47 protein-coding genes and 3 pseudogenes (1 of these 50 cut by a window edge) are annotated in these 57,671 nt (G+C 46.5%); 19 read left to right on the forward strand and 31 right to left on the reverse strand.

The features are described 5' to 3' along the window. From B9Y59_RS15880 to B9Y59_RS12050, 14 genes and pseudogenes are all read right to left on the reverse strand, one after another. On the reverse strand, positions 1–6,106 hold a 6,106-nt coding region (locus B9Y59_RS15880; RefSeq protein ID WP_158089024.1), incomplete at its 3' end, for a glycoside hydrolase family 2 TIM barrel-domain containing protein. Positions 6,107–6,448: 342 nt separating this feature from the next. After that, positions 6,449–9,562, reverse strand: coding sequence for an efflux RND transporter permease subunit (locus B9Y59_RS12000; RefSeq protein WP_085533716.1), 3,114 nt, complete (start codon positions 9,560–9,562; stop codon positions 6,449–6,451). Positions 9,563–9,565: 3 nt separating this feature from the next. Beyond that, positions 9,566–10,873: an efflux RND transporter periplasmic adaptor subunit gene (locus B9Y59_RS12005; protein WP_054324408.1), complete on the reverse strand. Its 1,308-nt coding sequence runs from the start codon at positions 10,871–10,873 to the stop codon at positions 9,566–9,568. 177 nt (positions 10,874–11,050) lie between these two features. Further along, positions 11,051–12,142: a TolC family protein gene (locus B9Y59_RS12010; RefSeq protein ID WP_085533718.1), complete on the reverse strand. Its 1,092-nt coding sequence runs from the start codon at positions 12,140–12,142 to the stop codon at positions 11,051–11,053. 157 nt (positions 12,143–12,299) lie between these two features. Further along, positions 12,300–12,758, reverse strand: a complete 459-nt coding sequence (locus B9Y59_RS12015) for a MarR family winged helix-turn-helix transcriptional regulator (RefSeq protein ID WP_054324410.1) — start codon at positions 12,756–12,758, stop codon at positions 12,300–12,302. 354 nt (positions 12,759–13,112) lie between these two features. Next, positions 13,113–13,808: a tRNA (N6-threonylcarbamoyladenosine(37)-N6)-methyltransferase TrmO gene (tsaA, locus tag B9Y59_RS12020; protein WP_054324411.1), complete on the reverse strand. Its 696-nt coding sequence runs from the start codon at positions 13,806–13,808 to the stop codon at positions 13,113–13,115. A 130-nt stretch (positions 13,809–13,938) separates the two neighbouring features. Beyond that, positions 13,939–14,073 carry a hypothetical protein gene (locus tag B9Y59_RS16450; protein ID WP_256366519.1) on the reverse strand — a complete coding sequence of 45 codons (135 nt, stop codon included), beginning with the start codon at positions 14,071–14,073 and terminating at the stop codon, positions 13,939–13,941. A 1,208-nt stretch (positions 14,074–15,281) separates the two neighbouring features. Continuing rightward, positions 15,282–15,923, reverse strand: a complete 642-nt coding sequence (locus B9Y59_RS12025) for a hypothetical protein (protein WP_085533720.1) — start codon at positions 15,921–15,923, stop codon at positions 15,282–15,284. A gap of 21 nt (positions 15,924–15,944) precedes the next feature. Then, entirely contained in the window at positions 15,945–17,942 is a 1,998-nt protein-coding gene (locus B9Y59_RS12030) for a serine/threonine-protein kinase (protein WP_085533722.1), read from the reverse strand. A 172-nt stretch (positions 17,943–18,114) separates the two neighbouring features. After that, positions 18,115–19,235 (reverse strand): annotated as a pseudogene (locus B9Y59_RS12035) (ISAs1 family transposase). Positions 19,236–19,338: 103 nt separating this feature from the next. Then, entirely contained in the window at positions 19,339–20,841 is a 1,503-nt protein-coding gene (gene rlmD, locus B9Y59_RS12040) for a 23S rRNA (uracil(1939)-C(5))-methyltransferase RlmD (RefSeq protein WP_085533724.1), read from the reverse strand. Between the two features lie 204 nt (positions 20,842–21,045). Then, positions 21,046–21,993, reverse strand: coding sequence for a GNAT family N-acetyltransferase (locus B9Y59_RS16850; protein WP_085533726.1), 948 nt, complete (start codon positions 21,991–21,993; stop codon positions 21,046–21,048). Between the two features lie 1,226 nt (positions 21,994–23,219). Continuing rightward, entirely contained in the window at positions 23,220–23,369 is a 150-nt protein-coding gene (locus B9Y59_RS15885; protein WP_158089025.1) for a hypothetical protein, read from the reverse strand. 99 nt (positions 23,370–23,468) lie between these two features. Further along, positions 23,469–26,924: a tetratricopeptide repeat protein gene (locus B9Y59_RS12050; RefSeq protein WP_085533728.1), complete on the reverse strand. Its 3,456-nt coding sequence runs from the start codon at positions 26,922–26,924 to the stop codon at positions 23,469–23,471. Between the two features lie 201 nt (positions 26,925–27,125). Here B9Y59_RS12050 and B9Y59_RS12055 point away from each other — a divergent pair, with 201 nt between their 5' ends. Further along, positions 27,126–27,791 (forward strand): HAD family hydrolase, encoded by a 666-nt coding sequence (locus B9Y59_RS12055; protein ID WP_054324415.1) that lies wholly within the window; start codon positions 27,126–27,128, stop codon positions 27,789–27,791. A gap of 8 nt (positions 27,792–27,799) precedes the next feature. Next, positions 27,800–28,624, forward strand: coding sequence for an FUSC family protein (locus B9Y59_RS12060; protein ID WP_158089026.1), 825 nt, complete (start codon positions 27,800–27,802; stop codon positions 28,622–28,624). Positions 28,625–28,757: 133 nt separating this feature from the next. On the opposite strand, the gene B9Y59_RS12065 is transcribed toward B9Y59_RS12060, so the two are convergent. The 6 genes and pseudogenes from B9Y59_RS12065 to B9Y59_RS12090 all read right to left on the reverse strand — a co-directional run bounded on the left by B9Y59_RS12065 (position 28,758) and on the right by B9Y59_RS12090 (position 33,911). After that, positions 28,758–29,216 (reverse strand): YgjV family protein, encoded by a 459-nt coding sequence (locus tag B9Y59_RS12065; RefSeq protein WP_143255306.1) that lies wholly within the window; start codon positions 29,214–29,216, stop codon positions 28,758–28,760. A gap of 97 nt (positions 29,217–29,313) precedes the next feature. After that, a complete protein-coding gene (locus B9Y59_RS16855; RefSeq protein ID WP_085533734.1) occupies positions 29,314–29,493 on the reverse strand; it encodes an HAD-IA family hydrolase in 180 nt (59 codons plus the stop codon). Between the two features lie 40 nt (positions 29,494–29,533). Then, positions 29,534–29,776, reverse strand: a pseudogene (locus B9Y59_RS16860) (HAD hydrolase-like protein); the annotation flags it as partial. A 154-nt stretch (positions 29,777–29,930) separates the two neighbouring features. Then, positions 29,931–30,737, reverse strand: coding sequence for a YoaK family protein (locus B9Y59_RS12080; RefSeq protein WP_082402244.1), 807 nt, complete (start codon positions 30,735–30,737; stop codon positions 29,931–29,933). A 78-nt stretch (positions 30,738–30,815) separates the two neighbouring features. Next, positions 30,816–32,210, reverse strand: coding sequence for a penicillin-binding transpeptidase domain-containing protein (locus B9Y59_RS12085; protein ID WP_054324420.1), 1,395 nt, complete (start codon positions 32,208–32,210; stop codon positions 30,816–30,818). A gap of 27 nt (positions 32,211–32,237) precedes the next feature. Then, positions 32,238–33,911: an FtsW/RodA/SpoVE family cell cycle protein gene (locus tag B9Y59_RS12090; protein WP_085533736.1), complete on the reverse strand. Its 1,674-nt coding sequence runs from the start codon at positions 33,909–33,911 to the stop codon at positions 32,238–32,240. 196 nt (positions 33,912–34,107) lie between these two features. Between B9Y59_RS12090 and B9Y59_RS12095 the strand changes: the two genes are divergently transcribed. After that, on the forward strand, positions 34,108–35,634 hold the full coding sequence (locus tag B9Y59_RS12095) for a DUF6056 family protein (RefSeq protein ID WP_085533738.1): 1,527 nt from the start codon (positions 34,108–34,110) through the stop codon (positions 35,632–35,634). A 143-nt stretch (positions 35,635–35,777) separates the two neighbouring features. Here B9Y59_RS12095 and B9Y59_RS12100 read toward each other — a convergent pair whose 3' ends face one another. The 3 genes from B9Y59_RS12100 to B9Y59_RS12110 form a co-directional block, all read right to left on the reverse strand. After that, positions 35,778–36,650, reverse strand: coding sequence for a pyridoxamine kinase (locus tag B9Y59_RS12100; RefSeq protein ID WP_085533740.1), 873 nt, complete (start codon positions 36,648–36,650; stop codon positions 35,778–35,780). A 225-nt stretch (positions 36,651–36,875) separates the two neighbouring features. Beyond that, positions 36,876–37,544, reverse strand: coding sequence for an acyltransferase (locus B9Y59_RS12105; RefSeq protein WP_085534631.1), 669 nt, complete (start codon positions 37,542–37,544; stop codon positions 36,876–36,878). Positions 37,545–37,691: 147 nt separating this feature from the next. Next, entirely contained in the window at positions 37,692–38,744 is a 1,053-nt protein-coding gene (locus tag B9Y59_RS12110; RefSeq protein WP_085533742.1) for a dockerin type I repeat-containing protein, read from the reverse strand. Positions 38,745–39,348: 604 nt separating this feature from the next. Between B9Y59_RS12110 and rlmD (B9Y59_RS12115) the strand changes: the two genes are divergently transcribed. Beyond that, entirely contained in the window at positions 39,349–40,992 is a 1,644-nt protein-coding gene (rlmD, locus tag B9Y59_RS12115) for a 23S rRNA (uracil(1939)-C(5))-methyltransferase RlmD (RefSeq protein ID WP_085533744.1), read from the forward strand. Positions 40,993–41,580: 588 nt separating this feature from the next. Here rlmD (B9Y59_RS12115) and B9Y59_RS12125 read toward each other — a convergent pair. From B9Y59_RS12125 to B9Y59_RS12145, 5 genes are all read right to left on the reverse strand, one after another. Beyond that, positions 41,581–42,024, reverse strand: a complete 444-nt coding sequence (locus B9Y59_RS12125) for a hypothetical protein (RefSeq protein WP_015534247.1) — start codon at positions 42,022–42,024, stop codon at positions 41,581–41,583. A 3-nt stretch (positions 42,025–42,027) separates the two neighbouring features. After that, positions 42,028–42,486 carry a DUF1700 domain-containing protein gene (locus B9Y59_RS12130; protein ID WP_015537323.1) on the reverse strand — a complete coding sequence of 153 codons (459 nt, stop codon included), beginning with the start codon at positions 42,484–42,486 and terminating at the stop codon, positions 42,028–42,030. Further along, positions 42,483–42,842, reverse strand: coding sequence for a PadR family transcriptional regulator (locus B9Y59_RS12135; protein ID WP_015534245.1), 360 nt, complete (start codon positions 42,840–42,842; stop codon positions 42,483–42,485). Before B9Y59_RS12135 ends, B9Y59_RS12130 begins: the two co-directional genes overlap by 4 nt. A 562-nt stretch (positions 42,843–43,404) precedes the next feature. After that, positions 43,405–44,067, reverse strand: coding sequence for a sigma-70 family RNA polymerase sigma factor (locus B9Y59_RS12140; RefSeq protein WP_015534244.1), 663 nt, complete (start codon positions 44,065–44,067; stop codon positions 43,405–43,407). Next, the gene (locus tag B9Y59_RS12145; protein WP_015534243.1) at positions 44,048–44,887 is read right to left on the reverse strand and encodes a helix-turn-helix domain-containing protein; all 840 of its coding nucleotides are present in this window, start codon (positions 44,885–44,887) and stop codon (positions 44,048–44,050) included. Before B9Y59_RS12145 ends, B9Y59_RS12140 begins: the two co-directional genes overlap by 20 nt. A gap of 233 nt (positions 44,888–45,120) precedes the next feature. Here B9Y59_RS12145 and B9Y59_RS12150 point away from each other — a divergent pair, with 233 nt between their 5' ends. Together B9Y59_RS12150 and B9Y59_RS12155 are read left to right on the forward strand one after the other, a co-directional pair. Next, complete coding sequence (locus B9Y59_RS12150; RefSeq protein WP_055040426.1) at positions 45,121–45,741, forward strand: CHC2 zinc finger domain-containing protein; 621 nt, start codon at positions 45,121–45,123, stop codon at positions 45,739–45,741. Then, the gene (locus B9Y59_RS12155; protein ID WP_055040425.1) at positions 45,716–47,089 is read left to right on the forward strand and encodes a DNA primase family protein; all 1,374 of its coding nucleotides are present in this window, start codon (positions 45,716–45,718) and stop codon (positions 47,087–47,089) included. Before B9Y59_RS12150 ends, B9Y59_RS12155 begins: the two co-directional genes overlap by 26 nt. A 109-nt stretch (positions 47,090–47,198) precedes the next feature. Here B9Y59_RS12155 and B9Y59_RS12160 read toward each other — a convergent pair whose 3' ends face one another. Beyond that, the gene (locus B9Y59_RS12160) at positions 47,199–47,564 is read right to left on the reverse strand and encodes a hypothetical protein (protein ID WP_055040424.1); all 366 of its coding nucleotides are present in this window, start codon (positions 47,562–47,564) and stop codon (positions 47,199–47,201) included. 118 nt (positions 47,565–47,682) lie between these two features. Here B9Y59_RS12160 and B9Y59_RS12165 point away from each other — a divergent pair, with 118 nt between their 5' ends. The 5 genes from B9Y59_RS12165 to B9Y59_RS12185 all read left to right on the forward strand — a co-directional run bounded on the left by B9Y59_RS12165 (position 47,683) and on the right by B9Y59_RS12185 (position 51,098). Next, on the forward strand, positions 47,683–47,901 hold the full coding sequence (locus B9Y59_RS12165) for a hypothetical protein (RefSeq protein WP_015534241.1): 219 nt from the start codon (positions 47,683–47,685) through the stop codon (positions 47,899–47,901). 2 nt (positions 47,902–47,903) lie between these two features. Continuing rightward, on the forward strand, positions 47,904–48,890 hold the full coding sequence (mobV, locus tag B9Y59_RS12170; protein WP_015534240.1) for a MobV family relaxase: 987 nt from the start codon (positions 47,904–47,906) through the stop codon (positions 48,888–48,890). Beyond that, positions 48,874–49,071, forward strand: a complete 198-nt coding sequence (locus B9Y59_RS12175; RefSeq protein WP_055040423.1) for a hypothetical protein — start codon at positions 48,874–48,876, stop codon at positions 49,069–49,071. Before mobV ends, B9Y59_RS12175 begins: the two co-directional genes overlap by 17 nt. An 88-nt stretch (positions 49,072–49,159) precedes the next feature. After that, positions 49,160–49,405, forward strand: a complete 246-nt coding sequence (locus B9Y59_RS12180) for a helix-turn-helix domain-containing protein (RefSeq protein ID WP_055040422.1) — start codon at positions 49,160–49,162, stop codon at positions 49,403–49,405. Then, positions 49,392–51,098, forward strand: coding sequence for a recombinase family protein (locus tag B9Y59_RS12185; protein ID WP_085533746.1), 1,707 nt, complete (start codon positions 49,392–49,394; stop codon positions 51,096–51,098). Before B9Y59_RS12180 ends, B9Y59_RS12185 begins: the two co-directional genes overlap by 14 nt. Before the next feature lie 303 nt (positions 51,099–51,401). On the opposite strand, the gene B9Y59_RS12190 is transcribed toward B9Y59_RS12185, so the two are convergent. Continuing rightward, positions 51,402–52,295, reverse strand: coding sequence for a LysR family transcriptional regulator (locus B9Y59_RS12190; protein ID WP_085533748.1), 894 nt, complete (start codon positions 52,293–52,295; stop codon positions 51,402–51,404). 533 nt (positions 52,296–52,828) lie between these two features. On the opposite strand from B9Y59_RS12190, the pseudogene B9Y59_RS12195 reads away from it, so the two are divergent. The 8 genes and pseudogenes from B9Y59_RS12195 to B9Y59_RS12225 all read left to right on the forward strand — a co-directional run. After that, positions 52,829–53,026, forward strand: a pseudogene (locus tag B9Y59_RS12195) (cyclophilin-like fold protein); the annotation flags it as partial. Between the two features lie 147 nt (positions 53,027–53,173). Then, positions 53,174–53,296, forward strand: a complete 123-nt coding sequence (locus B9Y59_RS16455; protein ID WP_256366527.1) for an aldo/keto reductase — start codon at positions 53,174–53,176, stop codon at positions 53,294–53,296. Between the two features lie 43 nt (positions 53,297–53,339). After that, positions 53,340–53,909 (forward strand): aldo/keto reductase, encoded by a 570-nt coding sequence (locus tag B9Y59_RS12200; RefSeq protein WP_256366520.1) that lies wholly within the window; start codon positions 53,340–53,342, stop codon positions 53,907–53,909. A gap of 187 nt (positions 53,910–54,096) precedes the next feature. Next, a complete protein-coding gene (locus tag B9Y59_RS12205) occupies positions 54,097–54,957 on the forward strand; it encodes a DUF3737 family protein (RefSeq protein ID WP_085533750.1) in 861 nt (286 codons plus the stop codon). 23 nt (positions 54,958–54,980) lie between these two features. Continuing rightward, positions 54,981–55,943: an alpha/beta hydrolase gene (locus B9Y59_RS12210; RefSeq protein WP_085533752.1), complete on the forward strand. Its 963-nt coding sequence runs from the start codon at positions 54,981–54,983 to the stop codon at positions 55,941–55,943. After that, entirely contained in the window at positions 55,936–56,475 is a 540-nt protein-coding gene (locus tag B9Y59_RS12215; RefSeq protein ID WP_085533754.1) for a flavodoxin family protein, read from the forward strand. Before B9Y59_RS12210 ends, B9Y59_RS12215 begins: the two co-directional genes overlap by 8 nt. 19 nt (positions 56,476–56,494) lie before the next feature. Continuing rightward, positions 56,495–56,722 carry a hypothetical protein gene (locus B9Y59_RS12220; RefSeq protein WP_085533756.1) on the forward strand — a complete coding sequence of 76 codons (228 nt, stop codon included), beginning with the start codon at positions 56,495–56,497 and terminating at the stop codon, positions 56,720–56,722. A gap of 6 nt (positions 56,723–56,728) precedes the next feature. After that, on the forward strand, positions 56,729–57,412 hold the full coding sequence (locus B9Y59_RS12225) for a flavodoxin (RefSeq protein WP_242967307.1): 684 nt from the start codon (positions 56,729–56,731) through the stop codon (positions 57,410–57,412). Here B9Y59_RS12225 and B9Y59_RS15445 read toward each other — a convergent pair. Further along, a protein-coding gene (locus B9Y59_RS15445; protein WP_143255309.1) for an MGH1-like glycoside hydrolase domain-containing protein crosses the window boundary here: on the reverse strand, positions 57,368–57,671 show its 3' portion. The gene runs 95 nt beyond the window's last position; 304 of the gene's 399 nt are visible here — the last part of the coding sequence; the start codon falls outside the window, past its right edge — the gene reads right to left on this strand; it ends in the stop codon at positions 57,368–57,370. The genes B9Y59_RS12225 and B9Y59_RS15445 overlap by 45 nt on opposite strands.

Raw genomic sequence — 57,671 nt, forward strand, 5'->3', positions numbered from 1 at the left:
CATAGTCAATCGCTCTTGTGGATTCCAGCGCCTCGATATCGATTGCTGTCTCTTCACCGTTCACAATCACAGAGGCTGCTGCAAATTCTCTGCCGTCCACTCTCGGAGCAAAGGTCAGTTGTACTTCATCGCCTGCCATAACATTTGCCGTATAGCTGCCTAGCTTATCCGCATAGGGCGGTTTCTCTCCGTCGACCCACAAAGTCACATTGTCGTCGAACTCAACCAACAGCTTATGCTCAGATGGCTCTTCTGCGGTCAAGCCGTCAATGGCATTTTGCAGAGTCTCTGCTGCATTTCTCAGCTCGTCGTCCGTCGCCGCCTCGTTGTCAAGCGTTGCTCCTGCCGCCTCATAAGCGGACTCGAACGCATTCCAAGCCTCTTCCAGATACTCGCCCTGGCCTGCGTCGTGGATCTTGGTCGCTTCCAGATACAGTTCTTCCAGCTTTTCGCGCGGGGTCTTTTCCGGCTCTGGAACGACGGTTGCATAGGTCTTTGCTGTAAGATTCTCATTGCCATTGATGTTCGTCGCCATCACGCGAATTCGTGTTCCAACCGGAACCGCTTCGCCTACAGAAACGGTCGCCTTGCCGGCATCTTCCGCATTCGGGGTAATGGTGGCGCCTTCAATTTCACGGCCAAAAGAATCCACGATGGACCAAACCGCAGAAGTCACTTCATAGGTATCGTCCCACACCAATCCTTCAAGTGCTGCCTTCAACATGTTATAGGCACTGTCGATGATTGCCTCCGTTACGCCCGGAGTTATGATGACAACATTTGCCACATTGACTGCTGCTTCCAAAATTGCAACGCTGCTCTCGGTATAGATGCTGGTGTCAATGGCGTTTACTTGATCCAACAGTGCTTGCAGATCTTCCAGCGTTGCTGCTGCACGTACAGAACCCGCCTTTGCAATCGCCGTCGGAGCGGCCTTTACAATGGTATACTCTTGGCTGGTGCCTACAACGATTTCTGCATCCTTCGGAGAAAGTGCTAATTCGTCTCCATCAACCACCGGTGCATCATTGTATCCGAGTTTTGTGAAGTCAAGCCACAGAACAACATTCTCATTGTCTGGAGCAATTGCTGGCGTATCCGCTTCCGCCTTATCATAAGCGTCCTGACCATTCAGTTCATCCACACTGAGCGCCTTATCGTATACGCGCACCTTGGCAAACTGGTTGCTGTTGGTTCTCCCCGTCTCCGGGTCATAACCGATGTAGAAGTTCGTATCGTTGGAAGAAACGCCACCTGTGGAACTGTCAGTCGCCTGTGCGACAATTTCGCCGTTCAGGTAAAGATATAGTTTGCTGCCGTCATAAATGCCGGCGATATGATTCCATTTATTGATCACTTCGTCGCGATTAAACGCATACTCATAGGTATACCACTTTCCATCGTTGGCTTTGATGAAAAAGTCAATCGTCGTCGAGCGCATACGGAAGCCCATACAGCTATCGCCCTTGCCAAGGTACATATCGTAATCCTTCTGGCTGCTGGACGGTTTCACCCAGACTTCCACGGTAAACGGATTCTTGCCCTTGAACACATCCTTGAAGATGTCGCCGCCCTCAGTTCCTTTGTCATTCGGGACCGGCATATAACCTGTCAAAGCGGCGCCGAAGGTATCGTCCTGAATCAGATTGGCCGTATCCGGGAGAACGGGATTCATAGCATTTGCGCTCTGATCCACCACATACGGAGCCTTCCCTCTGAGTGCCTGGACTTCTTCCAATGCCGTTTCCAGTTCCTCATAATTGGATACCAGCTTCTTCTGGCTGTCGGTCAGGCCTTCATAGAGGTCCACGATTGCCTCAATGTCAGCGAGCTGGTCATAGGAGTATACAAAGATCGAGTCAATCGCTTCCTCGACTGCCTGGGCCTGCTGCTGGTCAAAAGCATCCTGATCAAAGCTCTCCAGGGTTCTCCAGGGCTTGCTCAGCTCCATCGGATCGCCCGAAGCGGTTTCATACGGAACGATTGTGTACTCATAGGTGTACGCCTTATCGTTCGGGACTGTATACTGCTCCAAAGTGTCCGGGCCACAGCTTGCGCCGCCGAGGCCGCGAGAAATCAGGTCCACATGGAAATATGTTTCTTCATTCGGGCCTTTCAATTCATATGGATGATTTGCAGCATCCAGCTCATCAGCTGTGAAATGAAGAGCACCTGCCTCCAGATCTTGTTTACCGGCTACAAGTACGCCATAAGGCTTGTTCTCACCGGTGAGAGCCATCCACTTCACGCCATTGTAGTCGCCAGTGGTCTGTGTCTTCAGGAACGGATAGAAGGAATCGGTTGCCGTTGAGGTATAGACACCAGTCATTGCATAGGTGCAACGGTCGATGTAACCTTCAGACGGGCCGTTGCCATACCAGGTAATATCCTCATAGCCCGCCGGCAAAGTCATTGTGGAACCAACCTTCAGCAGCTGGCCCATACCGGTTCCAGTGGCATCCAGCGTCATCTTAACGGTAACTGCGCCAGATCCGTCGATGGTATACACTACGGTCTCCTTGGCACCCTTCGCATTATTGAGTGTCAATTCCGTGGTAACGACCATTCTCCCATCCTCTGCAGCAGAGACGGTCAGTCCATCTTCATTCAGCGTGATATTCTTATTGGCGCTCTTCCAGGTGGAATCCATGCTCTTATCGTTATCAATCGCTGCTCTCCAGAAGTCCGGAACGGGTCCCTCCTCGATGATCTCTTCGCCTTTGAAAACATAATTGGACATCGCACCTGTTGACTTGTTCAGCTTAAAGGAGAAGTCCTCCCCTTTGACCAACACATAGTCCGCGTCGCTTTCAGTATCAACCGTTACATCTTTCTCCGAAATGACCGGGGCCACTGCTGGAACAGCTGCCGGAATCGCAAACTGCTCGTGCGCCACTTCATGGCCAGCATCTGCCCACCAGCAATCATCCTTGAGCAGGAAGTTGATGTTGAGGTAATACTCCGCACCTGCCGGACGCTCGTTTTCTGCCGGCATTGTATACGGAATCGTAACAGACTTGGTTTCCTTCGGCGCTATATTTGCCTCTTCGTCCGCGAGGATTCCTTCATCAATCACTTCGCCGTCCTGCAACAGCTGCCACTGGACGTCATAAGCATTGACATTCGTGAAATTATTCTCGTTATAGATGTTGACCTTGCGGTTCATGAGCTCATTTTCCGTGGCCGTCACCCAGATAGACTGGTACTGGTATTTTACTTCATAGAGCTCAGGCTGCGGGTCACGGTCCGGGGATACGATGCCGTTCACACAGAAATTACCACTGTTGTTGGTATCGCCCCAGTCTCCGCCGTAGCCGAAGAACTTGCCATCCATCTCTTCATTATAAAGATTTTGATGGGCATAGTCCTCTGCGTAGTAGTCCCAATACTGCTGCTCAAGCTGGGTCATCGGCTCAGAGTAATCCAGCCACAGGACCACACTGTCATCTTCTGCGCCAATGGCCGGAGTCTGGCTGTTCTGTGCCTGGAGTTCCTCCGCCGTCAGCGCTCTGTTGTAAATACGCGCAAGCGAGATCTCGCCGTCCACGGTACGATTGTGCTCCAAATCGATACCAATGCCAAGATCATAACTATTGGTATGGATATTGAAGCTACCATTATTGGTATTCATCAGTCTTCCGTCATAGTAGACCTTCAAAGCAGTACCGTCATAGGTACCGGCGATCTGGTGCCAATTGCCCACCCAGTCGCTCGGGAGGTCAAAGGAAGCAGAATTCCAATTTGCACCGTCATAGACAAAGAATTCCACGCCGGCATTTCCACTGCTTCTGGTCTTCAAAGCAACCTGCGTATCGCCCTTGGCGATAAATACGCTGTTAGATGCAGTAGAATTCGGCTTTACCATCACTTCAAAGGTAAAGTTTGCATCCGAACCGGAGAGCACAGCGTTATAGACGTCGTTGGCCGCGCCGGAAATCACGGAATATCCATCGTATGCTTTGCCTGTAAGGGAAGCATCGTCTGCGTCAACTGCGCTGGTTGCGCCTGTCACGGTTGCTACCGCTGCATTTTTACTCAACTCAGTGATGCTGCTCTGGCTGGGCAGGGTATCGAGGTCAATGGCACGGGATTGGTCAACCCAGTCCCAAATGAAGCCGCCGAGCATATTGTCAGAGCTGCGGACAGCATCCCAATACTCTTTCAAGTTGCCGACCGAATTGCCCATCGCATGGGCATATTCGCACATGACATACGGCATCTTGCCTTCGCCAGCATATCCCTGTACTGCACTGACCGACGGATACATATTGCTGCCCATATCGGTTCCACAGTCCTGGTTCAAACCTTCCGCATGAACCGGACGAGTCAAATCGCGGTCCTTGAAGAACCACACCAAGCGCGGGAAAATATTGTCACCGCCGTGGCGGTCATAGCTCATCTCATTGCCGATGGACCATGCGACAACCGCGGTCTGATTCTTCAACGTCTGGTAAGAGGTATTTTCACGGTCGAATAGAACCGTACTCAGGTATTTATTGATATTGTCGTTTTGGCCCATAATGGCATGACATTCCGCATTTGTCTCGCCCATCATATACAGGCCATACTTGTCGCAGAGGTAATAGAGGTACTCATCATTCGCATAGTGAGAGGTACGGACTGCGTTCAGGTTCCATTCCTTCATCAGCTTGACGTCTTCCTCATAAGTTTCCTTCGGCACATATTTGCCGCCAAATGGGTCGGAATCGTGGCGGTTGGTGCCGCGGAACAACAACGGCTGTCCATTGATGGTGATCGGCTCATATTCCGTTGTGATGCGGTTGTAGTTCTCATCTACCTCCGTACGGGTGAACTCGATCTCGCGGAAGCCGAGTTGCTGGGAAACGCTTTCGAACAGCTTGCCGGAATTTTTGTCGTAGAGGTTGAGGACCAGTGTGTAGAGGTTCGGGTCCTCGGCGCTCCAAAGTTTCGGGCTCTTGACCAGCTTGCTGACATCTGCGGTAGCCGACTTGCCAGCGGCAATCGCGCCGAGATCGATGCGCATCGGGTCGTCTGCAAAGACGTTGTTGCCCTCTGCATCAAACAATTGAACGTCGATTGCAAAATTGGAGACATCCTGTGTCGCATAGTTGGTCACGACCGGGCTCAACTGCAGATCTGCATTGGTGTAGGTCTCGTCCAAGTCGGTGATGACGCGGTAGTCCGAGATATGCACCAAGGGGGTGGAATACAGGTAGACGTCGCGGAAGATACCGCCGTCGTAGATCATATCCTGGTCTTCCATCCACGTTCCGTCGCAGAATTTATGTACCTTTACTGCAAGGGTGTTGACTTCGCCCTGCGGGTTCAGATAATCGGTGATGTCGAACTCGTGCGGACGATAGCTGTCCTCACTATAGCCGACCTCATGGCCGTTGACATACACATAATAAGCGGACTCCACGCCCTGGAAGGAAATCAGCACGCGGCCGTTGTCCTGAAGCATGGAGGGTTTCACAGTGAATTCCTTGCGGTAGAAACCCACCGGGTTGTAATTCGTCGGCGCCTGCGGAACGCTGGGGTTGTCCCCTTCCTGCCAAGGCATCTGGGTGTTCGTATAAATGGAATAGTCCCAATCGCCGCAGTCCTCATAGCGGGTCCAGCTGCGCGGAACATCCACATCGTGCCACCCATCTTCGGCCTTCACCTCATAATCGGGGTTCATAAAGCCGTCATCCAGGTATTTCTGACCCTTTTCCGGGTTGGATACCACGACAAGCTGCCAATCTTTTTCGCCGGAACCGCTGAGCATCTGGACATATGCGGATTGATCCTTTGCATAATCCACGGCACCGGTCACTGCCTTGTCCACAGATTCATAAGGAACAGTAGACGTTGCAGCAGGCTCTCGATTGATTCCAACAACATCCCAAGCATTCTCTTCCGAGCCGTCGAGGCCGGTATAGGTCGTGCCTGTCCACTCCTTGTGGGTAAATTTCTGGTCTTCGGGCTTCATTTCGGAAGCGGCCCGCGTAAGCTGCGGCCACTGTGCGTTGCTGTTCCAAGGATCTCCCGCGTCATTTCCCGCAGCAAATGCAGGCTGAATGCCAACACTGACGGTCATGATCGCCGAAAGAAGCAAGGAAACCAGCCGTTTCGATTTCATGCACATCTCTCCCCATCTTAAAAAATATTAAACAAGGAACCACCAAACATCCTCTTTCTCCACAACGCTCCCTCTACCGAAACGCTGTTGAGCTATCCGATCTTTGGTGTTCCTTATTTTTTAAATGAAATACTGAATTCCGTGCCATTCATAAAGCAAACAGTATTCTTTCTCAGTTTCCAACTTTTTTATATATTATAACAATTTATTTCCAAAAAAGATAGTACTTTTTTCTGAAATTCTTGTATTTTCTTTGTATTTTATAGGATAATGATTTTCAATTGGACTCCAAAAGCAAAAAAGCCCAGAGGGATTGATCCCTCTGGGCTGCACTTTAATGATTTACATTCCCTCCGGCATAGCCTCTCCGCGTTGCCCTTCGTGGAACTTCCGCTTGTTCTTTTTGCTCTTCCGGCCATGCCGGAATTTATCCACGCCGGCATACAGAACCGGGATAAATACCAAAGTGATTACGGTAGAGAGCGTCATACCAAAAATAATGGTAATTGCCATTGGACGTTGCATTTCTGTACCTTCCGCCGTGGAAAGCGCCATTGGGACCATTCCCAGTACCGTGGTGAGGGTAGTCATCAGGATAGGACGCAAACGAGTGGGCCCCGCCTTTTCCAGCGCTTCCACACAGCCCATCCCGCGTTCTCTGAGTTGGTTGGTGTAGTCCACTAGCACAATTGCATTGTTGACCACCATGCCGACCAACATAATAAAGCCCATAAATGACGTCGCAGTAATGGTATTGCCCGTTACAAACAGTCCCATGATTCCACCGGTCAAGGCTAGCGGCAGGGAGAACATGATGATAAATGGATGAATGAACGATTCAAACTGCGCTGCCATAATCATATAGACCAGCAGGATGGCAACAATCAGCACCACGAGCAGGCTGGTGAAGGTTTCGACAATACTATCCATCGTTCCAGTGAATTCATAGTCATATCCCTCGGGGAAATGATACCGATCGAGAACAGCTTCCGTATTGCGGCGTGCGGTTGCAGAGTCAATATCCGTCGTATTGGCACTGATGGTGATATAACGGTGCTGGTTGGTACGAGTGATCTGAGTAGCACCGTCTGCCACCCGGATTTCCGCCACCTCTGTCAACGGAATGGGTGAACCGTTTGCCGCCGGTACGGTGATCCCCTGTAAATCATTCAGATAGCGGATACGGTCCGGATCTTCCATAATTCGGACGTCGATTTCGTCGCCGTCCACTTTATATTGGGTGGGAACGCTGCCTGTCACCGCTGTGCTGACCGCACTGGCAATGCTCGACGCAGTAATCCCGTAGGAAGACGCCTTTACGCGGTCGATCACGATGCTGGCCTCCGGGACTGCATCGTCCAACGAACTGGAAACATCGGTTACCCAGGGCTCCTTCTCCAATTGTTCCATCAAGTCGTTCCCGATCGCACGGAGCTGTTCGGTATCATCGCCATTCAGCTGGAACTGTACATCCGAAGAGGAGCCAAACGATCCCATTGCAGAACTGGAAGCAGAAGCTGTAATTTCTGCGCCGGCAATCCCTTTTACCCGCCCGCGGATTTCATCCACCACTTCATCCGTCGACCGGTCGCGTTGGTCCATCCCTACCAGGTTGATGGTTACACTGGCGCCGTCTGTAGAAGATCCCCCTGCGGTGACATACCATTCGTCAATCTCCGGAATATCCCCGAGCTGAGCCGTCACTTGATCGACCACCTTCGAGGTTTCCGACAAAACCGTTCCCTTTGGCATCGCAATCGAAATGCTTGCCGAACCTTGGTCCATAGAGGGAATCAGGTTCACTCCTACCACGGGTAGCAAGGACAGAGAGGCTACAAAGATCAGCAACACCAGGGCAACCACACGTTTTTTATGCCGCAGAGAAGCGTGCAGAACCCGGCGGTAGCCGCTGTCCAGCGCATCCAATCCACGCTTCCAAAGATTGAGAAATGCATGGAGGCGGGGATGTTTTTCCATGCGCTCTGCATCCGTACTTTTGAGTAGGCGGGAGGCCGCCATGGGGACAAAGGTCACGGAGACAATCAGGGAAACCCCCAACGAAAAACTCACGGTCAGGGACAGATCTTTAAACATCTGGCCAATCATTCCCTGTACAAACATCAAAGGAATGAATACCGCCACGGTAGTCAGCGTTGAGGCCATGACCGAGAGCGCAACCTCCGCCGTCCCTGTCTCAGCCGCTTTCCGCGCGCTCATGCCTTCCTCGTGATGGCGTGTAATCGCCTCCAACACAACGGTGGAATTGTCCACTAACATGCCGATACCGATGGTTAAACCGCCCAAAGAGATGACATTCAGGGACATACCACAAACGTACATCAATGCGAATGTCACAATAACCGAAGTCGGGATGGATACGCCGATAATCAGAGAGGACTTTCCATTGCGCAAAAATAGGAACAACACGACCATGGCCATCAGAGCTGCCTGCACCGCTGTGCTCAAAACATTACTGACAGAAGTCGTAATATAATCCGCCGTATTGGTGAGCATTGTCACATTCAACTCTGGATCGTCGGCTTCAATCTTGTCGAGTTCTTCGACAATTTTCTCGGAAATATCCACCAAGTTGGCATTGGACTGTTTTTGGATGGTGAGAATGATGCTCTTTTGTCCATCAATTAGGGCATAGGAGTCTTCTTCCTTTTCCACTTCCTTGACATCCGCCACATCGCGCAGATGGATCAGCGCTCCTGTTGAAGTGGTAATCGGCAAGTCGCGGATTTCATCAACCGATTCGAATTGACCAACCGAACGCAATTGTAGCTTGGCATCGCCCTGCGCAATACTGCCCGTCGGTAGGTTCAAGTTTTCTGCCTGTAGCATCCCGGAAATCTGCTGTACCGTCACATTGTATCCCTGCATCTTTTCCGGCTTTAAAACAACCTGCACTTCTTGATCGACACTGCCTGTCATGCTGACAGAGGCCACGCCGTCAATGCGTTCCAGGCGGTTGATTACATGGTCTTCAATTTCCGTGGTCAATTTGGAGAGATCCATATCCCCATGGACGCCCACCATGATACTGCTCAACATGCTAGGGTCCATTTTGATGACCATCGGATCGTTTGCCCCTTCAGGCAAGCTGCTTTTGACCAGATCAATTTTTTCACGCAAGTCGATGGCAGCCATATCCACGTCGGTTCCATCCACAAATTGCACGATTACCATGGAAGAATTGGCGGAAGAGGTCGAGGTAATGGTATCCACGTTGCTGACAGTCCCCAAAGCCTCTTCCACTGGTTTGGTAACCAGACTTTCGATCTCCTCCGGGCCCGCGCCGACATAAGTCGTACTGACCGCTGCAATTGGTATATTGATCGAAGGCATCAAATCCAACTTCAAGGCGGACAAAGAAACAAGGCCTGCCAAAATGAACACCAACATCACCATAATGGTGGTGATAGGACGCTTAATCGCGGTTTTTGTCGGCATACATTACGCCTCCTTTTCCGAATCGGAGGCTTCAATCACGTCACCGTCCGTCAGGAAGCTCTGGCCCTTTATAACAACGCTGCTGTTTTCCGCAAGTCCCGTAGTCACCTCCACCTGCTCTCCTGTATCGATACCGGTGGTCACTTCCACCTTTCTAGCGACGCCCTCTTCATTGACAAACACATACGATTGGTCGTCCGAGGTCAACACAGCGTCTCTTGGAAGAACGATTACGTTTTCATGCCGTTCATTTACAAAATGTACCTCTCCAAACATTCCGGATTTCAATTGCCCATCCGCATTGTCCAGAACAATCTTTACATTATATGTACCGGTCTGCCCCGCCGCAGGATTGATGCGATCAATTTTGCCCGTAAATGGCGTATCCGAAACAGCACTGACTTTTACATCCACGCTCTGCCCCACGGCAATGCGATTGATGAGTTCTTCTGAAACATTTACATCAATATACACGCGGCTCGTGTCACTGACGGTAAAGGCCGCACCGGCCGCACTGGAATACATGGTTCCTGCGGTCACATTGCACGCGGTCACCACACCCGAGATGGGACTTTTCACCGTCGCATCGCGCAGCGTTTTTTCTGCACTCGCCATTTGGGCCCGTACGGCCTTCTCATTGGCTTGGGCCGCCGCTAAGCCATCCTGTGCCTTTCGAAGATTTTCTGCCGGCATCTGGTTGGCGATTAAATCGTAACTTTCCTTTGCCTGATTGTAAGCGATCTCTGCATTTTTCAATCCAGTCTCCGTCTGATCCATATCGCTTTTTGATATAATCCCCGCCTCATAGAGCTGTTTGTTGTTCTCATAGGTTGTTTTCATATCGTTATAGGCGATTTCGGCCTGTTCGAGGCCAGCTTTCGCAGACTGAATTTGTGACTGCATCGTTGCGCCATTGACCAGTTCTAAACTGGTCTGCGCAGATTTCACGCTGGCCTGCGCAGCAGCCAATTGCGCGTTAAGAACTTCTAAATTGTTCTCAATATCCTCCGTACCTACTTGGAACAGGGTTGCGTCCTTGTCCACATGGTCCCCCACTTGATAATAGACCTCCTGGACCGTTCCCCCTACTGTACTGACCACATTGGCTTCTTCTACTGGTTTCACCTTTCCGGAGTAGAGAAATTCACTTTGAATCTCTCCAAGCTTGGCGGGCATCACTTCCACCGAGACGACTTCTGCCTCTTCTGGCTCCGCGTTCGCAGGCTCTGCGCTGCTGGAGCACCCGCTGCATACAACCGCCACCGCCAATGCTACACAGATCGCGGCGGACCAATGGGACTGTTTTTTCATGAGTTATTCTCTCCTATCCTGCAAAATCTGGTCCTCATCAAGCTGTTGACAAACCTCTCCGCTAAAAAATCAAGCAATATATTAATATTACAAATAACGTTTATAGGCAGTACCGCTTTGTAATAGCACGCTGATTTTTGGGAAAATCCTTTGTCAACAGCTCGCTCATGCCCCTGTTTATTCACTGATGATCCCATACTCCAATGCCCATTTATATTGCTCAATGGCAGAGAATAAATTGGTTTCTGCTGTACGAACGGCTGCTTTCTGAGTGTCGAGCTGATCTTGCGCACTTACCAAAGCGAGTTCTGACAACATCCCCAACTGATATTTTTTCAAGGAAGCATCATAGTTTTTTTGTTCCAGAGCCAAGGTGGCCTGCGCGTTTGTCAGCAGGCGCTGCTTGTCGCCGATATTTTCATAAAGTTTGCGGAATGATGCGCCAAAGGAACCCTTTTCCTCGTCGAAGTTTTCTTGGTTGCTGGGTACAGAGCTGCTGCCCCCCCATGATATGTAGTTATTATAAGCGTCCTGCAAATCGTCTGAAAAATGAATCTTCTCTACATAATAGGTATCCGGCTGCGGCAAGGACTTAATTGTCAGCCCTTGGTTATAATTGCGGCCGATCAGCGTGTTAAAGCTCCGTTTGAGTGCTGTGATTTCTAAATCCATGGTATCAATACCGGAAGAAATCGTATTACGGGCCGATTTGGTATTTTCTAAATCCAACGCAGTAATCATTCCCAACTCATATTGTTTTTGACTAGCTGCTAGATTCTTGTCAAACACATCCAAACTCCGGCGCAATTCGTCCTGTTGATCCACCAAGCTATTGTAGGCAATATAAAGATTTTTTGCACCAATTACCACTTGGTTGCGCGCCTGATCGATCTGCACCATTGACTGGCTGAGGCTGTTGCTGGTGCTCGTCAGTTGTGCACTGAGTGACTGCGTCATCGTCTGTAGGCCATTCAACATATCGGCCAATGTGGACCCCTGCGGCAATTGCGCTGCTGCACTGCTGAGTTGCTGTGAAAGCTTATTCAGGCTCTGCTGGCTTTGCTTTAAGGCTGCAATGCTCTGGTTGATCGCACTCGACTGCCCAGAAAAATCCAAGCTGCCATCCACAATGTCCTCAATATCGTCGTACGCGATCACTTTACTCTCCCAAAGCTCTTTGGCAGAAGCTTGTGTCCCACTCCCTAACAGCCCAACCGGACAACACAAAAGCACGGCGGCGAGAAGTATAGACCAAAAACGTTTGCTCATGAATCGTTCCTCCTAAATAAATAGACTCATTACAATCTTTTATGACTCTCCCAAATTTATGTTCAATCCATCCATTGATGTGGATCGGATGAGTTTTCTGCACGCGGTCATATCCCGCAGGAATGTATTCCAATATTCTATGTTTTAGAACATGGATTCATCTGGGAAGATGGCGCTCCTGGCATGCCTGTGCAATCTGCCCACTGAGGCGAATGAATAATTCTGTATCCAGTTCTCCCAAACACTCGACCAAATGATCCATACTGTTCATAGTCGCCTGATAAGCTTCCTCCAAGGTTTTTTCTCCCTTCGAAGTCAACATCACATAAACATGCCGCCGGTCATCCTGTCCATTTACGCGCGTCACCAGTTCCCGCTGTTCCAAATAATTGACCGCCTTTGTCACGGCAGGTTTTGAAACCTCTAACTCTGTGCTCAGTGTGGAGGCAATCACACCAGCCACACCGCCAGCTTTTTTGTTTTCCTCTGACTTTTCACGAATCAACAACAGCATCATCATCGTCGTTTTGGAAAGCGGACCTCCGATTTCGTAGTGCCGCAGGCCTTGTATTAAATTCAACAATGCATGAAGCAACTGGTTTCCAAGCTGTCCCAATAACATACCTCCCCGTCCGGTGTATCGTTTATGTTCCCCTCGCAAAAGTTAACTCGGTTAACTGAATGCATCGTAAGTCTAGTTCAAAAGGAAGAGGCTGTCAAGAATCCTGTGAAAAAATTCTCAAATCGTTTACAAATAGACTTATAGAAATCTTTTTGTACGTGTTTTCAGCGCCCACTTTTGGCGGCTATATAACTTTTTCATCTTGGAATCACTTTGGATAAGATCCGTTCTGGTATTCTATACAAAAAGAAAAGCCGCACCTTAGGTGCGGCGAAAGGCAATTTCAAAGAGTTCTATTATACACCTTCTTCACTCTATAAAAAGACAATGTAGTTTACATGGCCGTTTTTATAGAATCTCCGGTATAATCTCGCAGACCAATAAAACACCGTCACATACACGGAAGCGAACATTAAGGCCGCCAAAGGAAAGGCCATAAAGACGTTCCGGATCATTCTGATAGGACGGACGTGGGTCCTGCGCCAATATCCCTAAAAGGGCTTCCCGGCGGTCTTCCGGTACATGAGAGAGGAGTTCCTCTGGACACTGAACCTCCACAGCATATCCGCGAAATGAATCCGCAAAGCCTCCTATTGCATCTGGATGGCTGTCCACCCCTGGAAGATAGGGCTTAATATCCAAAATTGGCGTGCCATCCATCAGATCTGCACCGGATACATAAAGCAGGGGCCCTTTTGAAGAATTCGGTTCTATATGCTCCAATTTCACACAGGATAGCCCAATGGCATTGGGCCGAAAAGGAGAACGTGTTGCAAATACTCCCATACGAGTGTTTCCTCCCATACGAGGCGGGCGGACCGTTGGCGACCATCCTTCCCGCACCGCTTCAGAAAATTGCCAGATCAGCCAAATGTGAGAAAACTCCTCCAAGCCGCGTACGGCATCGGGATTGCGATAAACTGGTTCAAACACCACTGTACTTTTCAGCGCATTCACCAAACCGCTCTGTCTGGGAATGCCAAACTTTGCTGGGAAATCGCTGTGCATCCGCGCGATTACCTTGACTGCAAATGACTCGCTCATATGACGCTCCTTTTTTAGAATCCTAGCATATTATGTGATACTCTTTTCCAATTCCTTTTTAAAATTGTTGCATCGATTACAGTATCTGATATTTTAAAGGACTCACCCTGCCAATGTGCCATCTAAATTTTCACATCATCTGCAAAATCGTGAAATATCGTTCCCCATCTGAAGAACCGTCTTTTAGAGTATAACAGATGCCAGTATGGATTGCCACCACGAATGTTTTTTCTAAGTCTTCAATCGGACATCCAATGCTTCTCATTCACCCCTTCTGTTTTAAGCTGATCCGTACTAACCCTTTGAGAAGGATAGCATAAACGAGCAGCCTTCCCTCGCATGCATAAGTAGTATCCCTTAATTGTATTCTTTCGGTTCCGATCATAATATTTGTGCTAGAGATCTGAATCCTTGCTTACAAAAAGGACGATATGCCTCGTAAATCATACCGTCCTAAAATTTCATAGCGCTTATCGCATAGTAAAAATCCAAAACAAAACTGTACGGTTTTCTAAATAAAAGAGTACTAAGAATCGCTTTCAACTAACCTTGTCTGGACGCGTAGCATCTTTTGTACCTTCCGTTCTCCTGCGGAAACATCCTTCTCAAATGTTGAACTTGATCGAATGCGGACATTTTTATCGCTTAGTATATTCGTGATATGGACAACCCGCCATTATGCAGCTGTCGTTTTATCACCGTTATCCTTATAACAAATATCTATTTCCGACCTTATCTAGCATTTGGACTATTCTCTATAGATATATAGATATTATTGCGAAGTAACATTTCGAAAAAATAAGCAAACCTATACCTTGACACAGTCTGTAATATGATAGATTATTATTCCATTTTTAAGATCCACTGTATTTACAATACCATCCCTTAAAAACACTTTACAGGCGGCATCCTCGATGAAGTGAAAGGAATGGTTTCATCGACGTTTTACCATTATAGGCATTCCGCCTTTTACTTACCATATCATAATAATCGAACAAGAACATTTTCGGTACTTCTGTCAACTTAACATTCCAATTTACCGAACCTTTTCCCACAACGCCTTTAATACCAAATCGATCCACTCCACCCCTTACCATTTTTATGATAAGTCAGTTCTTTCCGTGCTCTCAAGCGAAAATTTCGGAATATGAAACCCATCCCAAGACAAATCTTGGGACAGCCTTCGCTGTTTATATTTTCTCGAATCTACTCTTGGACTTTTGACATCAACACTATTGTTTCCACATGCATACCAAATAAGAACATATCCCCACAAAATCACGGAAATATAAGAAATATTTCTGCAGTACGAATACTGTTCGTACAACCCTTTTCCCACAAATACATAGCTAATATAAATTCTACATCACTCTGATTCGGAATTTAATCTTCGTTCATATCATCAATATCTTCTTCTGACTTACCAGTTTCTAATACACAACTTCCAATTGTTTTGTATCGTTTCTTCCTCTACTATTCTAACATTTCTGATAATTTTAATTGTTTTAAAAATCTATCAGCAATATAATATTGGATATCTAATTTTTCTACTGGCTGTTTTCTAGCTCTAATAGATATTTTAAGTTTTCCAGCAGACACACTCATCAAACCTATATTTAACTGTCTAAATTGTTGCCTATCAACTTTCTGCACATATTCAGAGCTTAATGCAACATATACTTCATTTGCATATTGTTTATATCTAATGGCTTGCTCTAATCCAGCTTTCCAGTCAGAAATTTTCGCTTCTACAGCAATAAAATTCTTAGTAACAGCGTCAATTTTTTTTACAGAAGTAATGTAATTTCCACTAATTTTAATATAACCAAGATTTTCTAACTCACGAAGAAAATGATGAAATTTCCTGTTCACCCTTTCATCTAAAATTTTCATTTCATTCACACTTATTTTTTTGTGATTATAAATTCCGTTAAAATAGTAATATGCATTAAAATACTCATCAAATACAATATTGCTTCTATTTATATCTGTTGCATAAACAATATCTGCAATATTGTTTCCTCCGCGTAGTTCTCTGACAATATATTGAGTCCCAAATCTTTCTTGTAAATCAAGAACCAATTTTTCCACCAATTCTTTTTCGTTTACAAACATAATTCCACCTACTCAACTTAATTAAACTATCTTTTTTAAATTCTTTAACAGTTTATAATAATCCGTATTCTTTTGGCTCCCCATAATTTCCTTTGGTATAGAATCCAAATTCTTCAGTGCGACATCAATACGTTCTCTTAAATAAATAATACGTTCTTCTCCATCATACTGATTAAATTTATCCACTTCTTCTATCATCATTTGCCAGTGATGCAACTGTACTCCTTTATCTCCAGTACCTATTTCGATAGCCGATTTACCATTACACCACTTACAATCGCATCCACCAAAATAATTATATATTTGTTCAAATGCAAACGTATCTTTTTTTGGATAAGTCAAAAAAGATAATACTTGTGGAAAATAAAATTTTGAGTATAAATTAAATGAGTCTTTTTCTTCCTTTATATATTGCTCATCGAAATAATCTATACTTGCTAATCCAAGTGAAAAACCATGTATCCCCTTAGCAATCAATGTCAATCCTAAAGGTATTGGAACTTTCAAAGCAATAACAGGTTTACTTGTATATTTCTGTAAATCCACCATAAATTCAAGATAACTCCCTAATGATTGCTCATTTAACTGTTTCATATCCGAAACTTGCACAATAAATCCGTCTACTTTCGCATGAACAAAGTATGATAATATCTTATCGGCTTGAAAAACCAAATGCCCAAGCCCAATTGATATCATTGCATATTTTTCTTTTCCTTCCTCGACCATCTGTGAGCTTTCATCAATCAATTGAATATTCATTCTAATCCAATCATCAACTTTTTCTACAGGATAATCGGTATTACTTATATAATGATACGGTAAAATTAATTTCTGCCCTATCGAAACTGTCGCATACCATTTATCAATATACTCTTTTCGTTTCTGAGGATTATGTAAGTATTCCAAGGAAATTACGCCTTTTTCTGGCGCATAGGGCAATTCTACAAGCCCTTTCGTATTGCCAAATGCAACATAAGACAATCTTTGAGTTGATGGATCAATTATTACATTCTCAAAATTGTTATTAGCAAAATGTAAATGCAGTCTTTTCATCCAATTTTGAACATGAATAGGATAAATAATATCTGCTTTATTAACTTTCTCAAATTGCTCTGTAACATCTTTTTCCCGATATACCCACGCATAATATTTTCCTACAGTTACTAATTCTTTTCGAATATTCTTTTTATCAAATGCATCTATAAATTCATCAACTGTCTGAAAGCGCGCAAATGGTTCCTTTGCCGTTGCCTTAAATATAATATTTTCTAACCCATCACTTATAGTTGGATTGTACTGTTTTGGCGGTATGATAGGATCATTCAAAATTTTCATCAATAACTCGGGTAATGTTGAAGCTTTATAGGGAATATTTTTAGTCAGCATTTCATATAAAATTATTCCTAAAGCATATATATCTGCTCTATAATCAATATGTTTGCTATCCTTCAATTGTTCTGGAGACATGTATAGCGGTGAACCAATTTGAGTTCCTGTTGACGTTATCGAGGAAAAATCTATAATTTTACTCAAACCATAATCAATTATTTTTACATTTAGATTGTCATCAATCATTATATTATCTGGTTTTAAATCTCTATGAATAATACCCGCATTTTCAATAATAGTATTATGCAAATCCCTTACGCCATACAATACGCTTACAAATATGCGAATCAACGTTTCCAGTTCAACATCGTTTCTTAAAAAACTTCTTAAAGTCCTTCCTGAAAAATACTCCATTACTATGACATATTCCATTATGCCAAACTCATTTTTAAAGCAAAAATCTTCCTGATATTTAATCAGATTTTCTCCTTTTACATTCTTTAAAACATCTATTTCTCTTGTGATTCGATTTTGTTCGTTCTTAAATTCATCTAAAATATAGGTTTCTGATAAAACTTTTGCAGCATATACATTATTTTCTTTTGATACTCTATATACAGCACCAAAACTCCCACTTCCGAGCGCTTCTTCAAATAAATATCCGTTAATCACTTGTCCAACAATATTCATTCACAAGTCCTCCCTAATCCCCTTCCCTTTCTTTAATTTAAGTAATACTTCTCTTTCAAGGGTTTTTATTCATTGTATCACATTGCTTCTAATTTTTCTATTGTACCACTATTCCTAATCAGGACAAACGCATGAACGTTTCCCACCCCCCGCCATCGGCAGCTTCCCTTTTTTAAATGGCTAACACCTCTTCCAAATATTGAATGGGACGCAGACTGATTACAAACCGTTTCTTCTTCATGGACAGACGCGGTTTCATTAATTCTATCATTTTCAGGATGCTTAGGCTCCATTTCCTTATGATATTCTGGTTCTGCGCCGCCTGTTTATTCAGCGTCGTATTGGAGTCCTCCCGGAATGTAACATCTAACTGCCAGTGCATACTTTCCACGCTCCAATGGCCCCTTACCGCCCTCCGAAACGTTTCCGCCTCCGGCTTCAGGCTGCTGATATAGTACCGGTATTCCGTCCGCTCTCCTGTTTCACTCTTAAGCGTTTTTTCTCCATCCCGATACTTTTCAGCCCTTTCCACTCCTTCTTCTGCGCCAGCCATCGGATCTCATCTGTCTGGTAATACTCCCTTTTCTCTATCTGACCGTGCGCTTTCTCCGTCGTTTGGCTGAAACTCCCTTTCTCACGAACCTCTTTCTGTATTCCCTCATCACTGAAATACAGCTTTATATCTTCATATAGACTTCCCTGATTTCGTTTCACTGCCAGCACATAATCCGCGCGCTTCCTTCGGATTTCTTCCGCAATCTGTTTCTGCGTCCCCATCGCGTCAATCGTAACAATCTGGCCTTTTATCTGGATTTTCCCTAACAGCTCCGGAATCGCTGTTATCTCATTGCTTTTTTCCTCCACTGCCTTCTGCCCCAGGCTGAAACCGTCCTCCCGGCTCCACGCCGTAACAATATGGGAAGGGGCTTTGTCCTTCCTTTTGTTGGAACGCATGGTTTTCCCGTCAATACAGATGATTTTTTTCAGCGTCTCCCCTTCATTTCGGTTCAAAAGCTCCTGCCATTTCCCATAGAGCTGCTGAAGGATTTCCGGGGATAACAGTCCCATGACACGATTCAGGGTGTCGTGAGAGGGGATCCCGTTTTTCAGTTCAATATATTCGCGCAGATAATCCTTATATTCCTTTGCAAACAGCTCCATTTCCACCCAGTCATCCGCGTTGGCAAGGGTTGCAAACAGAACAATTACAAGGATATCTTTCAGTTTGTGACGTACCTTTCTTTCCTGACGCACATCTTCGATATATTCCATCCAATTCAGCAGCTCTTCCATGGTATCAGCCTCCTTTTCTTTTATCCTATCAGAAAAAGGGGGCTTGTTCACAATTTATTTACTCATGCGTTTGTCGTGTATTCCTAATGATACGCTCGTGGGTTTAGATGACTTCAAAATGCCTCAACGCTTCCTTTATTGCTTCCACTTTCTCTCCTGTCGGATGTTTCCTCGGCTGTTTCAATTCTTCTACCGCATTAGGGGCATCATACATTGGTAAGCCCAAACTTCTCTTTACCTCTGCTATATAAGCAGTATGTACCTTGAAGCCATATTTAGCTTCTATGTATTCCTTTATCATTTTGTAGGTAACTCTCTCTTTGGGCTTGTAGCTTTCCGCTCTTTTTGCGATCTCATCCAGCGGTACTTTGCCTTTACCCTCGCCAAATTCGACTTTTACGTTGATATGACTGTCTGGCTTTTTGTGGGAAAGAAGTACGCACGTCTCGACATGATTTGTATGGGGAAACATATCCACCGGCTGGATTTCCTTCACTTTGTAACCTGCCCGTACCAAAAAATGCAGGTCACGTTGAAGCGTCTCTGGGTTACAAGAGATATATACAATTTTGTTTGGCGATAAAGCAACAAGGGAAGTGAGAAAACGTTCGTCACTGCCTGCACGCGGTGGGTCCATCAATACCACATCGACCGATTCCCCTTCATCTGCCATCGCAGAAAGGAAATCTCCTGCATCTGCATTGTAAAAGTAGACATTTTTAATTCCATTACGCTTTGCATTGGAAATCGCATCGCGGACTGCATCTCGGTTTAATTCCACGCCGATTACATGGCCCGCGCCACGTTTTGCTGCAATCAACCCGATGGTTCCTGTGCCGCAATAGGCGTCCAAAACCGTTTCCTTTCCAGTAAGCCCAGCAAGCGCGATCGCTTTATCATACAACACTTCCGTTTGTACGGGGTTGATCTGATAAAAGGATTTGGCAGAAATGCGAAACACACAACCACATAAGGCTTCCTCAATATAACCTGGACCATAGAGAACCTTCTCAAAGTCCCCCAACACCATACTGGTTGGACGGTTGTTGACATTTTGGAGAATCGTCGTAATCTCTGGATGCGCCTTTCGCAGCGCCTTTACAAAATTGTTCTTTGATGGAAGAATTGGAGAAGAGGTTACCATGACAACCATGACTTGTCCACTGACAAAGCCACGCTTTACTAACACATGCCGGACAAGCCCCCGGCCAGTGTCTTCATTATAGGGCTCCATCCGAAAATCTTTCATAAGTTTTCGAATCGTCCCTACAATTTGGTCCGCTGTTTCATCTTCAATCATACAACTTTCCACTGGGACAACGCGATGGGTGCTCGCCTGATATACGCCAGAGATAATCTGCTTCTTTTTATTGAGAGCAAATGCAGCTTGCACCTTATTGCGATAGTGGTAAGGATATTTCATACCTACGATGGGATTCACCTTGTGGAAGCGGCCCAGTAACCGCTCCACCAATTCCTGTTTCCAATGCAACTGGCGCGGATAGGACATATTTTGCAGCTGACACCCTCCACATTTCCGATACAGAGGGCAAGGATTTGGATTTCGTTCTAAGGGCTGCCGTTTTCTCTTTTCTAACTCTTCCATTACGTTTCTCTCCAATCCATAATGTATGAACTCTTTGCCGTTCTCTCATCAGCCGAAGGTCCGGTCTAATCCAATAGCAATTTTTCATTCAAAATCTTTCCTGTTTTTCTATAGCACATGGCGCTGCCTGCACTCGATGTACATAACTAGACCGGCCTCGCTGTTCACCATACAGCAAGCTTTCAATAAGGCGGACATTCCTGCTTATGCCTGCATATTTTCTGCCCAAGTCATGCGATAGGCAGGTTGGCCTGTTGCATCATCTATATGCCGTTCAGCGATTTGGAAGCCATGCCTTCGATAAAACCGAATTGCGCGCTCGTTCTTTTCATAGACTTCAAGCGATAGGGTATGATGATGGTTCTGACAAAATGTAAGAAGTCTGCTTCCAACGCCTTTGCCCTGATGCGATGAATCTACAAAAATCCCAGCGATGTAGTCCCTCTGTAAACCCACAAAGCCACGGACGGTTTCTTCTTCCAAAGCGACCCAAATCTCTGATTCTAGGAGCTGTTCTCGAACAGAAGCAGCGGCTTCTTTCCAATACGCCTCTGAGATAAATGCGTGCGCCTGCTGATTTCCATGCTGCCAAAGCGCCATACAGGTGTCCAATTGACATGGCTTCATCCGTTCTATGCGGTCTTTTTTGACACAGAAAAGGATATGTGGCATGTCGATTCCCTGGTAGTGCTTGACCATCATACCCACTGCCTGCATGCCGTTGCGCTTTGCCACACGTTGGGATGCAAAATTATTGTCGCGGATGATCGAATACACCTCTGGAATACCGAGTATTTCAAAGGCATATTGTTTACAACCCTGTGCAGCCTCTGTTGCATATCCATTATGCCAATAATCCTGCCGAAACAGATAACCGATCTCCACAACGCGCCGGCCATCTCCAATTTCCTGCATTGTAAGCCCTGCTTGTCCTACAAAGGTGTTTGTTCCTTTTAATAACACTGCCCAAAGTCCAAAACCGTCCATCTGATAACGTACAATCTGTCTATCCAACCATTCCTGTACTTCTGTGTCGCTAAATGCATGCTCATAAGCATACATTGCAATTTCATCCTGTAAAATTGTACACAGGTTGCCAAAATCATCCTGTGTCAATCTGCGCAGATAAAGCCGTTCCGTCTCAAAAATCATACTGTATTCCTTCTTCCTGATTCTCAATTTGCTATACAATTTCCTGTTCTAGATTGGCGATAGAGATAGCCCATCATTTTGCGGGTACCGTTTTATCGCCGTTTCCCTACTCACAAATATCCGTTCGTTTAATAGCGATAGGGGTATCCTGCTTTTTGCGGAGGCTGTCCCTATTAAAAATATTTATTCAAATATTCGCAGCGATCCCTTATGAGCATCTCAAAACTGCAACAGAAAAGGCTGGGCGGCTATTACTCATCCATATCACGCTATATGATTCTCAATTTAAAATGTGCGGGTAGCTCTTTCCACCTACAGGTAAGTCTCGGACGAGAACCGGCCGGTATGTTATAACAGCGTTTCCGTTTTGAGAGCGTTCACACAAAGGGGGCTATATCCATCTCTACAATCTGTTCCTACCCAGGTTATATATCTCCTGCTGAGTGAAACTCCATCTTTTTGGATTTTTTTCATGTGTACGAACTCCATCTCATTCTCCTGTATCGGATTCTCCACCTTATCTGAAAACAAAGGTAGGACGAGCCGTTGGCAAATAAAACTCTTATAACGTTTTTCAGTGGTTCTTTCAAAAATCCTTTGGGGCGAAATCCCTGACAATTTCTGTAACATTTTTCTCATAGCATTTACAAGATTGTCAGACCGTTTTTGAAACGCAACGATCCCCTAAAGGTGCCTACATCGAATAAATCCAGAGATATACACAGAGTTTCGCCAGAACAAGGGTGTATGCGCTTGCAATCGAATTCAGCATTTCTCCGTTTTATATCCCCACTGACCGTTTTATCAACCTACAAGATTTCTGCGATATCTCCTACGTTGCGGCCAACTCATCAGCGTCTAACAATGTTTATCATATGCCGTATATAAGAGACCGTCTGTTTTTATAACACAGTGGAAAGTTGTCTACGTCCCATATTTACATGCACTCGCTCGAAAAGTTTCTCAAAGGCAGTTTTTTATAAATCAAGCCGTTATCCATTATGAACCATACTCTTATCCATTTCAGAACCCAATTGGATAGATGGCCACATTCTTCGAACCCGGCCCTCTTTGAAAAAACGGCAATTTGACCGTTTTACGCATGAAGACAAACTTTACAGGGGATGCTTACAGTCAAAAATCCCCTTGCTCAGTCTTTTGGTAAAGGAAACTTGCTTCCTGACAAGATACCGGCAGGTCCCGCCATTGCATTCGATTATTCCCATTCAGGCTGCTTGTTGGCCAGTCTGAAAGCACGCTTCTTGCACAAACCGGCGGAGGGCTGGCAGTTCTCCCAGCCCGTTCCAGCCGTTTTCACTCTCTACTGCAATGGATTCAAGCAAAAATATCTTTGCGCTGCCTTCACAGATTTCCATGGATTCTTGATTGGTTCCTTCGCCAGCGGTTTAACCATTTCCTCTGCATTCGAACAGCAAAGAGTGAGAATGTATACCAAGACATGGCGGAGCCAGAACCTATTCTTTTGCTTTTTGTTCTTCGGCGCGTTGGCGGTATTTCCGGGCTGCTTTTGCATCATGCCGGATATCTTTCAGAAATATCGCATAATTTTTCAGATTATTTATATGATTTGGATCGATCTGTAAGGCACGCCGGTAATATTCCTCCGCTTTATCGTAATCCTTTCGCTGGTTCTTTAAAAATATTGCATAGTTTCCTAAATGGTTTGCATGATTTGAGTCAGCATCTACTGCACGCCGGTAATATTCCTCCGCCCTGTCGTAATCCTTTCGCTGATCGCACAGGAAATTCGCATAGTTTCCTAAATTGTTTGCATCTTTCGGATCAGCTTCCACCGCGCGCCGGTAATATTCCTCCGCGCTGTCGTAGTTCTTTCGTTGTTTCCATAGAAAATTGGCATAGTTTCCTAAATTGGTTGCATGCTTTGGGTCAGCTTCTACCGCGCGCCGGTAATATTCCTCCGCCCTGTCATAATCCTTTCGCTGATCGTACAGGAAATTCGCATAGTTTCCTAAATTGTTTGCATGTTTCGGGTCAGCCTCTACTGCACGCCGGTAATATTCCTCCGCCTTGTCGTAGTCCTTTCTCTGGTTCTTTAAAAACGTCGCATAGTTTCCTAAATGGTTTGCATGTTTTGGGTCAGCCTCTACTGCACGCCGGTAATATTCCTCCGCCTTGTCGTAGTCCTTTCTCTGGTTCTTTAAAAATACCGCATAGTTTCCTAAATTGGTTGCATCTTTCGGGTTAGCTTTCACCGCGCGCCGGTAATATTCCTCGGCTTTGTCGTAGTCCTTCCGCTGTTTCCATAGAAAATCCGCATAGTTTCCTAAATTGTTTGCATGCTTCGGATCAGCTTCTACTGCGCGCCGGTAATATTCCTCGGCTTTGTCGTAATCCTTCTGTTGTTCCTCCAAAAATACCGCATAATTGCCAAGTTGTGTTGCGTTTTGAGGACCAGCTTCTACGGAACGTTGGTAATACTCCTCTGCTCGAACGTAGTCTTTCCGCTGATCACATAAGAAGTTCGCATAGTTGCCAAGCTGTTTAGCGTTTTTTGGGTCAGCTTCTACCGCACGCCGGTAATATTCCTCCGCCTTATCGTAGTCCTTTCGCTGATCCTCTAAAAACATTGCATAGTTTTCTAAATGGTTTGCATGATTCGGATCAGCTTCTACTGCGCGCTGGTAATATTCCTCCGCGCTGTCGTAATCTTTTCGCTGATCGTATAAGAAGTTCGCGTAGTTTCCTAAATTGTTTGCATGATTCGGGTCAGCTTCCACTGCGCGTCGGTAATATTCCTCCGCGCTGTCGTAATCTTTTCGCTGATCACACAAGAAATTCGCATAGTTTCCTAAATTGTTTGCATCTTTCGGGTTAGCTTCCACCGCGCGCCGGTAATATTCCTCCGCGCTGTCGTAATCTTTTCGCTGATCGCATAAGAAGTTCGCATAGTTTCCTAAATTGGTTGCATCTTTCGGGTTAGCTTCCACCGCGCGCCGGTAATATTCCTCTGCTTTGTCGTAATCCTTTCGCTGGTTCTTTAAAAATATCGCATAGTTTCCTAAATTGGTTGCATGTTTTGGGTCAGCTTCTACCGCACGCCGGTAATATTCCTCCGCCTTGTCGTAGTCCTTTCTCTGGTTCTTTAAAAATGTCGCATAGTTTCCTAAATTGTTTGCATGATTCGGGTCAGCTTCCACTGCACGCCGGTAATATTCCTCCGCTTTGTCGTAGTCCTTTCGCTGGTTCTTTAAAAATACCGCATAGTTTCCTAAATTGTTTGCATCTTTCGGGTTAGCTTCCACTGCGCGCCGGTAATATTCCTCTGCTTTGTCGTAATCCTTTCGCTGATCGCATAAGAAGTTCGCATAGTTCCCTAAAATGTTTGCATGTTTCGGATCAGCTTCTACCGCACGCTGGTAATATTCCTCTGCTTTGTCGTAATCCTTCTGTTGTTCCTCCAAAAATATCGCATAATTGCCAAGTTGTGTTGCGTTTTGAGGGCCAGCTTCTACGGAACGTTGGTAATACTCCTCTGCTCGAGCGTAGTCTTTTCGCTGATCACATAAGAAGTTCGCATAGTTGCCAAGCTGTTTAGCGTTTTTTGGGTCAGCTTCTACTGCACGCCAGTAATATTCCTCTGCTTTATCATAATCGTTCCGTTGAAGTTCCAAAAACAGCGCATAATTGCCAAGGTTTCTTGCATTTTGAGGATTGGCCTCCACCGCGCGCTTGTAATACTTCTCCGCTTCATCTGGCTCGCTCTGCTCATACCAATATATGGCATAGCTTTCCAAAACATAATCATTGGCAGGGAATTGATTCAACGCCGCCTCCAGAAGCTTCTTCTGTTCTGTCTGAGGCTGGTTCCAAAGGTTGTACAACATGCTTTCCGGCGTCTCATTCCCCGTGATCTTTCTTACGCTTTCGCGGATGGAATCGTCGTCCGACGTATCCTTGTCCATTTTGTTGTCGGTCTCCGCTGCCAAAAGCTTTTTTAAGGTTTCCTCTGCTTCCGCCCATTTTGTTTGGAACGTTTCGTCCCGTTTCTCCGCCTGCATTTTGTACGCCTTTTCAAATTGAAAGCTCTTAAAAATGTGCATCAACACAGCGTCAAACCCAATCCGGCCATCCACAAAACAGCCGTTGCTTTTTTCCACAAACCTCCAAATCCGCTCCGTAAGTTCGGCTTCCCGAAAATAAAGCCAATACGGCCGTTTTATCCGGTCTGCAATTTCCTCCAAATACCCCATAAGGCTCGGGTCATTCCCAGCATAACCGATGAAAACCGGATGGTATTGTCTCAGTACATCCTTCAGCGGGTTTTTCCAGCGTTCGTCCAACTGTTTTATCTCATCCGTATTATTTTTCATGTCCAGGAACATATCGCCGTGGACTTTTAGAATCTTTGGATACTCCGCATTCAATTGCAAATAGGGGATTTCACTCGCTGTACCAATCACCCATGGGATCTGCGCGGTATCACGAAATATGGAGGTCTCCGGCAGCTTGTCGAAATTTGTGGTGATTACAATGTTATTTTGGGTTTCTGTCATGACACTTGCAAGCGCCAAATATCCCACGCTTGGTTCTGCCCGCGCGGTTTTGTTGCGAATAAAGATGGGGCCTTCTTCTGGTTCCTCTTCAAACCGTTTTTGGTAATAGTCGCTGTAATGCGCATATTGATCCTGCTTTGAGCGGATTCCCATACTCTCTTTCCATGCGGCGTATTCTTGTTCCGAGTCCCTTCTGCGTATGTATGTATCCCATTGATCGACTAAATGCTGGCCGGATGGTATTCCAGACTCGATCGAAGCCCCTGCACCCAATACAAAGCAGAACCGTTTGCCAGTATCCTCCGCCAGGCCGGGTTCCATTTCTCCCAACAGATATTCCAAATCACGAAAAGGAACCGTACAGCCATATTCTGTTTTTTTCCCTCTTCCCATCATTCCTCACCCCATGACAAAACAATTGTGCAATAAACTCATCTTAGCACAGTTTGGTTCGATTGAAAAGAGATTCTGCGTTTGCCGTCGAACGGCGCATTTTCCCTGAGCCGCCAAAGCGAATCTAAGGCGGGTCGGAAACTTGCAAAACCGGTTAAAATTGAGTAAAATAGAGAAACATTCCAATAGAAAAAGGGTGATTGTTTGTATCGGGCATGTATTTTTGACCTGGACGGAACCCTGGCAAATACGCTGTATTCGATTGCCAACTTTTCAAACCGCGCGCTTCAGGCTTGCGGTTACCCGACAATCGATCCGGAAGAATTCCGCACAATCGTCGGCGATGGGGCGGACACGCAGATGCGTCGTATGCTCACACATGTAAAAGGGTCTTTTACCGAGGAGGAACTCCTCCACTTGCGCACCATATATAATGGATATTACGCTGCCGATCCCACGGACCGAATTCAGCCGTACGACGGGATGGCGGAGACGCTCCAGGAACTTCACAAGAAAGGAATTCAACTGGCGGTACTTTCCAATAAACCCCACGCATGGACAGTCTCTATCATTGAAAAAATGTTTGGAGACAAGCTGTTTCGCTGCTACTATGGGCAACGCGAAGGAATCCCCAAAAAGCCTGCGCCGGATGGGGCGCTCCATATTGCAAAAGAGATGGGTGTTGCTCCTGGGCAGTGTCTTTATATCGGAGACACCAATACGGATATGAAAACGGGCGCCGCAGCTGGAATGGACACAGCTGGCGCACTGTGGGGGTTCCGCGACCGCAGGGAGCTAGAAGCAAACCACGCGGTCTATCTTTTGGAAAAACCGATGGATCTATTAAAAATTGTCGTTGGCGACAAATGAGGGATACCATGGAACGGATTAAAAAATTCTTAAAAGCTAGCGGTGGTATGGGGCTACGGATTGTTAAAACAGGCATTGCCGCTACACTCTGTGTGGTGGTATCCTATTGGATGATGCTGGACACCCCCTTTTTTGCGGTGGCTGCTACGGTCATCTCCATGGGAAAATCCATTGATATTTCCATTCGCGGCGGTAAAAACCGGGTGCTGGGTACTGTAATTGGGGCTGCAATCGGAGCTGCTTTTGCGATGGCCTTGCCCGGAAATGCTGGTTTATGCGGCATCGGCGTCATCCTGACATTATATCTCTGTCATATGTTAAAACTCAATGGCGCGGCGCCTTTGGCTTGCCTGATTTTTACAATTGTTGTCCTTTATCGCGGAACAGACCCTTGGTTCTATGCCGGGCAGCGCTGTTTGGAGGTACTAATCGGCGTCGCAATCGCATTATTGGTCAATATCATTGTAATGCCCCCCAATTATGTGGCACGTATTAAGCGTACCTATACGGATCTGCGCAGCCTCGTAGAGGAATCCATTGATTTTGCTTCCACGGGTGATCCCATCGATGTTTTGGCAGTAAACAATGCCATCCGTACGCTCTCCATTGCAGTGGAACACTATATTGGAGAGACGAAATTTTTTCGTGGAAACGACGAAGAGGTTTTTCAGATCTCGTGCAAAATCTCGACTTACCGGCAGATTTTACATGAGCTTATCAGTATTGATGAATTGGAAGAGCGACCAGTTCCCAAGGAGAGCCCGCTTTATCCGGTTTTCTCTTATCATCTGGAACGCCTTACAGACCTGTACGATACTTGTAAAGAGACTTAAAACGACGAACAAGCCCCGTGCTATGGAGAATTCCTCTTAGCACGGGGCTTGTGTTAGGTGCTGTCATCTACTGTAGAAACTGCCTTTCGTTCCATCCATTCTCTTTGAAACAATCGAATGATCGCGACTGCATCTACAAGAGGAGCACAATTGTATCGCTGACAGCTGTAGATAAATCACAGATCAAAAACGAGTAGATGACCCATAGCAGAACATTCACAAAGATACTGCATTTGGTCGCTTTCTCTCCCACAATATAGTGGCAACAAATCGTGTACTCCACGGTGGCAAAGACCGGCAAGAGGCCCACTAGGCCACGCGTATTCGCCAGAACCCCTGCAACAATGGTAAGTATCAGAAAAACGGTCATCATCGGTTTCGTATACCGATCATTTGCTACGAGTAAGTTCCGAATTGCGCTGAACACGAGCGTTGTCATACCGGCCAATGCGCCAAAAAAGACAGAGGCAACCGCCAGAAGAGCACATTCCAGAAACTGACAGAGAAAAATGGTTCTTTTTCTCTTTACCACACAGCTGGCGACCATAAAGATAGCCGCTACGAACGAGATCCCATTTCCTATGATAAGCAATCCGCCATCCACACATTCGACAATTTATAATAGATCCATCGGTTTTCAAAAGATAGACCCCGTGGTTTACTTCTAGCTCCCCATGGCCGCGGACCCCCTACAGTGCGCCCGCTGTGTCCATTCCAGCTGCAGCACCCGGTTTCATATCCGTATTGGTGTCTCCGATATAAAGACACTGTCCAGGAGCAACACCCATCTCTTTCGCAATATGGAACGCCCCATCCGGCGCAGGCTTTTTGGGAATTTCTTCGCGTTGTCCATAGCAGCAGTGAAACAGCTTGCCTCCAAACGTTTTTCAATGATAAAGGTTGTCCATGCGTGGGGGAATTGGAAAGTACCGCCAGTTGAGTTCCTTTCTTTTGAAGTTGTTGGAGCGTCTCCGCCATCCCGTCGTACGGCTGAATTCGGTCCGTGGGATCGGCAGCGTAATATCCATTATATATGGTGCGCAAGTGGAGGAGTTTCTCCTCGGTAAAAGACCCTTTTACATGTGTGAGCATACGACGCATCTGCGTGTCCGCCCCATCGCCGACGATTGTGCGGAATTCTTCCGGAAAGATGGCTGGCCCTCTAAACTCTGTGCTTCATGGTTGGGTGCTTCTTTCACGGCAGTCGAAGAACAGTCCCTCACAGTGAATCTGGGATCACCCCAAAACATTCGCAATATAAAATTTGATCTAGGCACCTGCTCTGGAAGATTCCGGCGCCAGAGATTTATGGATTGGAATCCCCATGCGTGCCCTTTTGAATTTCCTGTATCTCTTCGGCTAAATTCTCTTTAACAGCCGCTCCCAATTTTTCAGCATCTTCCTTGATTACGTCCCACTCGTTTACAATTTGGGGATTTGTCTCAATATCCTCCCGAATAAACATCAATACAAACCCCACTAATAGTAGCACAGCCGCCATCCAAATGGCGTGTTCTTGAAATTGAAAGCTCATAAGCGCCCCAATTGCTGCGCCAACAGCAAAGATGAATATCACCAGGTAGTACTGCTTACTCTTTTTCCAAAGGGAAGCTTCCTTCGTGATATGAAACTTACAAAGCATTTCTGTGGCGCTGCGCATGTTTCCAATGCACATCGTTGTTGCACAGGGTAACCCCTTAAACTTTCGAAAGCTGTTGACCTGCATGGCACAAGCAAAGGACAAACACACATTGGCCAACATATTGACCGACTGCGGCATAAATCCAACGGCTGCCAATAAAAGCACTTCTGCAACTAACACGATCTGGCGCCAATGAATCTTTCGATAGTCCCGATACTTCTGATGGACCCACTCGGTCACATATACGCCAGAGATAAAGGCAGCCAGAGGCATGAAATAGTGCAGGGCCATCGACCAGTTTCCCATAGCTAAATTCTGTCCCAACAGAACGATGTTTCCTGTCTGCGCATTGGCGAATACTTTTCCCCTGCAATTATAAGAATAAGCATCTTGAAAACCGCCAGCCAACGTTAAAAAAATTGCCAATGCCATGGATTCCGACATCTGTGTCTTTGCTTTCCATTTTCCCATGTTCTTCCCACCTCATTAATCATCAATAAACTTCCATCATGAAAGAAGCCCCGGCCTCATACGCGGCCAGGGCCTTTTTTACGAATTGACCGCCGGAATCTTCGCCGCCTCCGCCATCATTGCCGAAGCAACCCCACCGGCTGCACCAATTCCAGAGTTCCCATTTTCAACCACCACAGCAAAGGCATACGGCGTCCGGTCATTGCTAGAAAATCCCACCATCCAAGCGTTTGGCTTTTTGCCTCCGCCGACCTCGGCAGTACCGGTCTTTGCACAGACCGCCATATCTGGAAACATATTGTCTCCGTACTCGCTTGTCACGTTATAGCGCATAACTTCTTTAAGCTTTGCCGCTGTGTCCGCCTGCAAAAGCTGGCTGTCCTTCTGGGTGCGGCCTGCCTTTGTCACCAGCCCAAAGTGAGTAGTAATGCTTTCAATCAGATAGGGTTTGACCGGCGTACCCTCGTTTGCAATTGCCCCCATCAAAAGCATCATGTGATAGGGATTGGTGAGATCCGTGTACTGCCCCACACCACTCCATGCAAGATCGTTCTCCTGCGCCTCGGACACATCGTACTGGCTTTTACTGGTTGGAATCCCATCCAGATCAAAACTGCGATTAAACCCCATAGAAGCGGCCTCTGCCGTCATCTTTTCCTTGCCCAACTCCATAGCCAACTCGGCAAAGACAATATTGCAGGATTTCGCCAAGCCATCCTGGAAGTGAATCTTTCCGTGACGGCTTAAACAGGTGACCTTATTGCCATTTACAGTGATCTCCCCAGGACAATCGAAGATACGGCTTTCCAAATCGGGAATATTCTCAATCGCCGCTGCACTCGTAACAATCTTAAAAATAGATCCAGGGGTATAGGAAGCCGATAGCGCCCGGTTAAGGTACACCCCCTCGTATTTTCCACTGGTATCCGTATTCAAATCCGCAGGAACGTTACCTGGATCAAAGGTGGGGGAACTCACCATACAGAGCACCTCGCCCGTTCGATAATTATATAGGATTGCTGCACCTTTTTGGTTTCCAAATGCCTGCAGGGTAACCTTGCTTAAATTGCTATCCAGGGTCAACCGGATGTCATTTCCCGTGGTTTTGCCCGTAGGGGTCGCCAAACCAGTAAAAATGTTATAACCTGCCAGCTCAGAGCGGTAGCTGTACTGTACTCCTGTAGAGATATAGCCCATCGTATCGCCCACCGCATGGAGGGTTGCACGGCGTACCATTTCATCGTCGTTATAAAGCCTTTCGCCGTCCTTACTCTGAGCTAAAATTGTGCCGTTCCGATCGAGAACATCCCCCGCATAGGAGAGCTGTCCACCGCCTGCCAGATGCTTATTGTAGGGCTGAAACGCCCAGTTCCCGCCTTCCATTACAAGGGAAGCCAGGAAAATGACCAACCCTACAAGAAATCCTCCCGTGAGAAGGAATAGAATTAAGGATCGGGTACCGGTTGTCTTCATTGGCGCACCGCCTTTCTACCGCTGCATCTATTTTCGTTTTCGTACCGCATAAGTGCGTTCATCGCTGGCCTTAATGAATGCCAATAGTCCCCAAACTGCCACCATACTGGACCCTCCCAGGCTGACAAAGGGGAGGGTTACACCGGTGAGTGGTAGGACATCTGTGGCGCCGAAGACATTTAAGCACGTCTGAAAAAGCATCATTCCGGCCGCCGCACAAGCGGAAATGGAATAGAATGTCGACCGGCTGCGCGTCACATCGGAACGCGCATAAAACACCAGCAATGCGATGGCTACCACAACTGTGATCGCCAAAATCAAACCCAGTTCTTCACAGATCATACCGAACACCAGGTCGCTGGTGGAGGCAAATACGCTTTTCAAATATCCATTTCCTACTCCAACGCCAAAGAACCCTCCGCTGGCCGTATATGTGAGAACCCGTGTTTGCTGATAGCCCGCCTCATTGGCGAACTCCCATACATGCCTCCAAGCGGCAAAACGCTGTGCAATGTACGGCTTAAATTTTAAAATCAGAAACACGCCAAATACAGCAGCCGAACAGATCAGCGCAATCGTCCGCACGCTGCCAGACCGCATAAAGGCAATAATGAGAAATGTCACAAAGAAAATACAAGCTGTGCCAAAGTCACGCATCAAGAACAGGGCGCCCAAACACACTCCTCCAAAAAGAATAAAGCCGGAAAGGTTACGCGCCGTTTGTAACCGGTCGAGCGTGGACGCCCCAACAAATACAAATGCAATCTTGATGAACTCAGATGGTTGAACGCTGATTGGCCCGAGGGAAATCCAATTTTTTGCACCATGATTTTCAGATGCAAACAACAGATTGATTGCAAATAATACGATGGCGCCAATTGCAATAGCCAAACGCCAGCGCATTACTCGCTCCAAATCATTCATAAACCAAATCATGACGCAAAACAACACGATTCCCAAGAGCAGGGCGCCCAATTGAACATATGTCTTCTCCACGCCTGTTCCAGAGAGCAACATAATACCAATTCCAGAAAGCAAAAAACCTACCGTCTCTAGCTCGAAACTCACCCGATTGAGCGCTTTCATCGAATAGAGATAAAGTCCCCATTCCATTATAACAAGTGCCCCCAAAGGAATGAAGGGCATATAATTGAATGGTTCGCTGGAAAAACATACTTCTATACAGAGCATAACCTGAACCAACATCACGGTAAACAGCAGTCCAAAAGGGGACGCCGCATGCACTCGCCGGCGTTTGGGAACCTTCAGATTCTTTGCCTCGCTGGTGCGTTTGAGCATCAAAGAAGTAGAACCTAATGTAATCACATCGCCGGGCAAAACCTGTGCACGGTTCTCAACCTTTTTCCCGTTGACGCGCGTTCCTGCCTTGGAATTTGTGTCTGTTACAATCCATCCGCTCTCTCTGCGCATCAGGACGGCATGATCCCGGCTGGCGGTGCTGTCGTGCAGCACAATATCACAACTGCGGCTGCGTCCCAGGGAATTTTCCCAATACAGCACAGGAAGGATCTCCTTTGTCACCATATCCTGAAGGATGACTACAGGTTCCTCCCGCCGCCGTCCCGCCTTCAACGAATGGAAACAACGACATACCACTACGATGGAGAGCAGCGGCACTGCAATCCGCAACAGGTACAGTGCTACGGAAAGTACATTCTGTATGATAGGATTGTCCAGCATTGGCCGGCCTCCTTTTTCTTTCATTTGGGTACAGTATATTATACTAGCAAAAAATTGCAAAGTAAACCGCACCGATTCAATCGTAAGGGTTTTGTAACCTCAAACTTATATGGAATATTCCTTGAAGTCTTAGCTAATTTTTCTTATACTTAATTGTGATATGGATATTAAAAACTTGGATAGGAGAGATCGTGAAATGGACCAACCGGGAAAGCGCTACACTTGGAATTATATCGGACTTTTGTGTTTTGTTCTTTTTTTATTTTCATTAGTTCCTATTTTATGGATTACTCAATATGCACATCCTTCCGCTGATGACTTTTCGTTTGGGGCTATCACGGCAGAAACCTGGGCAACCACTCATTCCGTGCCAGATGTTATTCGGGCTGCTTGGGAACAGTCCATGCAGCGCTATCAAGATTGGCAGGGGAGTTTTTTTGCTGTATTCCTCATGGCATTACAACCTGCAATTTTTGGAGCGCAATTCTATGGTCTAGGACCTTTATTTTTAATCCTGGTTCAAGTATTTTCAACTGCATTCTTTTTGAAGATTTTATTACAATCTTATATGGGCATGGGATTCGCAAGTTATTCCATAACGGCTTCTTTGCTACTCATCCTTACTATACAGTACTTTTATGCTCCTGCCGAAGGGTTATATTGGTTTAACGGTGGTATTTATTATACATTTTTCTACTCGTTATCTCTCATTTTATTCGGATGCATCCTAAAGCTTCTCTTAGAAAAAGCAATATATAAGCGTGTGGTTATGTCCGGTATCTGTATCTTGCTTGCCATTATGATTGGCGGAGGGAATTATACAACGGCCCTGTGTGTGACTATTCTTTTGGTCTGCTTGGTTGTTTTCTTGGGGTGGAAACGAGAAAAAGTGGAGCTCATCACCATGTGTTGCATTTTAATGGCAGTTTTCATTCCTTTTTTCATTAGTATTCTATCTCCAGGAAATATGATACGTCAAAATGCGGTGGGGGAACCAAGTGCAATCAAAGCAATTTTGCTCTCTTTCCTGTATGGACTTTATAGCTTGTCGAATGTCCTTACTGTTCCAGCTATCTGCATTTGGATATTTCTCTTGCCTATTTTGTTCCATTTTGCAAATAAAAGTTCCTTTTCTTTTTCACATCCAATTCTTGTCTTAAGCTTTTCTTTTTGCACTTACTGCGCACAAGCTACTCCTCCATTCTATGCGTTGGGTTTTAGCTTACCTGAACGGATTATAAATATCATCTATGCCAGTTCCTACTTGTTTTTACTGATTGATCTTTATTACATTTGTGGCTGGATCTCTCGAAAATGGCCGGAAAACCCTTTACATCAATATATTATGAATAGAACCAAATTGCACCCTTGGCGTTATTTTGTTGTGATGGCCACAATTTTTATGATTTCTTGCATAGGATTATGTTCTATATCCAAAGGTCCTGATGGGATGCCCGCCATCCAGCATCTCCCTGTGAGTATTGACGCATCGCTTTCTTTGCTATCTGGCGAAGCACAGCAGTACGATCAAGAATGGGATAAACGCGAAGCTGCCTTTCTTGATAAAAAAGGGGAGGATGTCCTTGTCTCTTCTCTTTCGGTTGCTCCCTCTATTCTAGTCTATGAAGATATTTCAGAAGATCCCGAAAACTGGCATAATCAAGTGCTCGCTTCCTATTATGGTCTACATTCGGTGGCTGTTCAGACGACGGATGAACCTTAATGAGAATAATAACTAGGTGGTTTCACATGGCTCTATCGTAAGAGCCTTCCGTTCCACTTATTACTACAAATAACAGAAATCCCCTAAGAAAGGTTATACCTCTCCCAGGGGATTCACTATTTGGAATATTCGTATCTATTCCCTTATCGTGCCATTCGATAACTCACAGGGACCAACCCCAACTCTTCCATAAAGCGAGGAAGACCCGCCTCAAAATTCACGCCAAAGCGGCGATCGGTTCCAACTTCTCGGGTACGGCGGATACTACCGCAAGTAAAATCAACCGCCAACTGCATTGCGTCGCGCAGACTCATTTCACTGAGCAGTCCAGACAAGAGGGCGCTTCCAAAGATGTCCCCTGTCCCATGATAAGCCCCTTCCACGCGAGGCGAGAAAGCATACGTGACGCGGCCAGTATCACGATCTAAACCAGCTGCTCCCAGCAATCCGGGGCTAAACCACACGCCAGTCAACACCACCAAACGCGGCCCCATTTCGCTGAGGCGTTGCAGTACTCCCTCAATATAGGCTCGGTCATATGGTCCATCATAGAATTCCTCACCCAGTAAAAAGGCGGCTTCCGTCAGATTCGGAACGACTAGATCCGCTTTTTTACAGAGCTTTTTCATCCCACGTGCCATTTCCGGCGTACAGGTGGCATATAGTTTCCCATTATCCGCCATAACCGGGTCCACCATCACCAACGTGTCACTTGTGCGGAAATCATCCACAATTTCGGACACAATGTCAATCTGCTCTGCAGATCCAAGAAACCCGGTGTATAGCGCATCAAAGGAAAGATGGAGGCTTTTCCAATGTGCTGCATATGCCCGCATATCGTCCGTCAAATCGCGGTATGTACAATTTCCCAAGCCGCCTGTGTGAGTAGAAAGTACTGCCGTCGGCATGACGCTCGTCTCCATACCCGCTGCGGAGAGGATCGGGAGCACGACCGTCAAGGAACACTTTCCAAATCCGGAAATATCGTGAATGGCTGCAACTTTTTTCTGTCTCATTGCCAAATACCGGGGCGCCGCCCCCCTCGCGCCTATTACGCAAGGTCCTATCTTTCTGTATTTTACGGCGGGATTCCCTGAAAATTCCCCATTCTTTTCAGGCGTATGGCCCTGGCCGTAGGCTTTTAAGCATAGACGAAAAGGCAGCCTCCGTCAAGGCGAAAAATGTAAAGAGATCGAAACTTTTTTGGGAAATATTTGCAACGCTGGCGGATCGAGCACCGTCTATTCGACCTTTTGTACAACCGCGTCCGCACGCTTATAGATGCTATTTTCCGGCACAAAGCCTCGCACCATAGAAAGCGGATAAACATTGGTGTGGCGGCCGATCACTGTTCCAGGATTCAGTACCGAGTTGCAACCCACCTCTACAAAATCGCCAAGCATTGCGCCGAATTTCTTGCGTCCAGTTTCTATGCGAGTATTGCCCACACATACTGTGACCAGCGTTTTGTCCGATTTAACATTCGAGGTGATGGAACCTGCGCCCATATGCGACTTATAGCCAAGAATGGAGTCCCCCACATAATTATAGTGTGGTACCTGTACGCAATCGAATAGAATGACATTTTTGAGTTCCGTCGAGTTTCCCACTACGCAATTTGCACCGACTAAAGCGTTTCCACGAATAAATGCACACTGTCGTACCTCTGTATTGGGCCCAATGATTGCTGGTCCATGAATATAAGCGGTCGGAAATATCGTGGCACTTTTCGCCACCCAGATATCTTCTCCGCGCTTTTCATATTCCTCTGTAGAGAGAGTCTCGCCCAGCTTAAGAATAAACTCTCCTATCCCGGCTAATGCCTCCCACGGATAGGTGTATTGTTCCAAATAGGTTGCCGCTGCTGTGTGAGAAAGATCGTACAGACTGCGAATAAACAGATTTTCCATCATGTAAAAGATGCTCCTTTATTGGGAAAGCATTTGGAAGGAGAAGTCCCCCAAATGCTTTCTGTTTTTCCTTATTATAGGATGTTCCTCCGTGCAGGTCAACGGGAATTTGGTAGGGTCCTCTGAATCCATCATCCAAAAAATAGATTATCCCTGTTTCCAGACCATTTCTTTGAGAAGAAGTAAATCCCCGGTACTGAGTATACCATCGCAGTTCAAATCTCCAGCTTTCCACTCTGCATCGCTCAGATAGCACCCGGTTGTCAAATATTCATATAACAACTGTGTGTCCGCGGAGCTGGGTTTACCTCGTCCGGTTATATCCCCTGGAATACAAGCGACGGCACGATCACTGACTTGACCATCAATCAACACTTCCATAAGGTCGCCGGTTGCTACACGTCCGGATGTCTTTATTCGTCCATCGGTTCCGGTCACACGGACAACGCCGGTATGCTCTGTGTAGGACTCTTCCAGTTCCGATACTGTAATCGGACCGTCAAACAGATATAAGAGGGTTTGCTCCGGTCTTTCCTCTGAAGACGTTCCGCTCTCGGAAGGCTGTGAACTTTCTCCTTCTTCGGATTCTTGAGGAAACTCCTCCTGTGGTAACAAGACGTATTCGGAGCTATCGAATTGATAGACTCGAACCGGCGTCAGATCGCTGACTTCATCCAATAATGGCGCATGTACCAGCAAAATTCTTCCTCCGGATTCCACACGGCAGGTTCGGTCATAGTCGCAGACAGCATTGCGAATGATTCTTGCCTCTGTCTGTTCATCCTCCATATGATAGCGGATAATTTGAATTGCTGGCGCATCTGTACCGCTTCCCTCCTCAATCACATCGGTGACATCCATCAGGAAGTAAAGATCCTGGTCTACACAAAAAACTTTTCGAAAACCAGGCCGTAGTGCAGCACTCAGGCGCACTTCCCACCCCGCAGTGGTTCTCCAGAGCTTCACCACATACATACGCTTTGTCCCCTCTGTACTGACTGCCACATAGCTTCCATCCTCACAGGGGAATAGAGCACGGTTGTCCTCTAACAGATAAGGGCTTTCAATTTGGTTGAGATCCGGTGGGTCAACTTCTTCTCCGCCAGAGACCGCAGCACTGTACCACGCGGCCGCTGTAAACAATAATACGGTCCAGAATAAAGCCGCAATCCCAAATCGCCGGATTCGCTTCGACTTCACAATCAGGCACCCCCTTTCCCTTACCTATATAGTAAAGGTTGGTAGAAAAATGTGGGGATTCCGTGAAGTATTTCGACGCATTCTTTAAAAAAGAAATAGAAAAAGCGAAAACCGGGTTAAACCCGGTTCTCGCTTTTTGGGGAGGAGTTGTATTGAAAAGGCGTGACAATCCTTGCCACGAGACTTATAAGCACAGTTTGTTTCATTTGTTTTCCTTTTTCTGGTTCCCATTATAATCCTAGGAATTGCCCCTGTCAACGAAAGAAAGCCCTCTCTAACTAGAATCTCTGTTTTGGACAAAACGAAGATTTTCAAAACACAATTTTAGTGAACATATCCACAGTTGTTTCGAAGCATTTCGTAAATATTCTGAGTTTATACGATCATAGTATGTATTTACTCAAAAACGACACGTTTTGGAGTCCCTTTGCCATTTTTCCTAGTAAAGCAATAAATCATATAGTTTCCCTGAGCGGGACTCTTCAAATAGGGCAAAAAGCTGTCGGCTTTTTTGGCAAACTGTGGTACAATAAACACAACGATTTGTATCAAACGGTGTTGTATATTTCACCGTCGCATTGACAAAGGAGTTTTTAAATCCAAAATGACTAGTCTAAAAAAGAATGATCTTGTTGAGATTTCAATCACCGGATATACTGCGGAAGGAAGTGGAATTGGCCACTGGAATGGTATGGCAGTTTTTATCCCCCTGACAGCGGTCGGAGATACCGTAGAGGCGCGTATTCTCAAAGTCGCTAAGACCCATGCCTTTGGAAAAATGGAGCATATCCTGATTCCTTCTTCTGCCCGAATACAATCCGACTGCCCGCAATTTCAAAAATGTGGGGGCTGTGTCTTCCGCCACATTCATTATGCGGAAGAACTCCGTGCTAAAGAACAGCGTGTACGGGATGCAATCGAACGCATTGGAGGATTTCAAAATATTCTCATCCATCCGATTCTTGGCGCTGAACAGCCGGATGGATATCGGAATAAAGCGCAGATTCCCATCGGCAGGACGCCGGATGGAGAGCTAACCATGGGATTCTATGCGAATCATAGTCATCGCATTATCGACTGTGCATACTGTCAATTGCAGCCTCCTTCTTTTCAAGCCGCTATGGATGCCTTCCGTACCTGGGCTGCTCTGAGTGGCGATGAACCTTACAATGAAGCAACCGGAAAGGGGCGCTTACGTCACCTTTATCTTCGCCAGGCTGAGGCTACTGGCGAGGAGATGGTTTGTGTGGTGGTCAATGGGAACGGAGTGCATAAGGAAGATATTCTTGTGCGTCTTTTACGAGAAAGGATACCTGGCCTAAAAAGCGTGATGATCAATACCAATCGCGAGAGGACGAATGTGGTTTTGGGTAAGAAAAACCGCGTCGTTTGGGGACAAGATTACATTACAGACCGTCTGTGTGATCTGGACTTTCATATTTCACCACTCTCTTTCTATCAAGTCAACCGCACGCAGGCAGAACGCTTGTATCGACAGGCGGCAGTTTACGCAGGTTTGACTGGACACGAAACGCTGCTAGACCTTTACTGCGGGACCGGGACCATTGGCCTTTCAATGGCTGCACAGGCGAAGCGTGTAATCGGTGTAGAGGTTGTCCCCTCTGCGGTTGAAGATGCAATTAAAAATGCGGAGCGCAATCATATCACCAATGCAGAATTCTTTTGCATGGATGCAGCAGAAGCTGCATTCATGTTAAGACAACGCGGAGAATATCCGGATGTCGTCATTCTCGACCCTCCACGCAAGGGCTGTTCTGGGGAATTGTTGCGTACCGTAGTGCAAATGTCACCAAAACGGATTGTCTATGTCTCCTGTGATCCTGCTACCTTAGCGCGTGATCTGCGTATTTTAGCCGATTTACATTATATCCCCCAAGAACTCACACCCGTAGACATGTTTCCTAGGACAGCACATGTCGAGACGGTTGTCTTGCTTTCCAAGGGAGAAATCGACTCGAAGAAGGTTCGTGTGGAGTTCTCACTGGAGGATATGGATATGTCCGGGTTCCAGAAGGGGGCGACCTACGAGCAGATCAAGGCGTATGTGTTGGAGCATACTGGCTTGAAGGTGTCTTCCCTCTACATCTCGCAAATAAAGCGCAAGTGCGGGCTGGATGTGGGGCAAAATTATAATCTGTCAAAGAAGGAAGATGCTAAAGTGCCAAAATGTCCGCCGGAGAAGGAAGCGGCGATCAGGGATGCGTTGAAATATTTTCAGATGATTTAAGAGTCTATTGAGCAAAAAAGCAGTAAATCAATTTCAGATTTACTGCTTTTGCTGGCCGGGCCGGTGAGCTACGAGCATTCATGACTTTTTGATAACTTGTTCCATACTGATATATTAAGCGGAAAGTTGTGGCCCTGTATTTTCAGAGGGAAACGAATGCTCCTTGAATATATCCCACAAAATATGCCATCGCTATACTCAGTGCAATGCAACATATACATAGTATTTCAGCAATTACCTTTTTTTCGATTATTTCATTTATGGACTTTCCGTAATCAATAGTAGACCATACCATTGAAAGCAAAAATAGAATTGAAATCCATTGAGTATGAAATGATAGTCCCATGCTAACAAATACATAGTTTGAGATGATGTAAAAAGCGCTTCTGACTACAACTTCTGTCACTTTTACAATCCGATTTCTCATAGAATTCTCCCTCTCTGATAATACTGTGGGCGGCAGCACTCCTTGCTGTCGCCCCTTGATTGCCTATCTGCAAAGGCGGGCGGGGCTGTCAACGGCGGCGCTTGCGCCGTTCATCTTGACCGTTGACTGGCTCGGCTGGCTTTGCTATTCCGTGATCTCTTTCAGTTATTGTCAAAGGAAATGTAGATAGTTAGACTATTGGGTATGTAGCTGATACTTAACCACTTTTCGTCGTTTGATAAAAGTGTCCCGATAGAAACATAGTTTTCTCCCTCGATTTCCTCTGACACATTTTCAATTACGGAAAAGCCTTCTTGGTTCAAAAGCTCCATATACTCGTTATAGTCGTTTTCGCTAATACCGGTAAGGTTGATATTACAATTCTCATGTTCTGTATCAAGTGTAGCCCATGCAACCGTACCAGGCGCAACAGGAAGCCCCTCTGTGTACTCATTCTCAGGCCAAACACCCTCGTCCAATTTTGTAACACTATTAGATTGCGTATTGTTCTCATTGCTTGTCGGTGTAGATGAGGTATTTTGATTAGAACACGCAGCCAAAAAAATCATAATCATGATTGTGAATACAGAAATATATTTCTTCATTGGTTACCTCCTGTTTTTGTGTATGGTTCGGATAATTAACAAAAGAGCAATAGCTGTTGCTGCAAACCCAATAGCCAAAAGGATTTGCGAAATATCAAAGGCAAACGCGCCCTCAATCTGTATATTTGTTGTCGCGTCGGCTTGTCCGATTGCTCCTTCTGGTACTTTTCCTGATTGTGTAACAGCATATACCGAAAAGGCAGCAGCCGCGATAACAAGCGCAGCAAGAGTAGAAATGATACCGTTCCGTTTTTTCGATTTGGTGTTATCAATGCCAAACTGTTCTGCGGTGCTGTCTGCAAATTCTTTTGGCGTCCCCAAACGCTGGATAATCTGCTGCTCTGTTTCTCCATGCTCCATAGCAGACGCAAAAACTTCATTCAAGTCACGTACAACCTCTTTTTTCATTTTGCGTGGTAAAGATAGTTCCTTTTCAACCTGTTTGATATATTGTTCTTTCATTTGGATACCCTCGCTTGTTGATAACTTTCTATAAAGCCGTTTACGCAGTTTTCATAGCTTGACCAAAATAAGATTAGTTCATCAAGTACATTCCTGCCTTTATCCGTTAAAGAATAATACTTTTTTGAGCCGCCATTTGCCGCAGCCGGAGCCAATCGGCATTTGATTAGTTCTGCTTCCTGCAAACGATACAAAATGGGGTAAATGGTTCCCTCTTTCGCATATCCCAAAACAGACGCACTATTGTTCAATTCAGTTATAATTTCATATCCATAAGTTTCCTTGCGTCCGATTAGGCACAAAAGTATCATTTCCAGAGAGCCTTTTTTGAATTGCTGGACATATTTGTTATTCATATCGTCGCCTCTCTTTAGCTTTGCTATTTAGGCTCGCTAAGTAGCAACTATATTATATCTCTTCCGAAGTATCAGAGTCAATAGGCTTAACGAAAAAGTTACAAGATGTCTGTGTAAGGTAATGACAGAATAGCGGTGTGCTGGCAAACTATGCTTTATTTTGTTTTTTATCTAAATCATTCAATAGGGCGGTAGCATCCCTATTGGCAAGGGGATTCCAAAAGGGAACAGCGTTCTCCTTTGTCTGGGGTGTTCAGAGGGGATAGTGTTCCCCTTTGACCGGAAGAATCCAAAGAAACCGGCGGTTTCGTGGCACACGATTTTCCGTAGGAAAGTCTAGTGTGTTATACCTTTGTGGAGCAGATGGCAGCCGGAATTGTAGCACACCCTGAAAAGTGTGGCCACAGTTGCGGCGTTCTGGCGGGAAAGGTTGCCCCTTGCGGGGCAGCATAAGCGACAGAAAAAGGCTGGCAGGCGGTGCGGGCAAGCACTGTCTGTCAGCCGTGTCATTTGCGGAACAAAGGTATATCAAAGCCCCCGTCAGCCGCTGCTTCCCATCGTATCAGAACCACCACGGCAGCTTTCCGCGCAGGCTGTCCATCGCCTCGCCCTCCACCTTCTTTGTCCGGCTCTCGCTGAGATGGAAATGGAGCGCCGCGCCGATCAGCGGGTGCTCGATTCCATCGGTAAAGCCATAGCGGTACAGCAGATAGGTCTGCTCTCTGGCTGTCAGCTTGTCCAGCGCCGCATACAATTCTATCAGCTGCTCTTTTTGGATATAGATTTGCTCCGGCGTTTGGGTGTGAGGGTCGGCTATGGCTTCGATCCGCAGCATCCGTTCATCCTCTGAGAGAACGTCATCCAGATATACTCTCTGGAAGCCGGGGGCGTCTTTCTTATCCACCATCCGTTGCTCAAATAAACCGAGGGCGGCGCGGATGCAGTCCGTCATGGCGTTGCGGAGCGCCGGTGCTGCATAGGTCAGAAATTTCATGCCCCGTCCGGCATCAAACAAAGGGATCGCGTTCAGCAGGCCGATACTTCCCTCCTGCATCAAATCATCCAAATCAATTCCAATATCATTTTCATCCAGCCCCATGTTTCGGTATTGCTCCAGCGCAATTTTTCGGATGAATCCCAGATTCTTTTCCAGCAGAATGTCACGGGCAGCCGTATCCCCTTTCTGTGCCAGTCTGCACAGCTGCTCATTGCTCCGGGTCGGCATTTTGCTTCTCCTGCGCGTGGTCTAAGGTGGATTGGAGAAATTCCGTCAGCGCCTGACCGAACTTGTCTAATGCTTCCTTTTGCACACCGTCCATCCCCGCTGCGCTCTGGGTGACGGCGGCGGAAATCATTTCGGGCGTGATGGTCGGAGTATGAACATCCGCCCCTTTGGTGAGTTCGGTAAACATCTGCTGAGTGATGCCCTTGGTCAAGGACTGCGCTGCTGTGAAATCGTTGCCGATCTCTTTCTTCACTTCCCGCAGCGCCGCCATAAATGTGTTCTGTATCATCGTCAGGTCTGCCTGATATACGGGAACTTTCTGCCGGTTGACAGTTCTGGCCGCCTGCACCGCAGCGTCTGTTTTATTGTTTCGGCGTAGCATGGCGCTGAGAGTAGTAAGCATCTGGTTCTGTCCGGCGAAACCGGCGGCCAGCGTATCGTCAAAATATTGCTCAATCATATAGGTGACTTCTGCAAAGCGAGGGCTTTCCAAAAGGCGGTTGACGATCTCTGCATTGGCTTTTCCGGTGTACAGATTCCGCGCCGCCTGCACCGACAGGCCCAGTTCTTCAATATCAAAATTTGTCCGGTCGGGCGTGTTGACTTCCCCCAGCAGGAAATCTGTGGAGACTTCAAACACTTTCGCAATGCGGAGCAAATGTTCTGTGCTGATCTTATCAGTCTTACCGCTGACAAACCGGCTGATGGCGCTCTCGGTGCTGCCGATGCGGGTCGCCAGCTGTGCCTGGGTAATTTTATGTTCCTTCATAAGCTCCTGCATCCGCTGCCGGATATTGCCGGGCAGATAGGCTCCCTCCATGTGACGCACCTCTCTTCTGAAAACTCTCTTTATCCATTATACCTGATAAAACCAGCGCGGGCAAATGCTTTCCGCTGGCTTCGCCGCTCTGAGGTCTTGCATTTTTGCAAGATTTCAGGGCGGCGTTTTTTCATTTCTTGCACTTTTAGCGGATTTTTCGGTTTATAGGCTTTTTCCCCGTATATTCAGGCAGACGGGCAGATACCGTCAATAAATAATGGAGGACAAAGCCTATGAATTTATTTGAAACTGTAAAATCCGCTGTCACCGTGAAGCAGGCCGCCGAATACTACGGCTGTAAGGTCAACCGGGGCGATATGATCTGCTGCCCCTTCCACGATGACCGGCATCCCAGCATGAAGCTGAACAGGGATTATTTCTATTGCTTTGGCTGCGGGGCTACCGGGGATGTGATCGATTTTGTGGCGCGGCTGTTCGGCCTGAGCAGCTACGAGGCCGCAAAGAAGCTGGCCTATGACTTTGGCATCGACCCGGACAAGCCCCCGGCAGCGATGGCTTTGAAAAAGCCCTATCCGCTGGCGCAGGATTTCCGCAACGATGAGATACACTGCCAGCGGGTGCTCTGCGATTATCTGCATCTGCTGGAACGCTGGAAGGTCGAATATGCCCCGCAATCGCCGGAGGATGAACTGGATGACCGCTTTGTGGAAGCCTGTCATATGATCGAGTATGTAAATGATTTGTTGGACGTTCTCATGTTTGCGGAACTGAAGCAGCGTGTGAAAGCGGTGGATATGCTGCTGAAGGACGGCACTATCACCGCGCTGGAGCAGCGGCTCAGACGTCTGGAAAAGGAGGTGCAGCACCGTGGCGAAGAACGAGCAATCGCGTGAGGCCAACCAGCCCATCTGGTTTGACGGCAAGAGTATCAATGAAGCCCTGTTTTGTGATGATTTTCTCGGCAGACACAAAATCATCTACACAAACGGGGCTTTTTTCACGCCTGATGGCCGCGTGACCGATGAGCTGCCACTGCGTGGAGAAATTTTTGAGGAACTGAAATGCTGTGCGGTCAGCAATATCCCCCGCAAAATCAGCAATATCGTGGAGCTGATGAAGCTGGCGGCGCTGGTAGAGGATTTCCCGCCGGAGGCTGACCGCATTCATCTGGCAAACGGCACGTTGTTTCTGGATGGCTCCTTTACGGAGGGAAAACCGGACATCGTGCGTTGCCGCCTGCCGGTGGCCTATAATCCCGATGCGCCCACGCCGACCCGCTGGCTGGCTTTTCTGTATGGGCTTCTTTACCCGGAGGACATTCCCACTTTGCAGGAATATATCGGCTACTGCCTGATCCCCAGCAACAAGGGACAGCGCATGATGGTCATTAAGGGCAATGGCGGCGAGGGTAAGAGCCAGATCGGCGCGGTGCTGTCCGCCCTGTTCGGCAGCAACATGAAGGACGGCAGCATCGGCAAAATTTCCGAGAACCGTTTTGCCCGCGCTGATCTGGAACACATTCTGCTGTGTGTGGACGATGATATGCGGATGGAGGCACTGCGGCAGACCAACTATGTCAAATCCATCGTCACCGCACAGGGTAAAATGGATTTGGAGCGTAAAGGCAAGCAGAGCTATCAGGGATGGATGTGCGCCCGGCTGCTGGCATTCAGCAATGGCGACTTGCAGGCTCTCTTTGACCGCAGTGATGGCTTTTATCGGCGGCAGTTGGTGCTGACCGCCAAAGAGAAACCTGCCGACCGTGTGGATGATCCCGACCTGGCAGAGAAGATGAAGGCCGAGGTGGAGGGCATTCTGCTGTGGGCTTTTGCGGGATTGCAGCGGTTGGTAGCGAACAACTTCAAGTTCACCGAGAGCCAGCGCACCAGAGAGAACCGGGAGGCCGTCAAGCGGGACAACAATAACGTGTTTGATTTTCTGGAATCCGAGGGCTATATCCGGCTGAAAGCGGATGCGTCCATCAGTTCAAAGGATTGCTACGACATTTACCGGATGTGGTGCGAGGAAAATAGCCTGACTGCACTCAAACGCCGCAGCTTCAGCGATGCGCTGGTGGCAGCCTGCGGTAAGTACAATCTGGAACACTGCAACACGATTACCAATTCGGCAGGACGCCGGGTATGGGGCTTTATGGGGATCGAGGCAGTGGCAAGGCCGCATATAAACGAGTTTACGGACGCTTCACAGTGTACGTACGTACCGGAAGACTGGCGGGATTGATTTCCGATCTGGTCGCCGGTACGTATGTACGCAGCGATTGACCCTGTTACCTCATATATTGTAGAGGCGCTTCATTTGGATAAAGTGGTCGTGCCCATTTTGGGTACACCTATTTTGATGTGTAAAAGTGGTTATGGATATTTTGTCCACCACCAGAACCGTGAAATTCTTCGCGCTTTTGTGCTGTGAAATAGGTGTGGTCATTTTGACCACACCTGAAGCGGTCAGTAAAAGCGGTAATTTTGCAGGCATATTTTAGAGCAATCTCAAAACAGCGAAATGTTTCTCTTTTATCCGTATACAGTTCGCCGGATGGCGGCTCACGGAACGACGTACAGATTGCAGCATTTTGTGACAATACAGCCCGAACAGTGAAAAGTCCCGCATTTCTGTGAAGTCGAATATTCCGCCGTTGACCAACGATACGCAGGGAATCATTTCTATCGCAAAACAGCATTTGCACAAATTTCACCATTGACCAAAGCCGGTGCGCTCCCCAGCGTAGCCGGTTCTTTTTATGACGCAACCGAAAATCATGTTTTATCTATCAAGTGACAAAGGGCTTCACTTGCGAAAATGGAGGAATATATTTTATGAAGTCAAGTATCCGAAACGAAATCAAGGCGCAGATCATCCGCGCCGGTTACACCATGCAGGAAGTCGTTGACCAGCTGCACGATGAGTATGGGTGGAGCGACAGCGTATCCAATCTTTCCGGAAAATTGCAGCGGGAATCGCTGCGGTATCGGGAGGCCGTGGAGTTGGCTGACGTGCTGGGATATGACATTGTCTGGCAGAAACGGAGGGATTGAGTATGGAAAAAGCACAATACGCGATTATGCGATTTGCCAAATATAAGGGGCCTGAAATCGGCAATATCGAGGCCCATAACGAGCGCACAAAGGAAAAGTACGCCAGTAATCCCGATGTGGATACCAGCCGAAGCAAGTACAACTTCCATCTGGTCAAACCGCCCGGCAAGTACCGGGCCGAGTCAGAGAGGCAAATTGCCGCTGCCGGATGCCGTACCCGGAAAGACAGTATCCGTATGATCGAGACGCTGTTCACAGCCAGCCCGGAGTTCTTTAAGGGAAAGAAACGGGCGGAAATTCGGGTATTTTTCGAGGAAGCTCTGCACTTTCTGGAACAGCATCAGTCCAAAGAGACAATTATATCCGCCGTGGTGCATATGGACGAGAAAACGCCCCATATGCACCTTTGTTTTGTCCCTTTGACGGAGGATGGCAGGCTCAGCGCCAAAGACATCATGGGCAATAAAAAGAAGCTGACCTGGTGGCAGGATGAGTTTTGGAAACACATGGTCAAGAAGTTTCCAGATTTGGAGCGTGGCGAGAGCGCCAGCCTGACCGGGCGCGACCATATCCCGCCCCGCGTATTTAAGGAGATGACCAGACTGACCAAACAGAAAAGCAAACTGGAGGATCTGCTCACTGGAATCAATCCCTTTAACGCCAAAAGCCGGGCGGAGGAAATCTGCAAGATTCTGGATAGCTATATTCCCAGCGTGGAGAAGATGGACACGCTGCTGCGGAAATATGGCGTGGCTTTTACGAAAACAGCATCCGAAAACAAAAAGCTGAAAACGAAAAATGCCGAGCTGGAAGAATCTCTTGCATCGGCGCAGAAGGTCAGCACCCTAAAGCAGATCGAAGACCTCAAGCTGCGGCGCGACTATGACAGTGCCGTGGCGATTTTGGAACAGATACCGGCAGAAGTTTTGAACATCTATGCGCAGAGCAGCCATAGAGGAAAGGAGCGGCCTATTGAGCAAAGTTTATGATGATCCGAAATATAATGCGGCATTTGACCGCTGTGTTGATGTGATGGCGCGGCTGTTGCAGAAGTACGGGCCACAGCTGTTGGGGCAGATGCAGGAGACTGAGAAGGATGGCCGTACACAGTCTGCGGTATCAGGAAAGCAACCCGTTCCTGTGTATCAGGAATTTGACAAAGCCGCTTGATATAAATTAAATTTACACGTTGCGTATTTGTTTGGCGTATGCTATAATAAATACGCAACGTGTATTTTTGCTTTATGGGGTAAATGAAATGGACTGCAAAACCAAAATAAAAGAATTGCGGGAAAGCACTGGCATGAATCGCAAGGAATTTTGTAAATATTTTCAGATTCCCTATCGGACTGTGACAGAATGGGAACTGGATAACCGCCATGCGCCGGAATATGTGCTCCGTTTGTTGGAGTACTACATTCAGAATGAAGGTCTGGCGAAGAAGAAAGTTACGGATGAATGTTCAGAGATGGAAGAAAGGGGCGGCCTGCATGAAAAAAACTAAAACAAAATGCTATCTCTACACACGGGTATCTACTTCCATGCAGGTGGACGGATACAGTCTGGATGCTCAGCGAGACAAACTGCGGAAATACGCTGAATACGAAGATATGGTAGTGGCTGGTGAATATTCTGATGAAGGCTTTTCCGGCAAGAATATTCAGGGCAGGCACGAATTTCAGCGGATGCTGCAAGACATTCAGGACGGCAAAGACGGTGTGGAATATGTGCTGGTGTTCAAGCTGTCCCGGTTTGGCAGGAATGCCGCTGACGTTCTGAATTCCTTGCAGCTGATGCAGGATTTCGGTGTCAATCTGATTTGTGTGGAAGACGGCATTGACAGTTCCAAAGATTCCGGCAAGCTGATGATTTCTGTCCTTTCTGCGGTGGCAGAGATAGAGCGTGAAAATATTCGGACACAGACGATGGCCGGACGGGAGCAGAAAGCCCGTGAAGGAAAATGGAACGGCGGCTTTGCCCCTTATGGATACCGTCTTGAAAAAGGCGAACTGTTGATTGCTGAGGATGAAGTGGACGTGATCCGCACCATCTTTGACCGCTATATTCACACCAACGATGGCGTCAGCGGTGTGGCGAAATATCTGAACCGGCAGGGCTTTGTGAAGAAGCTGCGGCAGAACGGCACCATTCCCGGTTTTTCCGCCAGCTTTGTGAAAAGTATCATTGACAATCCGGTATATATGGGGAAAATTGCCTATGGCAGACGCCGGACAGAGAAGAAGATTGGTACCCGGAATGAGATGCACGTGGTTGAACAGTCGGAGTTTCCCGTGTACGAGGGAAAGCACGAGGCTATCATTTCTGAAGAAGATTGGAATCTCGCGCAGGAGAAACGGAAAGTCAATGCTTATCGGCGCGAGAAGGTCAACGATCCTACCCATGCGCATATTCTGTCCGGCATTCTGAAATGCCCCTGCTGTGGTAAAAGCCTATATGGGAATATTGCAAAAGCCCACAGCAAGGACAAAAAGACCCGCTATTACTATTACTGCAAGAATACGGTAACGCCAACAGGCCACGAGTGCACTTTCCGGCTGAACATTGAACAGACAGAGATGAACCGCATGGTAGCGTCAATTATCTCCGCTATGGTCAGCGACCCACGGTTTGCGGATGCAATCAAGGCGAAAATTGGCTCCGCTGTCGATACGAACGACTTAGAGAAACAGCTGGAAGCGTTGCAAGCGCAGCTTCGGCAGACGTTAGGCACAAAAGCCCGCCTGGAACGGCAGATGGACGGTTTGGATGTGAATGACCCGTATTATGACCGGAAAATTTCTGATTTGCAGCGTCGCTATGACGAGCAATATGGTAGAATAGATGAGATTGAAGTCCAGATTGACGATGTGCAAAGCCAGATACGGAGCATCCGGCAGGAGAAAATTTCGGGTAATAATATCTACCGCCTGTTGCTGGCATTCGATCAGGTCTATGAAGCAGCCTCCGAAGTGGAGCGGAAGGAGTTCATGCGGGCGTTTATTGAGCGGATTGAGTTATTCCCGGAAAAGCAGCCGGATGGCAACTGGATTAGGAAGATTATCTTCAACTTCCCTGTCCCGGTGAATGGAACAGAAGTGACAGAATTGCCCTTGGAAAATGAAACAATGGTCGAGACGGTATGTTTATTATCCAAGCGGAGCACAGATGAACCTATCGGTAATTTCCCGTTTCATTGACCGATGGCTCTTTCTATCTCAGAACAGATGAGTTTTTGTATAAATGATTCTGTTCACCAGCATCCTTGAAAATACCATTCCAACGAACTTAAGTATTCCAATATTTCTTACGTAATAGAAAAGGTCTTTTTCCTTTTAATTGACACGATCTTTGCTGGCAAGTGCTTTAAAAGCGATTGTTGGCTTTTGCCAATAAGAAAACCATTCATGATCACATATAGAATCCTTCGAATACACCGGAAAATAAACAACATTTTTATGAGACAAAAACACCGCACCAGGAAAATCTCTGGTGCGGTGTTTTCAATTTTGTCGGTCCGTTGTACGTATCGTTTGTTGTAAACTATCTAGAAACAACTCTGCTGCTTTAGTAAATACTTGATATTTTTTCCAAACCACACACAACCCTGCCTGAAGAGTTGGCGCTAGAGGCCTAAAGCAAAGATTGCTTCCATTGGTATTGATAATTCGATCCAGAGTAATGGCATAACCGATTCCCTCATTTACCAAAATGGAGCCATTATATAGCAAACTATATGTTGCTACGATATGAAGATCTGCTTCACTGCGATTCAGCCACATAAGCAAAGCACTCCCTTCACGATGCTGGCGAGATAGAATCAAGGGTTTATCCCATAAGTCCTCCGGACGGATACATGCTTTCTGTGCCAAAGCGGCATCTCGTCGCATCAATACACCCCAAGTATCCTTTTCTGGGATCTTTAAATAATTATATTTTGATAAATCCTGAGGGTCAAATAGAACACCAAAATCAATTAACCCTTTATCCAACTTTTCAACTACATCCGCAGCATCGCCGCTGGCAATATGAAGGCGAACTTCAGGATATTTTCTTTGGAGTTGTTGAGCTGCTTTTGCGATCACCCGAATGGCATCGGTTTCACCAGCACCAATATAAATGTCCCCTGCCACGGTATCATCGCTTAAAGCGATCTCCTGCTCAGTTTTTTTGACCAATTCCAGGATTTCCCCTGCTCTCTTCCGTAACAGGACCCCCTCCTCAGTCAATGTGATTTTTCGGTTACCACGGATAAAAAGCTGTTTTCCCAGTTCTTCCTCCAAGTCTTTCAACTGACGGGACAGGGTTGGCTGTGAAAGATGTAAGAATTCCGCCGCCCCAGAGATACTCTGTTCTCTTGCTACGGCTAGAAAGTATTGTAATACACGTAATTCCATAGAACCGCCTCCACAAAGTAATATATCACACTTATCTATAGTTGCAAAGCATAGTTGCGTATTTGATATAAGTATTTGCTATCATTCATTTTGAATCGTATACTAAAATCACAAAGGTACATTCCACGAGATGAATGAAATGGAAAAATATTTGTCTTTTTACGGATAATCCTTGAGGTGGCTTGGCTCTCTGGATGCAACAGGACTCATCGGACAGTGCCACCTGAAATCTCCTCCGGAATAAATCGAGAAGGCCTTGCTGATAGGCAAGAAGAAATGGAAAAATCAAATGAATCTTCCTGCGTGACAACTACACAGAACGATTTAACCTCGTCAACCCCAGCTATGTTCTCAGAGAGCGAAACCAATTCAAAGGAGGTATCACAGATGAGAATTCAAGTGCAGAATAGTGAGACGAGCCTTGTATACGAATTAAATGACAGTGTTGCTGCAAAGGAACTGTACGAACACCCCCATTAACATGGGAAGTCAGCGACTTTAATACCAATGAAAAAGTCTTCTGCCCTCCAGAGGCGCTGGATGTCTGCGATGCGCCCTTAGCAAATGCGGATACTGGTAGTTTGTACTATTACGCGCCTTGGAAGGACGTTGTCATGTTTTATGATTATTTTGGTGAGGGCAACCAATTGTACGAACTGGGCCAAGCAATTCCTGGAAAAGACAGCATCGAAAAATTAGCGGGAGTCATTACAGTCACCGCAGCAGAATGATCGAATAGGAGGTCCTTATGAAACAGCAGAAACGGAATAATGGTGTAAGAATATGCCCATAGAGGGCTTCGGCGTCTTTCAGATAACGGATTTCAACGTATGTGAAAAAGCAGAGTATTGGCCGCAATTTAAGCTGGTCATCGCCTTATCGATACGACAAGCTCCTATCAAAACGAAGAAGCAGCCGGCAGAGCTATCCAAAAATCCGGAGTTCCCCGTGAAGAACTGTTTGTCACGACAAAGGCTTATATCCACCAGATAGGGGGATGAAAAAACGAAAGTTGCCTTTGACGAATCTTTAAGCCGTCTAGGTTTGGACTATCTGGATTTGTACCTGATTCATATGCCCTTTGGCGATTACTATGGAAGTTGGAGAGCTATGGAGGGACTCTATAAAGAGGGCCGTATTCGTGCCATTGGCGTGAGCAACTTCGGTTCTGACCGCATCATCGATTTCTGTAATAATGCCGATGTGATTCCTGCAGTCAACCAAATGGAACTCCACCCCTTCTATCAAAGGGATGACGAACTTCTTAAAGAATATGGGATTGCTCCCCAAGCTTGGGCAACGTTTGCAGAGGGATTGAACGGCATGTTTTCCAACCCCATATTGCGTGAAATTGCAAAAGCTCACAACCGAACCATCGCTCAGGTCATTCTCTGCTGGAATATGCAGCGTGGTGTCTCGATCGTCCCTAAATCTGTCCACAAAGACCGTATGAAAGAAAACTTTACCATTTGGGTCTTTACATTGACTACACAAGAAATGCAACAGATCGCTACCCTCGACTTAGGCCGTCCACAGATGCTGGACCCTCTCAAACCAAGTGAGGTCCGACGTGTCTATAATTATCTTAAGAATCCAGTACGAACGAGCCTATAAGATGAGAGGTTATAGAGAAAGGTTTTTATAGAGATCAAAAATCTACACCAAAACGCCCTTCAACACAGACAGCCTCAGTCGTTTCTTCTGCTGTCCATGAAGAATTCACGGCGGAAATGAAGCATTAATAAAAATGTTCGTGATGCATGTAGATTCAAACAACTACAAATGAGCTTGGAGGCCCTATATGAGACTCATTGAACACCACACCTTCGATATGGAACGTGCGCTCTATGGCGAAGAACAACTCTATCTGAAAAACTGTACATTCGATGGACCTATGGATGGAGAAAGTGCGCTAAAGGAATGCCATGATGTTAAAATTCAAAGTTGCTTTTTCAACCTTCGATATCCATTTTGGCATAATCATAACCTTAAAATCCGAGATACCGAGTTGACCTCCTTCTGTCGGGCTGCCCTTTGGTATTCTGACCACATGGAGATTGTAGGATGCAAGTTGCACGGAATCAAGGCTCTGCGGGAATGCCACGATGTTGTTCTGGCTAACTGCGATATCCTCTCTGCCGAATTTGGATGGTCCGTACAAAATCTTGAAATGCACCATTGTACCGTTGCAAGCGAATATTTTATGTTGCGGGCGGAGTCATTGCACTTTTCCGAGGTACAGCTGAAAGGAAAATATGCCTTTCAATACACGCAAAATGTAATCATCGAAAACAGTATATTGGACACCAAAGACGCCTTCTGGCACTCACAAAATGTAACGATAAAGAACAGCGTGTTAAAAGGTGAATATCTGGCATGGTATTCCGAAGGTCTTACACTCATCAACTGTAAGATAATAGGTACCCAGCCTTTCTGCTATTGTAAAAAACTGACTCTGGATCATTGTGAGATGTACAATACCGATCTATGTTTTGAAAAATCCGAAGTAAATGCGACTATTATAACACCAGTTGTCAGCATAAAAAATCCATTATCCGGTACAATTTATGTCCCATCTATCGGCGAGGTAATCCTAAACGACACATATGCAAAGGGAAATATCGTAGTTTCCTGCGGACAAAACGCTGAAATAAGCGCTTGAAAAAATAGAAAAGGAGCATCCGTATGAGCGATTACATCTGTGCACTAAATGAAACGATTAAAAGGGTACATGTCCGTTACCCCAACCGTTATGGATTGATGATTGCGGGTGATTTATATTCAGCAAAGTCTCTCGACCAGTCTCACGTGCACCCTGCAGTCATTGTGGGCGCCCCCTATGGCGGTGTGAAGGAACAGGGACCCTGTGTCTACGCCAATGAGCTTGCACAACGCGGATACATAGTCCTGACCTTTGATCCCTGCTATATGGGAGAAAGTGAAGGGGAACCACGGCATATTTCCTCACCAGAACTGTTTACAGAGAATTTTAGCGCCGGTGTGGACTATCTTGGATTGCAACCGTTTGTCGACCGGAAACGCATCGCCGTCCTCGGAATCTGTGGTAGCGGCGGTTTCGCTTTATCCGCCGCGCAAGTGGATACGCGTATCAAGGCGGTTATCACCGCAAGTCTGTATGATATGAGTGCTGTAGCCAGACTGGGACAATCACCTGAACAAATATTAGAGATCAAAAACACCCTTGCTGCACAACGGTGGAAGGATGCTGAGAATGGATATACACCCGAGTATATTCCTACATTCCCGGAAAGGCCGCTTGACACCGTTCCCACCGATTTGGATGCGCAAAACGCCGAGTGGTTCCGTTTTTATGCGATGAAGCGTGGGCATCACGAGCGAGCAAGAGGAGGTTTCACCACAACCAGCAACATTCCCTTCCTGAATTATAACTTGCTTTCCCATCTTGACGAGATTTCTCCCCGTCCCATACTCTTCCTCGTCGGAGATCGAGCGCATTCCAAATCATTCAGCGAAACGGTCTATGCCCAGGCGAAAGAGCCAAAGGAATTATATGTCGTGAGGGACGCCGAACATATCGATCTATACGACCGTATGGATCGCATCCCTTTTGATAAAATTGATACATTTTTGAAAATGGCCTATCAAAAGGAGGGGCTTTATGAATAAAAACGTGTTAGTAGTGTCGTCGAGTCTTCGAAGCCATAGCAATTCCGAGCGCTTAGCGGACGAATTCGTCCGTGGTGTACAGGAAAGTGGAAACTATGCTGAACACATTTCTCTCCGTGATAAAACCATTCATTTTTGTAAAGGATGTCTCACCTGCCAGGAATCGCAAAGATGTGTTATCCATGATGATGCAGATATGATTGTGCAAAAAATGCGTACCGCTGATGTTATTGTGTTTGCTACCCCTATCTATTACTACGAAATGTCTGGTCAGATGAAAACCCTATTGGACCGCGCCAATCCCCTCTTTTTCTCCAACTACTCCTTCCGGGATATTTACTTGCTGGCCGCTGCAGCGGAGGAAGACATACATGCTATAGATGGCGCTATTGCTGGGTTACGCGGTTGGATCTCCTGCTTTCCCAAAGCACATTTGGCTGGTACTATTTTGGGCAATGGAGTCGATGCAGCAGGGACTATTGAAGGTCACTCCGCTCTACAAAAAGCTTATGAAATGGGGAAAGCGATATAATTGGGGCAGGAGGCAATATATGGCAGAAGCATCCGATACATGGGGAATTTTCTACCAAAATTTAATAGACGCTGGGTGCGATCAAGAGATGGTCAGGCAGTGCGTAATTTTGGCAAAGGCAGCAGAAAAAGCCGATCTTCTCCGGCTCCTCTCCAAACATCGCTCTATTCTATTACGGGCTGTACACGAAAACCAAAAGCGGATCGACCACCTGGACTTTTTAATTTATCAAATGAGCAAGAGGTGAATTCTATTGAGATCTATCAAATTTGTCTTCAGTATTGTCTGTAGTCTAGGTCTGATTTTCATATGTACTGCTTGTGGAATTCATTTAAAGAGCCAAGAACAGGGTGTTGTCACAGGGGTATCCCAAGGAACCTCATCCCATTCACTTTCAGAAAAAGGACCGGACTCTCCACGAACAGAAACAGATCATGCCATTCCCTCTGATAGAAAAAACAAAGCTCTGGTTGCTTATTTCTCCTGTACAGGCCATACCGAGATTTTTGCGAAATATATAGCAGAACTCTTCCCTGCAGATCTATATGAGATTGTTCCCGCAACTCCCTATACAGAGATTGATCTAGATTATAGTAATCAAGATAGCCGCACCAGTATAGAGCAAAATGACCCTGCCTCTCGTCCTGAAATTGCAGGAACTGTAGACCAAATGGGTGAATATGACATCATTTTTCTTGGTTATCCCATCTGGTGGGGGCAAGCCCCTAAAATTATCTATACCTTTTTGGAGAGTTATTCTTTTTCTGGAAAGACCATTGTACCATTTTGTACCTCTGGAAGCAGCGAAATTGGCTCTAGCGTTGAAAATCTTCACGATCTGGTCTCAGAAGATGTTACATGGTTCTCCGGAACAAGGTTAGACAGCACGATGTCAAAAGAAGCATTGGCCGAGTGGGTGGACACCCTCGACTGGTGAAGAAAAAAAGCATTGGCAATCCCTCTTATAAAATGCAGCCGACGACCATCCAAAATTCGTGGCGTTGAGCCGGTCTCCCGTTTTCGGATTGTAGTTTTCGTTAATCGGCTCACCTCCCAGCAGCCCTTTTGCATGGTCAAACAGACGGTAAGCGGATGCAACCGCTTCTTCATCTCTGCCGTAATTGTGCATTGCTTCAACGGCAAACATCGCCTGATCCATCCAGACCGGACTTCTCCAATAACTGGCTGGGCTGTAC

The sequence above is a fragment of the Anaeromassilibacillus sp. Marseille-P3371 genome (genome assembly GCF_900169665.1).
Taxonomy (GTDB): Bacteria; Bacillota; Clostridia; order Oscillospirales; family Acutalibacteraceae; genus Anaeromassilibacillus.

Coding starts and splice junctions, on each gene's coding strand:
- B9Y59_RS12140 (WP_015534244.1), bottom strand. CDS start 44,067: ATGCCGACCCGGAGCAATGAGCAGCTGTGCAGACTGGCACAGAAAGGG.
- B9Y59_RS12100 (WP_085533740.1), bottom strand. CDS start 36,650: ATGAGACAGAAAAAAGTTGCAGCCATTCACGATATTTCCGGATTTGGA.
- B9Y59_RS12005 (WP_054324408.1), bottom strand. CDS start 10,873: ATGAAAAAACAGTCCCATTGGTCCGCCGCGATCTGTGTAGCATTGGCG.
- B9Y59_RS12050 (WP_085533728.1), bottom strand. CDS start 26,924: ATGATGGGAAGAGGGAAAAAAACAGAATATGGCTGTACGGTTCCTTTT.
- B9Y59_RS12150 (WP_055040426.1), top strand. CDS start 45,121: ATGAATTTATTTGAAACTGTAAAATCCGCTGTCACCGTGAAGCAGGCC.
- B9Y59_RS12025 (WP_085533720.1), bottom strand. CDS start 15,923: ATGTTTGTAAACGAAAAAGAATTGGTGGAAAAATTGGTTCTTGATTTA.
- mobV (WP_015534240.1), top strand. CDS start 47,904: ATGGAAAAAGCACAATACGCGATTATGCGATTTGCCAAATATAAGGGG.
- B9Y59_RS12000 (WP_085533716.1), bottom strand. CDS start 9,562: ATGCCGACAAAAACCGCGATTAAGCGTCCTATCACCACCATTATGGTG.
- B9Y59_RS12145 (WP_015534243.1), bottom strand. CDS start 44,887: ATGGAGGGAGCCTATCTGCCCGGCAATATCCGGCAGCGGATGCAGGAG.
- B9Y59_RS12060 (WP_158089026.1), top strand. CDS start 27,800: ATGGAACGGATTAAAAAATTCTTAAAAGCTAGCGGTGGTATGGGGCTA.
- B9Y59_RS12215 (WP_085533754.1), top strand. CDS start 55,936: ATGAATAAAAACGTGTTAGTAGTGTCGTCGAGTCTTCGAAGCCATAGC.
- B9Y59_RS12220 (WP_085533756.1), top strand. CDS start 56,495: ATGGCAGAAGCATCCGATACATGGGGAATTTTCTACCAAAATTTAATA.
- B9Y59_RS12090 (WP_085533736.1), bottom strand. CDS start 33,911: ATGCTGGACAATCCTATCATACAGAATGTACTTTCCGTAGCACTGTAC.
- B9Y59_RS12030 (WP_085533722.1), bottom strand. CDS start 17,942: ATGAATATTGTTGGACAAGTGATTAACGGATATTTATTTGAAGAAGCG.
- B9Y59_RS12125 (WP_015534247.1), bottom strand. CDS start 42,024: ATGAAGAAATATATTTCTGTATTCACAATCATGATTATGATTTTTTTG.
- B9Y59_RS12085 (WP_054324420.1), bottom strand. CDS start 32,210: ATGAAGACAACCGGTACCCGATCCTTAATTCTATTCCTTCTCACGGGA.
- B9Y59_RS12205 (WP_085533750.1), top strand. CDS start 54,097: ATGAGACTCATTGAACACCACACCTTCGATATGGAACGTGCGCTCTAT.
- tsaA (WP_054324411.1), bottom strand. CDS start 13,808: ATGAGCGAGTCATTTGCAGTCAAGGTAATCGCGCGGATGCACAGCGAT.
- B9Y59_RS12165 (WP_015534241.1), top strand. CDS start 47,683: ATGAAGTCAAGTATCCGAAACGAAATCAAGGCGCAGATCATCCGCGCC.
- rlmD (WP_085533724.1), bottom strand. CDS start 20,841: ATGGAAGAGTTAGAAAAGAGAAAACGGCAGCCCTTAGAACGAAATCCA.
- B9Y59_RS12185 (WP_085533746.1), top strand. CDS start 49,392: ATGAAAAAAACTAAAACAAAATGCTATCTCTACACACGGGTATCTACT.
- B9Y59_RS12210 (WP_085533752.1), top strand. CDS start 54,981: ATGAGCGATTACATCTGTGCACTAAATGAAACGATTAAAAGGGTACAT.
- B9Y59_RS12180 (WP_055040422.1), top strand. CDS start 49,160: ATGGACTGCAAAACCAAAATAAAAGAATTGCGGGAAAGCACTGGCATG.
- B9Y59_RS15885 (WP_158089025.1), bottom strand. CDS start 23,369: ATGGAAATCTGTGAAGGCAGCGCAAAGATATTTTTGCTTGAATCCATT.
- B9Y59_RS16450 (WP_256366519.1), bottom strand. CDS start 14,073: ATGAGAAGCATTGGATGTCCGATTGAAGACTTAGAAAAAACATTCGTG.
- B9Y59_RS12135 (WP_015534245.1), bottom strand. CDS start 42,842: ATGAATAACAAATATGTCCAGCAATTCAAAAAAGGCTCTCTGGAAATG.
- B9Y59_RS12105 (WP_085534631.1), bottom strand. CDS start 37,544: ATGGAAAATCTGTTTATTCGCAGTCTGTACGATCTTTCTCACACAGCA.
- rlmD (WP_085533744.1), top strand. CDS start 39,349: ATGACTAGTCTAAAAAAGAATGATCTTGTTGAGATTTCAATCACCGGA.
- B9Y59_RS12130 (WP_015537323.1), bottom strand. CDS start 42,486: ATGAAAGAACAATATATCAAACAGGTTGAAAAGGAACTATCTTTACCA.
- B9Y59_RS12080 (WP_082402244.1), bottom strand. CDS start 30,737: ATGGGAAAATGGAAAGCAAAGACACAGATGTCGGAATCCATGGCATTG.
- B9Y59_RS12010 (WP_085533718.1), bottom strand. CDS start 12,142: ATGAGCAAACGTTTTTGGTCTATACTTCTCGCCGCCGTGCTTTTGTGT.
- B9Y59_RS16850 (WP_085533726.1), bottom strand. CDS start 21,993: ATGATTTTTGAGACGGAACGGCTTTATCTGCGCAGATTGACACAGGAT.
- B9Y59_RS12160 (WP_055040424.1), bottom strand. CDS start 47,564: ATGGTGAAATTTGTGCAAATGCTGTTTTGCGATAGAAATGATTCCCTG.
- B9Y59_RS12190 (WP_085533748.1), bottom strand. CDS start 52,295: ATGGAATTACGTGTATTACAATACTTTCTAGCCGTAGCAAGAGAACAG.
- B9Y59_RS12095 (WP_085533738.1), top strand. CDS start 34,108: ATGGACCAACCGGGAAAGCGCTACACTTGGAATTATATCGGACTTTTG.